We start from the raw sequence: 56,753 nt of genomic DNA on the forward strand, positions 1-56,753 counted from the left end.
GAGCGCTTCGTGCACGTCTCGACCGACGAGGTCTACGGCTCCATCAGCGAGGGCTCGTGGGACGAGGAGCGCCCGCTCGAGCCGAACTCGCCGTACTCGGCGTCGAAGGCCGGCAGCGACCTCCTGGCGCGCAGCTACCACCGCACCCACGGGCTGAACCTGTCGATCACGCGCTGCTCGAACAACTACGGTCCGTACCACTTCCCCGAGAAGGTCATCCCGCTCTTCGTCACGAACCTCATCGACGACCGGCACGTGCCGCTCTACGGCGAGGGCAACAACGTCCGCGACTGGCTGCACGTCGACGACCACACGCGCGGCATCGCAATGGTGCTCGTCAAGGGCCGTGCGGGCGAGATCTACAACATCGGCGGCGGCACCGAGCTGACCAACAAGGAGCTCACGCAGCTGCTCCTCGACGCCACCGGCAAGGACTGGTCGTACGTCGACCGAGTCCAGGACCGCCTCGGCCACGACCTGCGCTACTCGGTCGACATCTCGAAGATCCAGGCCGAGCTCGGCTACGAGCCGCAGGTCCCCTTCGAGCAGGGCCTCGCCGACGTCGTGCAGTGGTACCGCGACAACCGTTCGTGGTGGGAGCCGCTGAAGGAGCGTGCGGCGCTCAGCTGAGCCCGTCGACCACGATGACCCGCTACCTCATCACCGGCGCGGCCGGCATGCTCGGCCGTGACCTGCAGGACGCCCTCGCCGGACGCGACGTCACCGCACTCGGCCGGGCCGACCTCGACGTGACGGACGCCACGGCGGTCGCCGCCGCGGTCGCCGGCCACGACGTCGTGATCAACAGCGCCGCCTACACGAAGGTCGACGACGCCGAGTCCCACGAGGACGACGCGTACGCCGTGAACGCGCGCGGTCCGGCGGTCCTGGCCGCCGCGACGTCCGCGGCGGGCGCCAAGCTCGTGCACGTCTCCACGGACTACGTGTTCGACGGTACCGGCACCGCGCCGTACGCCGAGGACGCACCGCTCGCCCCCCTCGGTGCGTACGGACGGACCAAGGCCGCGGGGGAAGAGGCGATCCGCGCCACGGCCCCCGACTCGTCCTGGATCGTCCGCGCGGCGTGGCTGTACGGCGCGCACGGGCCGAACTTCGCGAAGACGATGGTCCGGCTCGCCGGCTCGCACGAGACCGTCAGCGTCGTCACCGACCAGGTGGGGCAGCCGACGTGGACCGGCGACCTCGCGCGGCAGATCGTCGCCATGCTCGACGCCGACGCCCCCGCCGGCACGTACCACGGCACCAACGGCGGTCAGGGCTCGTGGTTCGACTTCACGAAGGCGATCTTCGCCGAGGTCGGCCTCGACCCGGAGCGGGTGCTGCCCACCGACAGCGCGGCGTTCGTCCGACCGGCGCCCCGCCCGGCGTACAGCGTGCTCGGGCACGACGCGTGGAGCCGAGCGGGTCTCGCCCCGATGCGTGACTGGCGCGAGGCGCTGCACGCGGCGGTGGAGGCCGGTGTCCTCGACGCCTGAGCCGACCCCCGGTCGGTCCCCCGGGCGTCGCGCCCGGATCGTCACCGCGGTGAAGTGGAGCGCGGCCGCACTGGCGGTCGCGCTCCTCGTCGTGGGGGTCGTGCAGCAGTGGGACGCCATCGTCCGTGACTTCGCCCGGCTCTCCGTCGGCACGGTCGTGGTCGGGGTGCTCGCGACCCTCGTCGCCCTCGTCGCGAACATGGCGTCGTGGCGTGCCATGACCGCTGCCACCGGGACCCGCCTGCCGGTCACGGCAGCGTCCTCGGTGTTCTTCGTCGGTCAGCTCGGCAAGTACGTCCCGGGCGGCGTGTGGTCGATCGCGGCACAGGCCGAGCTCGGTCGTGCCCACGGTCTCCCACGGACGACGAGTGCCGCCGCGTCGCTCGCCTCGATGCTCGTCAGCATGGTCACGGCGGCCCTGGTCGGGATCGTCGGACTGTTCGTCGGCGCGCCCGACGGCCTGGCGACCTTCTGGTGGCTCGCCGTCGTCGCGGCACTCGGCATCGTCACCCTGGCGCCGCCGGTGCTCGCGCGACTCATCGCCCTCGCGATGCGGCTCCTGCGCCGACCCAGGCAGGTCGTCACGCTCTCCTGGGGTGCGACGACCGCGTCGATCGCCTGGTCCGCCGCGATGTGGCTCGCCTACGGCGTCCAGGCCACCACGGTGCTGCGGGCCTTCGGTGCCGACGGTCCCGCCGTCCCCCCGCTCGCGACGGGCGCCTACGCCGTCGCCTGGCTCGTCGGCTTCCTCGTCGTCGTCGCGCCGGCCGGCCTCGGGGCACGCGAGGGCGTCCTCGTGCTGCTCCTCGGGCCGGTCGCGGGGGTGTCCGGCGCGCTGGCCCTGGCCGTCGTCAGTCGAGCGCTGATGACCCTCGGCGACGTCCTGCTGGCCGCGGTCGGGGCCGGGCTGGCGGTCCGCCACCGCCGTCGCACGGACGCGGCCTGACCTCCCGAGCGCGCCTGGTAGTGTCGCGCCGGTACTGCGCGCAGTGCCGACCGACCGACACGAGGAGCCGTTCCGCATGACCACTCTCCGCGTCGTCGTCGACCAGGTGATCGCGCCGGTCCCGGGTGGGATCGGTCGCTACGCGGAGGAACTCACCCGGCAGCTCGTCGAGACCGCTCCGGCCGGGTGCGACGTCGAGGGCATCGTCTCCGCCGCACCGCGCGCCGACGTCGAGCGGCTGCGGACGCTGCTGCCCGGCCTGACCGGCGTGGAGCGACTCGCGCTGCCCCGCCGCGAGCTGTCCCTCGCCTGGCAGGGCGGACTCGCGCACGGCGCCTCGCACGGCATGGTCCACGCGCCCAGCGTGCTCGCTCCCCTGGTGAAGCACGACCGCTTCCAGGAGCCCGGCCGACAGACCGTGGTGACCGTGCACGACACCGTGCCGTGGACCCACCCCGAGACCCTCACGCCCCGGGGCGTGCACTTCCACAAGGCGATGGTGAAGCGGGCGTGGAAGCACGCGGACGCCGTGGTGGTCCCCACCCACGCGGTTGCCGCGCAGCTCGACGAGATCCACCGCTTCGGCGACCGGCTGCGGGTGATCGGCGGTGCACCGACCGGTCGGCTCCGTGTCCCCGTCGACGCCGACCTGCGTGCCGAGCGCCTCGGCCTGCCGGACCGCTACGTCCTCGCGGTGGGCACCCTCGAGCCGCGGAAGGGCCTCCGACACCTCATCGAGGCGATGGCCCACCCCGACGCACCGCAGGACGTCCCGCTGGTCGTCTCCGGACCGGACGGCTGGGGCGACGTCGACGTCCTCGGCACGGCCGAGCGCGCCGGCCTCGCCGCCGACCGGGTCAAGGTGCTCGGGCGGGTGGACGACGCCGACCTGGCAGTCGTGTACGACCGCGCCACGGTCTTCGTGTTCCCGAGCCTCGCCGAGGGCTTCGGACTGCCCGTGATCGAGGCGATGAGCTTCGGCACCCCCGTCGTGCACTCGGACGACCCGGCCGTCAGCGAGGTCGCGTCCGACGCCGGCGTCACCGTCGCCCGGGACCCCCGGGAGTCTTACGCCGAGCGACTCGCGCAGGCCGTCTACCAGGTGGTCGCGGACCCGCTGCTCGCGGAGCAGCTCGCCATCGCCGGGCCCGACCGGGCGCGCATGTTCGACTGGCGCGACTCCGCGCTCGAGACCTGGCAGCTGCACGCCGACCTCTGAGCCGCGACGGCTCGGTCACGGCTGGGCATCGATGCGCCGACCCACCGCGCCGTGCGCGCCCCGCGGACGCAGCGGCTGCCATCATCGACGCATGTCGCGCCGCTCCGCTCCGGTCCTCACCGCATCGATCGTCCTCGCCGTCGGGCTCACGACGACCCTGGCGGCGTGCTCGGGCGGTGACGACGTGCCGACCCCCTCGGCCACGTCGTCACGATCCGCGTCCGCGACCGCGACCGGCCCGGCGTCGAGCAGCGCCCCCTCGGACGGCAGCCCGTCGTCCACCGCGACGCCCGACGACGACCAGACCGGCCCCGCCGACGACGGCACCGCGACCGGCACCGGGAACGGCAGCGGCGTCGAGCAGCCGGACTCCGTCGACTTCGGCAAGATCGCCGCGCAGGGCACCGCGGCGGCCGGGGGCGGCACGGTCGTGTCCATCGTCGGTGCCGGCGACTCGTGGACCGTCGTCGTGGCCGGCCCGGACGGTTCCCAGACCCAGTCGGTGGTGTCCGCGACCCTCGACCGTGTGACCTCGGGCCCGTTCCCGAAGCAGGTCGACGCGGCTGCACAGGCCGCCACCAGCGCGCAGGCCGCTGCCGTGCGCACGTCGGCGGCGGCCGCCGCAGCGGCGGCGACGAAGGCGGTCGGGGGCGGGACCCTCGCCTCGATCGTGCTCGGCGGCTCCGGCTCGGCGCCGACGTGGACGGCGACCGTGTCGACCGCGCAGGGCGAGCGGACCGTCACGGTCGACGGCATCACCGGCGCCGCGACCGCGAGCTGACCCGCTCCGTCACGACCGAGCCGGTCACGGCGTCAGGAGGCCGAGCCCGACGGCACGACCGCTGGTCGTCCCGCCAGCCGTCAGAGCTGCTCGCGCAGCGCGGCCGCCTTCCGCTCCACGACCTGCTCGAGCCCGGCGGCGTACTCTGCCAGCCGGACGGCGACCTGCGGGTCGGCCGACCCGATGATGCGTGCCGCCAGGAGCCCGGCGTTCGCGGCGCCGTTGATCGCCATGGTCGCGACGGGGATGCCGGCGGGCATCTGCACGATCGACAGCAGCGAGTCGAGCCCGTCGAGCCGCGCGAGCTGCACGGGCACACCGATCACCGGCAGCGTCGTCAGCGACGCCACCATGCCCGGCAGGTGCGCCGCTCCCCCGGCGCCGGCGACGATCACCCGCACGCCGCGGTCGGCGGCCGCCCGCGCGTAGCGCACCATCTTGTCCGGCGTGCGGTGCGCCGAGACCACGTCCGCCTCGAACGGGATGTCGAGCTCGGTCAGGATCTCCGCGGCGGCGCGCATGGTCGGCCAGTCGGAGTCCGACCCCATGATGATCGAGACGAGCGGGGTGGGCGCGGTGGTGTCGGTCACGTCACGAGGCTAGTCGAGCGCGGGATCAGTCGTCGAAGTGCGCCGCCGCGGCCCGCGCCCGGTACACGACGTCGTCCACGTCGTCGCCGGTGACCGTGACGTGGCCGACCTTGCGACCCGGCCGCGGCGCCTTGCCGTAGAAGTGCAGCTTGGCCTCGGGGAACGCCGCGAGCGCCGCCGGGTAGCGAGCGGCCAGGTCGCCGTCCGCCGGGCCGCCGAGCACGTTCACCATCACGGCGATCGGGTCGTGCGAGCCGGTCGTACCGAGGGGCAGGTCGAGCACCGCGCGGAGGTGCTGCTCGAACTGGCTCGTCGTGGCGCCGTCGATCGTCCAGTGGCCCGTGTTGTGCGGTCGCATGGCGAGCTCGTTCACGAGGATGCGCTCGTCGGCCGTCTGGAAGAGCTCGACGGCGAGCACGCCGGTGACCCCGAGCGCCTCGGCGATCCCGACCGCGAGCGACTCGGCGGCGTCGGCGAGCCGTCCGGCACTGGCCGGCGCCGGGGCGATGACCTCGGCGCAGACGCCGTCGCGCTGGACCGTCTCGACGAGGGGCCAGGCCACGACCTCGCCGGAGGGGCGGCGCGCCACGGACTGCGCGAGCTCCCGCGTGAAGGGCACGAGCTCCTCGACGAGCAACGCCTGGTCTGCGCCCGCCTCGGCGACCGCGGCGAACCAGTCCTCGACCTCGGTCGCGTCCGACACGACCCGGACGCCCTTGCCGTCGTAGCCGCCACGAGCGGTCTTCACGACCGCGCGTCCCCCGTGCTCGGCGAGGAAGGCACGCAGTTCGTCGGCGTCGTGCACGGCGGCCCAGTCCGGGACCGGGAACCCGAGCTCGCCGAGCCGCTGCCGCATGGTGATCTTGTCCTGCGCCACGGCCAGGGCGTCGGGTCCGGGGTGCACGGCGACCCCCGCGTCGACGAGGCCCCGGAGGACGTCCTGCGGAACGTGCTCGTGGTCGAACGTCACGGCGTCGACCTCGCGGGCGAAGGCGAGCACCGTTTCGAGGTCGTGGTAGTCACCCTCGGCCGTCGCTGCGATCGCCGCCGACATGCCCGGGCCCTCGGCGAGCACCCGGATGTCGAGACCGAGCTCGACGGCAGCGGGGACCATCATCCGGGCGAGCTGTCCGCCACCGACGACTCCGACACGCAAGGCCATGCTGTGTGTTCCTTCCGCCGTTCTCACCGGGACGGGAGAGCGTGCTGTCTACAATCGTGGTTCTGCCGGTCGTCGACCGGCCCGTTCCGGGACCCGCCCGGACAGGGACAACTCTACGGATCCTGGAGACGACGTGCGGCGACTCATCGCGCAGCTGGCCCGCTTCGGAGTCGTCGGGGCCGTGGGCTTCGTCGTGGACTTCAGCGTGTTCAACCTGCTGCGCGCCACGGTGCTCTCCCCCGACGAGGTGCACTCCGGCCCGTTCTGGGCGAAGGTCGTCTCGACGGTCATCGCGATCGTCGTGAACTGGCTGGGCAACCGGTACTGGACCTTCCGGAACCAGCGACGGTCCGTCGCCGCGCGCGAGGGCGTCGAGTTCCTCGTCGTCTCCCTGGGCGGCATGGTGATCTCGCTGGGCTGCCTCGGGATCTCGCACTACGTGCTCGGCTTCACCTCGGCGTTCGCGGACAACGTCTCCGGCAACGTGATCGGCCTGGTGCTCGGTACCGCGTTCCGGTTCTGGCTGTACAAGGTCTGGGTGTACCACCCCGACCGCGTCCAGCGGGAGGCCGCACGCTCGGCCGCCCCGGAGGACACCCGTCTGCCGGACCGCGTCTGAACCGGACGGCCCCGGGAGCGACCCGCCCCGGAGCACCCCGCCGTCCGAGGCGTCCGTAGGATCGTCGGATGCGCGCAGAACCGACGTCCCGCCCGCCGGTGGCACCCGACCACGGTCCGACCGACGAGCCGCATCCCGCCGTCGGTCGACGCGAGCGGATCGCGGTCGCGATCGTCACCGTGACGTTCGGACTCTGGCTCGCCGTGTGGGCACTCGTCGTGCCGACCTTCCAGGCGCCCGACGAGACCGCGCACGTCGACGCCGCCGTGCACGTCGCCCTCGGTGACCCGTGGTCCGCCCCGGGTGACATGCGCGTGCTCGAGGCCGTGCTCGCCGGCGCCCGCGAGCAGACGTCGGTACCGGAAGACCGGTGGTCGACGGTCAGCGAGCTCCTCGCCGCCGCGCCCGGCGAGTCGACCACCGTGAACCAGATGACGCAGCACCCGCCGACCGCCTACCTCGCCGACGCCCTCGTCCTCCGGGCGGTGCACTTCGGGGACCTGCGACTCGACCAGGCCGTGCTCGCGCTGCGGCTGGCCGACGCCCTGGCGGTCACGCCGCTCGCCCTGCTGGCGTGGGCCACGGTGCGCCGGGTCAGCCGCTCGCCGCGTGCTGCGCTCGTGGGAGCGCTCGCGCTGTTCGCGACACCGCAGCTCGCCTCGATCGGGGCCTCCGTGACGAACGACGCGCCGACGATGCTGCTGACCGGCGTCGTGGTGTGGCTCGCGGTGCGCCTGCTCACCGGCGACCACCGCTGGCGCACGCTGGTCTGGCTCGGTCTCGCGCTCGGCGCCGCCTGCTGGGTGAAGGGCACCGCCCTGCCCGCCGTCCCCTTCGTCGGACTCGCCGTGCTCGTCGCGGGGACCGGTGTCCTGCCGGTGTCCCGTCGGCTCCTCCGGACGGTCGTCGCGCTCGCGGTCGCGGGAGCCGTCGGCGCGTGGTGGTGGCTGCACAACCTCGTCGCGTACCACCGCCTGCAGCCGGACGGGTACGCCGCGATCCGCCCGCCGAAGGCCTTCCCGCCGGGCGAGCACCCGTCGGTCGCGCACTTCGTGGACGTCAGCTGGGGGACGCTGGCCCGGACGTTCTGGGGCAGCCCAGGGGCGCGCGCGCAGGTGAGCATCGGTGACGGCCTGACCGCAGCGCTCACGGCGGTCGCCCTCGCGGCGATCGTGCTGTTCGCCTTCCGGCGGGCGGGCCTGGGCACCTCGGTCGTGCTCGCCGCGTTCCCGGCTGCGGTCCTGCTCCTCCAGACCGCCACCAGCGCCCGCGCCTACCTCACGACCACCGAGGTCGCCGGGACCCAGGGCCGGTACGCCTTCCCCGCGGTGCTCTGCCTCGTCGCCCTCTCCGCCGTCGCCTGGCGGCGGATCCCCCGGACGCCGGGCGGGCGACACCGCACCGCCACGGCGCTCGCGGTCGTCTGCCCCGCCGTCGGCCTGTACGGTGCCGTGGTGGTCGCGAGCTGGTTCTGGAACGGAGCGGTGCCGTGGCCCGGGCACGGAGGTCTCGCCCGGTACGCCGCACTGGGCCCGGTCCCACCGTGGACCGTGGCGGTGCTGGTGGCGCTCGTGCTCGTCGGGATCGTCCTGACGGTCGCCCGGGTCGCGACGATGCGGCCCGCCACGGTCCCCGCGCCGAACGGCGACCTCCGCGCGGACGGAGTGGCCCGGTGAGACGCCCACGGCTCCTCGTCCTCGCCTCGACGTTCCCCGCCCGGCCCGACGACGGCGTGCCCGCGTTCGTGCTCGACCTCGCGCGCCACGAGGCCGAGGAGTTCGACACCGTCGTGCTCACGCCCCGGGTACCGGGAGCCGCGGCGGACGAGGTCGTGGACGGTGTCCGCGTGGTGCGCTACCCGTACTTCCCGCGACGCTTCGAGGACCTCGCCGACGGGGCGATCCTCGACAACCTCCGGGCCAGACGGAGCCGCATCCTGCAGGTCCCGGCGCTGCTCGCCGCGCAGTACCTGGCGGTCCGACGCGCGGTCCGCGGGGGTCGGCCGGACGTCGTGCACGCCCACTGGGCCGTCCCGCAGGCACTGGTCGCGACCCTGGCCGCACCGCACGTGCCGATGGTCGTCACCACGCACGGCGGCGACGTCTACGCCCTGCGCGCCGCACCCCTGGTCCGGCTGAAGCGCTGGGTGCTGCACCGGGCAGCGCACGTGACGACGGTGAACGGCGAGATGCGCGAGCGGCTCACCGCGTGGGGGGTTCCCGAGTCCGGGACGAGCGTGGTCCCGATGGGCGTCGAACCCGGTCCGGCCGCGGCCGCCAGGGCTCGCACGGAACGCGTGCCGGGACGCATCGTGGCGGTCGGTCGGCTCGTCGAGAAGAAGGGCTTCGCGGTCCTCCTCGACGCGTTGCGGCGCATCGAAGACGTTCCGTGGGAGCTCGTCGTCGTCGGCGACGGTCCGCTCCGCGCCGGACTCGAGCGCCGAGCAGCGGGACTGCCGGTCACCTTCGCCGGTCAGCTCGGGAAGGACGAGGTCCTCGACGCGCTGGCGACCGCCACGGTGGTCGCGATGCCGTCGGTGCCGGCCTCGAACGGCGATCAGGAGGGGCTCCCGGTGACGCTCCTCGAGTCGGCGGCCGTCGGGGCCGCGGTCGTCGCGAGCGACCTGCCCGGCATCCGCGACGTCGTCCGCGACGACGTCTCCGGCCTGCTCGTGCCCCCCGGTGACGTGGACGCGCTGGCCGCGGCGCTGCGGCGCGCCCTCACCGACCGGGACGGGCGGGAGCGGTGGCAGGCCGGAGCGGGACGGGCCGCCGAGCCGTACACGGGCGACCGCATCGGTGCGCGGTACCGCGCGGTCCTGCGGGCCGCGGCGGGGCAGCACACCGACTGACCACCAGCACGACCGTCAGCGCCCCGTCGCGGAGCAACACACGGCCAGACCACCAGCACGACCAGGTGCGCGCCGGAGCACCGCAGCGCACGCACCGATCATGAGCAGGACCGTCAGCGCGGTCCCGGCACGACCGTCACCGTGCCGTCGCGCCGGTCACCGTCCCATGCCGCGCACCGTGAAGCCGGCCGCGGTCCACGCATCGCGGTCCAGGCAGTTCCGGCCGTCGAGCACCACGGGCGCGGCCACGAGCTCGGCGACGACCCGCGGGTCGAGCTCGCGGAACTCGGCCCACTCGGTCAGCACGAGCACGAGGTCGGCGTCGCGCAGCGCCTCGGCGGCCGAGTCGACGGTGCCGACCTCCGGACGCACCCGGGCCGCGGTGTGGTTCGCCGCGGGGTCGTACGCCCGCACCGTCGCGCCGAGCTCGACGAGCCGCGCGGCGATGTCCAGCGCCGGGGAGTCGCGGACGTCGTCGGAGTTCGGCTTGAACGCGAGGCCGAGCACGGCCACGCGCCGTCCCTCGACGGAACCGCCGAGGAGCTCACCGGCGAGGGTGACGACGTGTGCGCGACGCCGCAGGTTGATCGCGTCGACCTCGCCCAGGAACGCGAGCGAGTGCCCCACGCCGAGTTCGTCGGCGCGTGCCTGGAACGCCCGGATGTCCTTCGGCAGGCACCCGCCACCGAACCCGAGTCCGGCGTTGAGGAACTTCCGGCCGATCCGGTCGTCGTGGCCGATGGCGTCGGCGAGCGCCGTGACGTCCGCTCCGGCGACCTCGGCGATCTCCGCCATCGCGTTGATGAACGAGATCTTCGTCGCGAGGAAGGCGTTCGCGCTGATCTTGACGAGCTCGCTGGTCGGCAGGTCGACGACGAGCCGCGGCGTCCCGGCGGCCAGCGCCTGGGCGTAGACCTCGTCGAGCACGTCGACGGCACGCTCGCCCTCGGGACCGTCCGGGACTCCGTACACGAAGCGGTCGGGCGAGATGGTGTCCTGTACGGCGAAGCCCTCACGGAGGAACTCGGGGTTCCACACGAGGGTCGCCTCGGGCTGGACCTCGCGCACGCGCTCGGCGAGCCGGGCAGCGGTACCGACCGGGACGGTGGACTTGCCGACGACCAGGTCACCGGGGGCGAGGTGCGGCAGCAGGCCCGTCACCGCGGCGTCGACGTAGGTCATGTCCGCTGCACCCGTCGGCCCCTGGGGCGTTCCGACGGCGAGGAAGTGCACGCGCGCACCGGCGACCCGGGCGGTGTCGGTCGTGAACTCGATCCGACCGGAGGCGAGCGCCTCGTCGAGGGTCTCGGGCAGTCCGGGCTCGAAGAACGGTGCCTGCCCCGCGGCGAGCTGTCCGATCTTCACCGGGTCGACGTCGACGGCGACGACGTCGTGTCCGAGCTTGGCCATGGAGGCGGCGTGCACGGCACCGAGGTACCCGCAGCCGATGACGGAGATACGCACGGCACGACGGTACCGGGTCGCGCGGTCCGGTCGCGACCCGGACCGCTCACGGTACGGCGCCCGGGTCGCCCCACGGGGCGGACGTCAGTACCCGCCGACGATCTCGTCCCAGTCCGGCTCGCGGTGCCGACGCCGGGCCTCGTGCGCCTCGACCAGGTCGTGCAGCACGGCCACGACGAGGTCGGCGTGCGGGACGTCCCCGAGCACCACCGGCGGCTCGTCACCCGGGAAGACGAGCACGTCGCCGGACCGCCACACGCCCTGGAGCCCACGGCGGCGCACCGTCACGTCGTACCCCCGCGAGTGCAGGAGCTCGCGACGCGTGCGCGTCCCGAGGCCGTGCACCACGACGAGCCGCCGGGTGGTCACCACGTACCGCTCGGACATCCAGCGCAGCAGCGGGACAAGCCCGCCGAGGACGACGAACAGCACCGTGAGCCCGGCGACCACCGCGTTCAACCAGGCGAGCTGCGCACGGAAGACGCCGAAGCCGAACCCGCCGGCGAGCGCGACCAGCACGACGAAGACCGCGGGCCGGACCAGCCGCCGTGCGTGCGGCCGGAGCCGCGCGACGACGCGTTCGGGCGGCGGCTCGGCGGTCATGCCGTCATGCATACCGCAGGTGGGTGAGGTCCCCCACCGCGACGCCCCTGGATCGTCCGTCCCGATCCCGGATCGTGATCCGACCGTCGTCGTCGATGCCCGTGGCATCGACCTCGTCGACGCTGCCGTCGGGCTGTTCCAGGCGGACGCGGCGACCGATCGTGCCGCAGGCCGCGCGGACGTCGGACCGGACCCCGTCGGCACCGGGACCACCGGCGACCAGCGCGCCCACCGCCTCCAGGACGGCCGTGGCCCAGACCGACAGCACCGCGTCGGCGAGCGCCATGGCGTCGTCGCGTGCGCCGGCGACCGCGAGCGACGTGGACGTCGGCGTGGGCAGCGCGTCGACCGGGATGGTCAGGTTGACGCCGGCGCCGACGACGACGCTGCCGTCGTCGGCGACCTGGCAGAGGATGCCGCAGACCTTGCGTCCGTCGACGAGCACGTCGTTCGGCCACTTCACCAGGACGCGCGGCTCCGTCGCGGGCGTGCGGTCGGCCGCGGCGTCGTCGTCGTCCGGACGGGAGGCCCGCCCCGGCTCGTCGACGTCGGGCACCACCGTGGACACCGCGTCGCGCATCGCGGTGCCGGCCACCAGCGGCAGCCACCCGCGGTCGCGGTCGTCCAGGTCGGCGCGGACGAGCAGGCTCACCGCGAGCGTCTGCCCGGCCGGGGCGCTCCAGGACCGGTCGAGACGCCCGCGCCCGGCCGTCTGGTCGAGCGTGACCACGACGCTGCCGTGCGACCGCCCGGACGCGACGGCCAGCAGGTCTGCGTTCGTGGAGCCGGTGCGCCCGACGGCGTCGAACACCCCGCCCGCGGTCTCGACGACGGCACGGGCACGCGGCAGGACCGGCGGGACGGGTGTGGACATGCACGCAAATCTACGGGCAGGAACCGTGGGGGTCCTCCAACCGGCCCCGTCCCGCCCGCCGGTATGGTGAGCGGGTGACCACAGGAGACACCCCCGACCTCTCGACCACGGCCGGTCGCCTCGCGGACCTGCGCGACCGCTACCACGAGGCCGTGACCGCCGCGGGCGAGGCCGCCATCGCGAAGCAGCACGCGAAGGGCAAGGGCACCGCCCGCGAGCGCATCGAGCAGCTCCTCGACGAGAACTCCTTCGTCGAGTTCGACGAGTTCGTGCGCCACCGCACCACGTCGTTCGGCATGGACGCCAAGCGGCCCTACGGCGACGCGGTCGTGACCGGCGTCGGCACGATCCACGGCCGCAACGTCGCGGTCTACGCGCAGGACTTCACCGTCTTCGGCGGATCGCTCGGCGAGGTCGCCGGCGAGAAGATCGTCAAGGTGATGCAGCACGCGCTGAAGACCGGTGTGCCGATCATCGGCATCCTCGACTCCGGCGGTGCCCGCATCCAGGAGGGCGTCGTCGCCCTGGGCAAGTACGGCGAGATCTTCCGCCTCAACACCCAGGCGTCCGGGGTCATCCCGCAGATCTCGATCGTGATGGGCCCGGCGGCCGGCGGTGCGGTGTACTCCCCCGCCCTCACCGACTTCGTGATCATGGTGGACAAGACGAGCCACATGTTCGTCACCGGCCCGGACGTCATCAAGACCGTCACCGGCGAGGACGTCGGCTTCGAGGAGCTCGGCGGCGCGCAGACCCACAACGCCGTCTCCGGTGTCGCGCACTACCTGGCCGAGGACGAGTCCGACGCCCTCGACTACGCGCGGTCGCTCGTCGGGTTCCTGCCGGACAACAACCTGTCCGACCCGCCGGCGTACGACGTCGCCCCGGAGCTCGAGACGACCGACGCCGACCACGAGCTCGACGTCGTCATCCCCGACTCGACGAACCAGCCCTACGACGTCACGACGATCGTCGAGCACATCGTCGACGACGGCGAGTTCCTCGAGGTCCAGCCGCTCTTCGCCCCGAACATCATGGTCGGCTTCGGCCGCGTCGAGGGCCGCACGGTCGGCATCATCGCGAACCAGCCGCAGGCGATGGCCGGCACGCTGAACATCGACGCCGGCGAGAAGGCCGCCCGCTTCGTCCGGTTCTGCGACGCGTTCGGCATCCCGATCCTGACGCTCGTCGACGTCCCGGGCTACCTGCCGGGCACCGACCAGGAGTGGACCGGTGTGATCCGCCGTGGCGCGAAGCTGCTGTACGCGTACGCCGAGGCCACCGTGCCGCTCGTCACCGTCATCACGCGGAAGGCGTACGGCGGTGCCTACATCGTCATGGGGTCGAAGCAGCTCGGCGCCGACATCAACCTGGCGTGGCCGACCGCCGAGATCGCGGTGATGGGCGGTCAGGGCGCCGTGAACATCCTGTACCGCGCCGAGATCAAGCGTGCGGAGGAGGCGGGCGAGGACGTCGCCGCGGTCCGCACCCGGCTCGCGAACGAGTACACCTACAACGTGGCGTCGCCGTACCTGGCGGCCGAGCGCGGCGAGCTCGACGGCATCATCCAGCCGCACGCGACCCGCGTCTCGGTCATCAAGGCGCTGCGGGCGCTCCGGGGGAAGCGCGCGTCGCTGCCGCCGAAGAAGCACGGGAACATCCCGCTCTGATGGGCAGGCACGCAGCACACGTCCCCGCGGACGCTGACGCCGCCGTCGCCGACGGGGCGGACGCTCCCGCGCACAGCGGGGCCGCCGACCCCGTCGACGCGGACGTCCGCGTCGTCGCCGGCGACCCGTCACCGGAGGAGCTCGCCGCCGTGGTCGCCGTCCTCCAGCGGCAGGCTGACGAGGCAGCCGCACTCGGCCGGGCCGAGGTCACCGAGTCACCGCGCTCGGGCTGGGACGCGTCCGCTCGGGGCCTCCGCCGCCCGCTCGAGCACGGTCGCGGAGCCTGGAGCCGGTCCCTGCGCTGACCTCCCGCCGGTGTGCAGGGAACCGCACGTCGCACCACGGACCCCCGACGTTCACCGTCGGGGGTCTTGTGCGTCCGGGGGTACCGGAGGCACGATGTACTCCTGTCGCACGACGCAACGCGGGGCCTGGCCAGCGGTTGCACGGTGCACTTCCCGGTCGGTCTCCCCTCGATCGGGGGACAACGCCCCCGCTGCGGCACCGGATGTGCGCTATTTGTCCCCCATAATGACGACTGACAGAGCCTCGCACCGGGGGCATCATTGTTCGTGTTCGGTGTCCTTCCCAGAAGAACATCGTTGGTCGGTGGCCGACTAGGGTACGACGCCTCCGACCAGCTGCGAGCCAGGGCGACATTCGGGTTGTCGCTCAGGCTCGGGTCGTGAACGGGCCGGTCCCTCGGACCGGCCCGTTCCCCGTTTCCCGGGGGTCCTGCTCCCGGGCAGTGCCGACCGCTCGGGCCCGCTGCGTCCTCACACCGCCGCGCGGCGCGGGATCTCGGTCCAGAGCACGACGGAGTCGTCCTCGTCATCGTCGTCGTCGAGACCGGCGCCGAGCGCCGCGGACTCGCTCGCGGCGGTGTCGAGTCGCAGCCCGACGATGGTGACCGCGGCGTCCGAGCCCTCGCCCACGGTGCGGACGATGACGTTGTCGGCGCCCCGGGCACGACGCAGGGCGTCCGCGATCTCGGCGTGCACGCGGCGGAGGTCGTCCACCTCGAGGTCGTCGAGCCCGCCGTCGTCGTGCAGCTGCACCGTGGCGCCGCGACGACGCAGGCGCATCACCTCGTCTCGGACGTCATCGGACAGCAGCGAGCGCCCGCGGATCTCGTCGCGGATGGCCTGTTCGAGGTGCAGGCACTCCGCCCGCTCGTCCTCGGTCAGGTCCCCGCCCTGCTCGATGACCCGCTCGAGCATCGGCAGCGCCATCCTCGTCGTCTGGCTCAGCCGGAACTGCCGCTCGAACACGTGCGCGTCCTGCGCCGCCTGCCAGTCCGCCGTCTCCTGCTCGGCGCGCAGGAACTCCTGCGTGGTCCAGGTCGCCCGGTCCATCGCCACGGCGAACCCGGTGGCGACCGCCACCCAGGTCAGGTTGCCGACCAGGCCCAGGTCTCCGAAGGCTCCGGGGCCCGCCCAGACCAGGACGAAGAGGGTGACGAACACGACCCCGACCCAGGCGAAGGCCCGACGGCCCCGCACGACGAGCACGACCATGAGCGTCCCGACGGCGGCCACCCACCAGGTGGTCGAGTCGTTCTTGTCCGCCAGGTCGACCACGGGTGCGGCGATGACCGGCATGACCAGGGCGGTGGCGAGCGAGAAGCACGCGGCCCAGACAGGGAGGGTGCGGCCGGGCAGGAAGATCGCGACGCCGCTCGCTGCCGCGTAGAGCGCCATGCACGCGAGCACCGGACCGATGTCGCTGACCACCCCGAACGATGCCACGCCGAGCACCAGGTGGAAGACGGAGAACAGCGCGGCGAGCCCGATGGCGATGCCGGCCGGCAGTGAGACCCTCACGGCTGCACCCCAGGGTGCCACTCGAGCCGGACCCGGGTCCCCGCGCCCGGGTTGCTCGCGACCACGGCGGTGCCACCGACGGCCTGGACCCGCTCGATGATCGACCGACGGACGCCGAGGCGAGCGGCCGGGACCGCGCCGAGGTCGAACCCCGCCCCGTCGTCACCGACCTCCACGTGCACCGAGGCGCCCCGCTGCTCGACCCGGACCCACCGTTCGACCTCGGGCCCACCGGCGTGCTGCACGCTGTTCACCGACGCCTGCAGTGCCGCCGAGGCCAGCGCGTCGGCCACCGTCGCGGGGACCCGCATGCCGCCGATCGGCGCGTCGCGGAGGTGCACCGGAGCCGCCAGGGCGCCCACCGCCGCGGTGATCCGCCCGCGGAGTTCGTGCACCGTCACCGGCGGGGCCTCGCCCGGCAGGTCCGCGGCGGCGGCGGCCAGGTGGTCGATCGCGTTGCGCGCCATCCGGGCCGCGAGCGCCTCCGCCTCGGGGGTGTCGGCCCGGGCGGCTGAGAGCAGGGTGGTCAGCACGCTGTCGTGGACGATCGCATCGACCTGCACGCGCTCGACCTCGGTGGCGTGCTCGCGGATCGCGGACGAGTAGCGACGGACCGCCGTGGCCTGCGCGGCGTCCACGGCGGCGGCTGCGCGGCGGAGGAGCACCGCGATCACGAGCACCCCACCGCTGAGGATCGCCGTGTACACCCCCTGCAGGAACGCACCCTGCCCGGCCTCACCGCCGACCGGGCTGAGGCGCACGACGACGTAGACGGCCGGGACGAGTGCGGTGTACACGGTCGCCCGCCACGGCGCGAAGCCCATCGCCGCCGCGGTCGACGCCACGGTGCAGAACCACCACGGCCACGGGTACTGGTCGTCGGGGATCGGCCTGGTGACGATGAGCGGCCAGGTCACGAGCACGACGAGGAAGAGCAGCGCGCAGACGATCTGCGCGACCTGGGCCAGGCGCTGGACGAACGCCGACACCCCCACGTGCACCAGCGCGGCGCCGAACGCGATCGCCGTCACGGGCCCCCACACCGGGTCGAGGTACGGCAGCTGTCGGAGCACCAGCGGAGCGTAGACGGCGCCGTACCCGACCGCGGCGAGCGCGATGAGGATCGCGAAGAGCCGCTCGACCGACGCCTGCGAGATGCTCGGTCGCACGCCGCGCAGGGGGTCCGCCCCGAACGGCGCCGGGTCGACCGCTGCCGAGCCGTCCGTCGACGCACCCGCGACACCGGTCGCCCGTGGCTTCGCGTCCGACGGGCGTGCCGGTCCGGCCGTGGTGGCCATCGGGGTCAGCGACCGTCGGTGTCGGGGTCGATGCCCGAGTCGAGCCCGGGCAGGATGCCGTCCTCCACCGCACGGCGCAGCAGGTCGACCTTGGTCGGAGCCGGCCGGCCGACCTCGACGTACTTCACGCGGATGCGGTCGAGGTACTCCCGCGCGGTGGAGTACCCGATGCCGAGTTGCTGGGCCGCGAGCTTGAGCGGCAGGCCCGATGCGTACAGGTGCAGGATCTCGCGCTCGCGACGGCCGAGCTGCGCCTTCGCGAAGTCCCGGTCGGCGTCGATCGCGCTCGCCCACTCGAGGTTGTTGAGCACATCGCCGCGGGCGACGGTCGCGACGGCCGCCATCACGGTCTTCGTCGCGGACGACTTCGGGATCACCCCGGCCGCCCCTGCTGCGAGTGCCTCGCGCACGCTCGCGACGCGGTCGGCGATCGAGTGGACGAGCACCGCGGAACCGGTGCCCTGCACACCCTTCACGTTCGCGGTGACCGTCGAGCCGTCGCCGAGCGACAGGTCGAGCACGACGACGTCGACCTCGCGTCCCCCGAGCTGCGCGACGTACTCGGGGACGCTCGCGGCGGTGAGCACCACCTCGAACCCCTCGTTCTGGCACGCCGCCTGGATCCCGAGCCGCACGGACTCGTGGTCGTCGACGATCGCGACGCGGACGGGCCTGGTGGCGAGTCCGGTCGCTCCGCTGCTGGTGTTCGTGTCTGCTGCCACGGTGGCCTCTCGTTCCGATGCGCTCCAGACCCCTGTCGCCGGGAGCGATCACCGACCAAGGATACCCAGGTCGGACCCAGACTCGGAGTTCTGGGACACAGCGTCACACAGTGGGCGTGCGCGGGTCAGGCGATCGGCACCAGGCGTGCGACCGCCTCGAGGTGGTGGGTGTGCGGGAACAGGTCGAACGCCCGCAGCGCCTCGAGCCGGTACCCGAGGTCCGCGAACGTCGCGACGTCCCGCGCCAGGGCGACGGGATCGCAGGCGACGTAGACGACCTGGGCGGGCTGCAGCGCGGCGATCTGCACGACGACCTCGCGGCCGGCACCCGAGCGCGGCGGGTCGAGCACGACGGTGCCGGCGCGGAAGCGCTGCAGCTCGGGCCGGGACGCGTCCGCGGCGGTCCGCGCGAGCCAGCGGTCCACCCGGCCGGTCTCGGCACGGGCGCCGATCCACTCCGCCAGGTTCTCCTGCGCGTGCTCGGTGGCTCGCGGTGCGCTCTCGACGCTCGTGATCCGGGCCTTCGGGCCGACGACGTCGCCGAGCGCCGCAGCGAGCAGTCCGACGCCGCCGTACAGGTCGAGGTGCTGCCCCTCCGGGTCGAGCCGGTCGCGGTCGACCAGCTCCTGCACCGCCGCGGTCAGCACGGCAGGGGCCTGGCGGTGCACCTGCCAGAAGCCGTTGTCGTCGACGGTGAACGAGCGCTCCCCAACGACCTCGGTCACGACCGTGGGCTTCTGCTCGTCGATGACGAGCCGAGCACCCTCGGCACCGCTCGGCGCGAGGACGTCGACGACCGAGGCGCCCGGCATCGCACCGCGACCGAGCGGAGCGCCCTCCTGCACCCGCGCGGAGGCGAGCGGGAGCGACGTCACCGGAACCACCGTGTGGGAACGGGCGGCGAACGGGCCGGCCGTGCCGTCCCCGTCGACGTGCAGCCGGACGCGCGTGCGCCAGCCGAGGCCGTTCGCCTCGTCGTCGCCGGGGGCGGCCTCGACCACGACGTCGTGTCCGAGCACCTCGGTCAGGTCGGTGCGGGCGAAGCGCGAGAACGCGTCGACCAGCACGTCGTGCTTCAGCGTGCGCTGGTGCGGCAGTGCGATGTGCCCGAACTCCGCTCCGCCGGCCCGGAGCGCAGGGTCGCGGTCGAGGGCGGCCTCGGGCCAGACGTGGTCGACGCGGTGCTCGCTCGGGGTCAGGACGGACACCGTGTCGGCGCGCCAGAACGACTTCTTGCGGTCCTCGGTCACACGCGCCACGACGCGCTCACCCGGCACCGCGTCCGAGACGAAGACCACGCGCCCCTCGTGCCGTGCCACCGAGATGCCGCCGTGGGCGATCCCGGTGACGTCGAGTTCGAGCAGCGTTCCGACGGATTCACCCATGGTTCGATGTTCCCATGCGTCTGTACCTCGCGAGTACGTCCCCCGCCCGCCGTGCCCTCCTGGCGCAGACCGGCATCGAGCCGGTGCTCGTCGCACCGGGGGTGGACGAGGACGCCGCGGTCGACGCCGCACGCGCCGAGCTCGGCCGGGAGCTCACGGGTCCGGAGCTCGTCGGGCTCCTCGCGGTCGCCAAGGCGGACGCGGTCGCCGACACCCGGATCGCCGGGTCCGCCGTCGACGGCTTCGTGTTCGGCGGCGACTCCGCGTTCGAGGTCGACGGGGTGCTGCACGGCAAGCCGCACGACCCCGAGGTGGCGAAGGAGCGGTGGCGGCAGATGCTCGCCGCGGGCGGCGGCACCCTGTGGAGCGGCCACTGCGTCGTGGACCGGCGGCTGGACCGTGGGGTCGACACCGCTGCCGACGCGGCCACCGACCGGACGGGAGGCGCGGGACGGGCGGGCACCGTGCCTCCCGTCCGACGGGTGGACGCGTCGGGCGGCGGGCCGCTCGGCATCGCCGGCCACCTGGGCGACGTCGCGCCCGGCGGGTCCACGCTGGTCGCCGCCGGCGACCACGTCGTCGCGGTGGACAGCGCGGTGCTGACCTTCGCCGAGGACGTGTCCCTCGACGAGATCGACGCGTACGTGGCGACGGGCGAGCCGCTCGAGGTCGCGGGTGCCTTCACGATCGACGGACGGGCCGCCGCCTACATCACCCGCATCGACGGGGCACCGTCCGCCGTGGTCGGGTTGTCGCTGCCGGTGCTGCGGTCGATGCTCCTCCGCGGCTTCGGTGTCGCCTGGCACGATCTGTGGGCTCTGTAGACATCCACACTGCTCGGCACTGTTTCTTTGTACGTGCCGGTCAAATCCGGCCGCCGCTGCACGAATACGCTGACGTACCATGCCCCGTATCAGCAAGGTCCTCATCGCGAACCGCGGCGAGATCGCCGTCCGCATCATCCGCGCGGCTCGCGACGCTGGCAAGGCCTCGGTCGCGGTGTACGCCGACCAGGACCGCGACGCCCTCCACGCCCGTCTCGCCGACGAGGCCTACGCGCTGAACGGCACCACGAGCGCCGACACGTACCTCGTGATCGACAAGATCATCTCGGTGGCCCGTCGCTCCGGCGCGGACGCCGTGCACCCGGGCTACGGGTTCCTCGCCGAGAACGCCGACTTCGCCCGGGCCGTCATCGACGCGGGGCTCACCTGGATCGGCCCCTCGCCGGAGTCGATCGAGCGGCTCGGTGACAAGGTCTCCGCTCGTCACGTGGCCGAGAAGGTCGGCGCGCCGCTCGCGCCGGGCACCATCGAGCCGGTCGCGGACGCCGCCGAGGTCATCGCGTTCGCGGACGAGGTCGGGCTGCCGGTCGCCATCAAGGCTGCCTTCGGCGGCGGTGGCCGTGGTCTGAAGGTCGCACGGACGCGCGACGAGGTCGCCGCGCAGTTCGAGTCGGCGACCCGCGAGGCCATCGCGGCCTTCGGGCGGGGCGAGTGCTTCGTGGAGAAGTACCTCGACAAGCCGCGACACGTCGAGACGCAGTGCCTGGCCGACGAGCACGGCAACGTGGTCATCGTCTCGACCCGCGACTGCTCGCTGCAGCGCCGCCACCAGAAGCTGGTGGAGGAGGCGCCCGCGCCGTACCTGACGGCGTCGCAGACCGAGCGGCTGTACGAGTCGTCGAAGGCGATCCTGCGCGAGGTCGGGTACGTCGGTGCCGGCACGTGCGAATTCCTCATCGGCGCCGACGGCACGGTGTCGTTCCTCGAGGTGAACACCCGACTGCAGGTCGAGCACTGCGTCTCGGAAGAGGTCACGGGCATCGACCTCGTGCGCGAGCAGTTCCGCATCGCCGAGGGCGGCACGCTCGACTACGACGACCCCGCCCCGCGCGGCCACTCCTTCGAGTTCCGCATCAACGGCGAGGACCCCGGTCGCAACTTCTTCCCGGCGCCCGGCCCCGTGCACGCGTTCAACGCGCCGTCCGGCCCCGGTGTCCGCGTCGACTCCGGTGTGGTCTCGGGCGACGTCGTCTCCGGCTCCTTCGACTCGATGCTCGCGAAGCTGATCGTCACGGGTGCCACGCGCGAGGAGGCGCTCGAGCGGTCGCGTCGGGCCCTCGCGGAGTTCGAGGTCACCGGTCTGCCGACCGTGCTGCCGTTCCACCGTGCGGTCGTGTCCGACCCCGCGTTCGCGACGGACGACGAGACGCCGTTCTCGGTGTACACGCAGTGGATCGAGACCGACTTCCAGAACGACATCCCGGCGTGGAGCGGCTCCCCCGAGGAGCTCCCCGCCCCGGCCGCACGCGAGAGCGTCGTGGTCGAGGTCCAGGGCAAGCGCATCGAGGTCACCATGCCCTCGATCGTCGGCGGTGGCGCTGCCGGTGCCGCCGGTCGTCGTCCGGCCGGCCCCTCCGCTCCCCCGAAGCGCCGCTCGTCCGGCGTGAAGGGCGGGCTCGCCTCCTCGGGCTCGGTGACGTCGCCGATGCAGGCCACCGTGGTCAAGCTCGCCGTCGCCGAGGGCGACACCGTGGTGAAGGGCGATCTGCTCGTCGTCCTCGAGGCCATGAAGATGGAGCAGCCCGTGCAGGCCCCGCGCGACGGTGTCGTGACCGGCCTGAACGCCCCCGTCGGCCAGACGATCTCGTCCGGCCACGTGCTGCTCGAGCTCGCGTAGCGCGCGTTCTTCCCCTCGGAATCAGGTTCCGGACACAGCACCGCGGAGTTCCGCGGTGCTGTGTCCGTTCCAGAGTGTGCGGAGCGCTCGGGGTTCACCACGACGGCGTCCGGTCGACCCCTCGAGGCACCGGCAGCCCGGCTCGGGCCAGGATCTGCGGGGCGCGCCCACCGGGCATGACGTCGCGCCAGGTCGCCCGCGCGACGCGCTCGACCTCGGGGAAGAACCGGACAGCATCCTCGCGGAGCTTCTCATCGACGATGACCTGGTCCGCCGACCGTCCACCGCGGAGTGCACGGTCCCGGTACTTCGCCAGGCCGTCGAACTCGACCACCACGCCCTGCTCCGGGAACCAGAAGTCGACTCGGGCGACGACGTGACCGCCGAGGCTGAACTCGTGTTGGAGGACCGGTGTGGGAAGACCGAGGTCGTGGACGACGAGATTGGTCAGGCTCTCCCCCGGTGACTCCGTGCGCGCGTCGGCGATGCCGATCAGCCGGCTCGCGCGGGCCTTGCCTCGACGGACGGGGCGACGGTCGAGCGCAGCGACCAGTACCTGTCGTTCCACTCCTTGCCGGAGCACAGCGTCGAGTACGACGATCGCGTGACCGCGATCGCACCGCAGCGCGATGTCCACCGCGGTCTCGACGAGATCGGTCGTCCGGACACCGTCGATGTCGACGGCGCCCACTGTGCGGCCCAGAGCGGGGACCTTGTCGCTGAACCGGAGCCGTTGTGACCGGTCCCGTGTCGGATCGGTGAGCAGCACACGCTCGGGCAACGGTCCGAACCACGGCAGTCCGTGCATCACGACCGCCGACTGGTGCGAGACGATCAGGCCCGGCCGGGATCGCGCCGTCACGGCATCGATCCGAGCCCGGTGCCGTGTGGCTTCCGACGCGGCTTCGAACGCCTCTGCTGACGTGGTGATGCCGTAGCCGACGCGGACGTGTTCACCCGTTCGGAGTCGTCTGCGGCGTGCCCGTGCTGCGGCGTCGTCGGCGGGTGTACGTGTCAGTGTGAGGCGTTCCATCGTCGCATCGTGCCCAGGGCCCGCGGTCGTTCCAGCGGTCGAGCTCGCGACCGGTGGATCGATGCGCTCGGAGCGTCCCTGTGCAGGACCATCTGAGCTGTTGATGTGGGCGTCGACCGAGTACCGAAGACCGCGGAACGGACACAGCACCGCGAAGAAGCGCGGTGCTGTGTCCGGAACCAGGTTCCGTGCCGCCGGACGGCAGGCCGCCGCGCGCTACGACACGCGCGGGCGCACGTCGGCGGCGAGGGCGTCGACGAGTGCCTGGGCCTCGGCAGGGGTGCCGGCCACCGTGTCGATGTACACCTTGACCTTCGGCTCGGTGCCGCTCGGGCGGACGATGACCCGCGCGCCGCCCTCGAGGTCGTAGCGCAGGATGTCCGACGGCGGGAAGCCCGCGACGCCGTCCGAGTAGTCGGTCACGCCCGTGACGGCGAGGCCCCCGAGCGACGAGGGCGCCGACGACCGCAGGGCCGCCATGATCTCCCCGATGCGCGACAGGTCGTCCACGCGGGTCGACACCTGACCGGAGGCGAACGCCCCGAACTCGGCGGCGAACGCGTCGAGCTGGTCGGCGATCGTCCGCCCGTCCGCTGCCAGGGACACGGCGAGGTCGAGCAGCGCCAGGGCTGCCGAGATGCCGTCCTTGTCACGGACCACCGTGGGGTCGACGAGGTAGCCGAGCGCCTCCTCGTAGCCGAACACGAGACCGGGCACGCGTGACACCCACTTGAAGCCGGTCAGGGTGTCGCGGTACTCGAGCCCGTACCGCTCGGCCACGCGGGACAGCGCCGGCGAGGACACGATGGATGCGGCGAGCGTGCCCGACGCCTCCGGTGACCCGGCGGCGAACGCCTCGGCCGCACGCCAGCCGAGCAGCCACCCGACCTCGTTGCCGGACAGGCGACGGAAGGAGCCGGCACCGTCCGGGATCGCGAGTGCGAGCCGGTCGGCATCGGGGTCGTTCGCGATGACGAGGTCGGCGCCGACCGCGACCCCACGCGCGATCGACAGGTCCATCGCACCCGGTTCCTCCGGGTTCGGGAACGACACGGTCGGGAAGGCCCCGTCCGGCTCGATCTGCTCGGGCACCACGGCGGGCTCCGCGAAGCCCGCGGCGGCGAACACCGCGCGTGCCGTCTCCCACCCGACGCCGTGCATCGCCGTGTAGACCACCGTCGGCTGCGCGTCGACCGGGAGGCGCGGGGCCGGCACCGTCGCGGCCGTCGCGTCCACGTACGCCTGCACCAGGGCGTCACCCGCCACCGTGTAGTCCGTCGCGCGGACGAGGTCGCGGACGTCGCCCGCGGCGACCGCGTCGATCGCCGAGGCGATCTCGCCGTCGACCGGTGGGACGATCTGGGAGCCGTCGTCCTCACCCCCGAGGTAGACCTTGTAGCCGTTGTCCCGCGGCGGGTTGTGGCTGGCGGTCACCATCACGCCCGCGCCGACACCGAGGTGGCGGACGGCGAACGCGAGCACCGGGGTGGGCAGCGCCGACGGCAGCAGCGTGACGTCGAGCCCGAGGCCCCGCATCACCTCGGCCGAGTCCCGCGCGAAGACGTCCGAGTTGACCCGGCCGTCGTAGCCGATGACGACGCTGCGGTCGCGCCCGGTGTCGATCAGGAAGCGTGCGAGACCGGCGGCGGCCTGCGTCACGACGACGCGGTTCATGCGCTGCGGCCCGGCGCCGAGCTCGGCGCGGAGCCCCGCGGTGCCGAAGGCCAGCCGCCCGGAGAAGCGCTCGCGCAGCGACGCGGCCGCGGTCTCGTCCACGGGGTCGCCCGCGGCGGCGGCGACGAGCGCGTCGAGCTCGGCGCGGGTCTCGTCGTCCGGGTCCTGCTCCGACCAGGACCTGGCGGCGGCGAGCACTGCCTCCAGGCCGTCAGCAGCGGCGCCGTCCGTCGCGGGCTCGATCCCCTCGCCGAGGTCGCCGTCCGCGATCGCGCCGTCCGAGGCGCCCTCGTGCCGGGTCACAGCGCCGCCACCACGCGGGCGAGGAGGTCGGCGATGACCGGCTCGGCCTCGCGCCCGGCCTCGAGGACCTCGGCGTGCGAGAGCGGGGTCTTCTGGATGCCCGCGGCGAGGTTCGTGATGAGGGAGAAGCCGAGGACCTCCATGCCGGCCTGCCGGGCGGCGATCGCCTCGAGCGCGGTCGACATGCCGACGATGTGCCCGCCGATGGTCTTCGCCATCTGGACCTCGGCCGGGGTCTCGTAGTGCGGGCCGCGGAACTGCGTGTAGACGCCCTCGTCGAGGGTCGGGTCGATCGACTTCGCGACCGCGCGCAGACGCGACGAGTACAGGTCGGTCAGGTCGACGAACGTGGCGCCCTCGAGTGGGCTGTCCGCCGTCAGGTTGATGTGGTCGCTGATGAGGACCGGGGTGCCCGGCTTCCAGTGCTCCTTGATGCCGCCGGCACCGTTCGTGAGCACCATGACCGATGCGCCCGTGGTGGCCGCGGTGCGGACGCTGTGCACCACGCGACGGACGCCGTGGTTCTCGTAGTAGTGGGTCCGCGCGCCGATGACGAGCGCGTGCCGGCCGTCCTGCAGGCGGATCGAGCGGACGGTGCCGGAGTGCCCGGGCACCGCCGAGGCGCTGAAGCCGGGGACCTCGGCCGCGGGGATCTCGGACACCGTCTCGCCGATGATGTCGGCGGCCTTGCCCCAGCCGGACCCCAGGGTCAGGGCGATGTCGTGCCGTTCGATGCCGGACCGGTCGGCGATGACGGCGGCGGCGTCGCGGGCGACCTCGAACGGGTCGGCGGCGGGGTCGTTCAGCGGGTTCTCCGTGCTCATGCCCCAACTCTAGAGGCAGCGTCGGGAGCCGCTCAGTGCTCCCCGAGCGCCCGGTCCACCGCGGCGGTGATCTCGCCCTGGTCGAAGTGGTTCCGGATCACGATCACCTCGGCGTAGGTGTCCCCGATCGCCTCGACGAACTCCTGGCTGGTGAGGATCACGTTGGCGTCCTCGGCCACGGCGCGCACCGAGGCGACGTCCGCAGCGACGACCGACGCCGACAGCCCGAGCGCGTCGAGGGCCTTCTCGGCGTTCACCTTGAGGATGCCGCTCGACCCGATCCCCGCACCGCAGATCGTCACGATCTTCACGCCGACACCCCCATGATCGTCCGGACCTCGTCCGCCGACGTCGCCGCCGCGAGGCGAGCGGTCACGGTGTCGTCGTTGAAGGTGTTCGCGATGTCGCCGATGGACTCGAGGTGCGTGCCGACCTCGGCGACCGCGAGCCCGAGCACGACCGACACCGGGTCGTTGTGCGGGTGCCCGAACGACACCGGTTCCCGCAGGGTCACGACGGCCAACCCGTCACGCAGCACCGCGGGCCCCGGCCGGGCGTGCGCGAACGCGAGCCCGGGAGAGATGACGATGTACGGCCCGTGCTCCTCGACCAGGTCGATCATCGCGTCCGTGTACGGCGGCGTCGCGGCACCCGAGGTCACGAGCGCACCGCCGGCGAGCCGGAGCGCGTCGCGCCACGAGGACGCGCTCGCCCCGAGCACGACGGCGTCGTCCGGCAGCGGCGGGAGGGACATGGCTACGCCTCCTGGTGTCCGGCCGTGATGGTCGCGATGATCTCCTCGCGGTCCTCGAGCGGCAGGAACGAGCCGAGGGCGGCGTTGATCTGGAACGCGGCGAGGTCGTCGAGGTCGTAGCCGAAGGTGCCGGCCAGGAGCGCGAGCTCCTTCGACAGCGATGTGTTGCTCATCAGGCGGTTGTCGGTGTTCACCGTGACGCGGAACCCGAGCTGGTACAGCACGTCGAACGGGTGGTCGGCGAGGTCGTCGCCCCACGCCGCGATCGCACCGGTCTGCAGGTTCGACTGCGGCGCGACCTCGAGCGGGATCTCGCGGTCGCGGACCCACGACGCGACCTCGCCGAGCGACGCGAGCGTCGAGCCGTCACCGGCGTCGGACAGCGTGATGTCCTCGAAGATCCGGACGCCGTGCCCGAGGCGGAGGGCGCGGCCGTCGACCAGCGCCGAGCGGATCGACGCGAGCCCGTCGGCCTCACCCGCGTGGACCGTCACGGGGAACAGCTCCGACGCCAGGTACTCGAACGCCGCGCGGTGGTTCGCCGGCGGGAACCCGGCCTCGGCCCCCGCGATGTCGAAGCCGACCACGCCGCGGTCGCGGTGCCGGACGGCGAGCTCGGCGATCTCGAGGGACCGGTCGGCGTGACGCATCGCGGTGACGAGCTGGCCGATCCGGATCGAGCCGCCGGCGGCGTCGACTGCCTCCTCGATGCCGGCCTGCACCGCCTCGACGGTCTGGTCGAGCGTCAGCCCGCCCCGCAGGTGCTGCTCCGGCGCCCACCGGATCTCGCCGTAGACGACGCCGTCGGCGACGAGGTCCTCGACGAACTCCTTCGCGACGCGGTGCAGCTGCGGTGCGGTCTGCATCACCGAGGTGGTGACGTCGAAGGTCTTCAGGTACTCGACGAGCGAGCCGCTGTTCGACTGCTCGGCGAACCACGCCCCCAGGGCCTCGGAGTCCGTCACCGGCAGCTCGACGCCCGCCTGGTCCGCCAGGTCGACGATCGTCGCGGGGCGCAGACCGCCGTCGAGGTGGTCGTGCAGCGAGACCTTGGGCAGGTCGTCGATGACCGCTCCGGCGTCGGGCAGGCGGTGGGTGGGGGCGTCGGCGCTCATGCTCCCAGGCTATCGGTGGTCGCCGACGCCGCGTCCGTACCTGTGCACAACAGACGGGCGGACGGCCTGGAGGCTCCCCACAGCCGTGCGGGGAGCCTCCGGTCGTCGACGTGGCCGGGTCGCGGCCGTGGCGCTCAGCCCGTGATGCGCTCGCGCACGATCGGCCCGCGTTCGGGCGCGGTCGTCCCGATCGCCCACGCACCCTCGAGCGACTCCAGCGCGCGGTCGAATCGCGCCGGCTCGTCGGTGTGCAGCGTCCAGAGCGGCTGCCCGGCGGTGACGGTGTCGCCCGGCTTGACGTGCAGCTCGATGCCGGCACCCGCCTGCACCGGGTCCTGCGCGCGGGCACGACCGGCACCGAGGCGCCACGCGGCGATGCCGAACGGCAGGGCGTCCTGCTGCACGAGCACGCCGGACTCCGTCGCGGTGACGACGTGCTGCTCGCGGGCGACCGGCAGGTCGGCCGACGGGTCGCCGCCCTGGGCCGCGATCATCCGGCGCCAGGTGTCCATCGCCCGGCCGTCGGCCAGCGCTGCCGCGGGGTCGGCGTCCGGCAGCCCGGCGAGCCGCAGCATCTCCTCGGCCAGCGAGACGGTCAGCGCCACCACGTCGGACGGCCCGCCACCGGCGAGGACCTCGACCGACTCGCGGACCTCGAGCGCGTTGCCGATCGTCAGTCCGAGCGGGACCTCCATGTCGGTGAGCAGCGCCGAGGTCGCGACCCCGGCGTCGTTCCCGAGGTCGACCATCGTCTGCGCGAGCTCCTTCGACGCCTCGTACGTCGGCATGAAGGCACCGGAGCCGAACTTGACGTCGAGCACGAGCGCCCCCGTGCCCTCGGCGATCTTCTTCGACATGATGCTCGACGCGATGAGCGGGATGCACTCGACGGTGCCCGTGATGTCGCGGAGCGCGTAGAGCTTCTTGTCGGCCGGGGCGAGCCCGGAGCCGGCGGCGCAGATGACCGCACCCACCTCCGACAGCACCTGCATCATGCGGTCGTTCGAGATCGACGCCTGCCACCCCGCGATGGACTCGAGCTTGTCGAGCGTGCCGCCGGTGTGACCGAGCCCGCGCCCGGACAGCTGCGGGACCGCCACGCCGAAGGACGCCACGAGCGGCGCGAGCGGCAGCGTGATCTTGTCCCCGACGCCACCCGTCGAGTGCTTGTCCACCGTGGTCTTGCCGAGCGAGCCGAACGACATCCGCTCCCCCGACGCGATCATCGCGAGGGTCAGGTCCTTGATCTCCCGGCGCTCCATGCCGTTCAGGAAGATCGCCATCGCCAGGGCCGCCATCTGCGGGTCCTCGACGTAGCCGCGCGTGTAGGCGTCGACGAGCCAGTCGATCTCGGGGGTGCTCAGCGCATCGCCGGACCGCTTGGTGCGGATGAGGTCGACGGTGTCGAAGGGCTCGACGGCCATGTCAGTGCTCTTCCTGGTAGGTGGCGAGGGTGCGGGGCCCGAACGCGTCGGGCAGCACCTGGTCGATCGTGCGGATGCCCGAGACCGTCTCGAGGAGCATGCCCTCGGTGGAGTGCTCGAACAGCAGCTGTCGGCACCGACCGCACGGCATGAGCGTCGCGCCGTCGCCGTCCACGCACGTGAACGCGACGAGCTTGCCGCCGCCGGTCATGTGCAGCTGCGACACGAGCGAGCACTCGGCGCACAGGGTCACCCCGTACGACGCGTTCTCGACGTTGCAGCCCGAGACGATCCGTCCGTCGTCGGTGAGCGCCGCGGCACCCACCGGGAACGACGAGTACGGCGCGTAGGCGCGCCGCATCGCGGCGGTCGCCGCCTCGCGCAGGGCGCTCCAGTCCACGTCGACGCTCGCGTCGACGTCGGACCCGGTGTCGGCCTGGAGGCTCGTGGCCGGGTCCGTCCAGGGCGGCTCGCCGGTCACGGGGTCGATGGCGACCGTGTGGTCACCTGTGGGGTTCGTGTCGGTCATGTGCCGTGCCTCCCGTCCGTCAGCTCTTGATGTACGGTCTGCCGGCCGCGGCGGGCCCGCGCACCTGCCCGACCAGCCCGGCCACCGCGAAGATGGTGACGACGTACGGCAGCATGAGCAGGAACTCACTCGGGACGGGCGAGTTGATCGACCCGAGGACGTTCTGCAGGTTCGACGCGAAGCCGAACAGCAGCGCCGCGAGCGTCGCCCGGATCGGGTCCCAGCGACCGAAGATGACGGCGGCCAGGGCGATGTAGCCCGCACCCGCGGTCATGTCCTTCGCGAAGGGGCCGACCGAGCCGAGCGTGAAGTACGCACCGCCGATCCCGGCGATCGCACCGGCGAGCGAGACGTTCCAGAACCGCGTCCGGGCGACGTTGATGCCGACGGTGTCCGCCGCCTGCGGGTGCTCGCCGACGGAACGCAGACGGAGGCCCCAGCGGGTCTTGAACAGGCAGAAGGTGACGACCGCGACCGCGACGTACGCCAGGTACACGATGACGTTCTGCTCGAAGAACACCGGGCCGATGACCGGGATCTGGTGCAGCACCGGGATCGGCAGGGTCGGGAACCGGATGCCGACGTTGAGCGTCTGCTCGGCGGGCGAGAGCACCTGCGAGTACAGGAAGCCGGTCAGGCCGGAGACGAACGCGTTGATGACGACGCCGACGATGACCTGGTCGACGAGGTACTTGATGCTGAACGCCGCGAGGACGAACGAGACGAGCACACCCGCGACGACGGCGCCGACGAGCCCGACCCACGCGGAGCCGGTCAGCGAGCCGATCATCGCCGAGGTGAACGCACCGGCGAGGAACTGGCCCTCGATGGCGATGTTCACGACGCCGACGCGCTCGGAGATGACGCCGCCGAGGGCACCGAACACGAGCGGGACGCTCAGGCCGAGCGCACCGACCAGGAGCCCGGGGACGGGGATCGTCGCACCCGCCGCCGCCCAGGCGAGGAAGCCGATGACGAACAGCACCGCGAAGACCGAGGTCAGCCAGAGCGGCACCGGGCGGGAGCGCAACACCTGGAGCGCGGCGAAGACCGTGGCCAGGGCGAGCAGGACGATGACGACGACACCGGTGGCCGTCGCCGGCAGCGGGACGTCCGGCAGCGCGACGAAGTCACCGGCGTTCGCCAGGCGGAACGTGGCGTCGCCGCTGCGGTGCAGGACCCCGAAGAACACGATCGCCAGGACGGTGAACACCGCGAACGCGATCGGGGCCTTCCAGCTCCGGGTGGTCTCGACGGCGCGGTCGGTCGCGGGGAGTGCGGGGACCGCGGTGGGGCTCGTGGTGCTCACGCGGCGACCGCCTTCTTGATCTGCTTGGTGCGGGTACGGCGGCGGGCGCCCGGCTGCGGGATCCGGAAGATCGCGCGGACGAGCGGCGGGGCCGCGATGAAGAGGACGATGAGCGCCTGGATGACGCCCACGATGTCGATCGGGATGCCGTTCGCGGCCTGCATGGCGTAGCCCCCGTTCTTCAGCACGCCGAACAGGATGGCGGCCCAGAACACGCCCCACGGCTTCGAGCGCCCGAGGAGGGCGACCGTGATGGCGTCGAAGCCGATACCGGCGTCGATGTTGGACGTGAAGCCGCTCGTCACGGCGCCCTGCACCTGGTACGCGCCGGCGATGCCGACGAGCGCTCCCGAGATGAGCATGACCCAGATGGTGAGCGAGGGCACGCTCATGCCGGCGACCCGGGCCGCGCGGGGGTTCTCACCGATGGTGCGGAAGCGGAAGCCGAGCGACGACTTGTTGAGCAGCCACCAGACGACCACGACCGCGATGAGCGCGACCACGAAGCCGAGGTCGACGCCGTACCGCGGGCCGAACAGCTGCGGGAGCACCGCGCTGTCCTTCATCGCGGGCGAGATCGGGTTCGGGCTGCCGGACGCCTGCAGGAGGCCCGGCGTGCGGAGCATGTAGCTGAGCAGGTAGAGCCCGACGTAGTTGAGCATGATCGTCAGGACGACCTCGTTGGCGCCGGTCCGCGCCTTGAGCAGACCGACGATGCCGCCCCAGACCGCACCGCCGACGATGCCGGCGACGATCGTCAGGGGGATGTGCACGACGGCAGGCAGGTCGAAGGAGAACCCGACCCACCCGGCCGCCGCGGCGCCCATCAGGATCTGGCCCTGGCCACCGATGTTGAAGAGGCCGGCGCGGAACGACACGGCGATGCCGAGACCGGCGGCGACGAGCGGCACGGCGTAGTCGAGCGACCGGGTGATCGGCACGATCGCCTGGGCGAAGGAGCTCGCGCCGAAGTTGACCACCGAGCCCTGGAACAGCGACGCGTAAGCACCGCCGACCGAGGACCCGATCGCCTGGAACGTGTCCGCCGGACGCGCGAAGAAGTAGCCGGCTGCCGTGCGGACGCCCTCGTCGGTCGCCGCGATGAGCACACCGCACGCCACCAGGGCCAGCACGACGGCGAGCACGGTGACGAGCACCGACCCGTTCACGATGCTCTGCAGTGCGGTGCTCCAGCGGTCCCCGCCGCCGGCCCGGCGCTCGGAGTCGGTGGCCGAGTCCGTCATGAGGTGCGGCGTCGGAGCCTCCTCCTGCAGGCGGTCGTCGGACGCCGTCGCGGTCGTCTCGGTGGGTGTGTGGTCCTGGGGGCCCTGCGCGGTCACGCTGCCAGCTCCGTTCCTTCAGGAAGCTCCCCGGCCATCATGAGGCCGAGGACGTCTCGGGGGGTGTCCGCGGGGACGATGCCGACGATCGCCCCGCGGTACATCACGGCGATGCGGTCGGCGAGCGCCACGACCTCGTCGAGCTCCGTGGAGACGACGATGACCGGGACGCCGGTGTCGCGGGTGGCGACGATGCGCTTGTGCACGAACTCGATCGAGCCGACGTCGATGCCGCGCGTGGGCTGCGCGGCGACGAACAGCCGCAGCTCACGACTGAGCTCGCGGGCGAGGACGATCTTCTGCTGGTTGCCGCCGGACAGCCGACCGGCCGCGGTGGTGCGGGACGGCGTGCGGATGTCGAACTCGGCGATCTTCTCGTCCGCGAACGCGTCGCGTTCGGCGGAGCGGATCGTGCCGGCGCGGACGAACTCCGCGTGGTCGGCGCGGTCGAGCATGAGGTTCTCGGCGATCGTGAACTCGCCGACGAGCCCGTCCTCCTTGCGGTCCTCGGGCACGAAGCCCACGCCGGCGTCGAGGATCTGCTTGACGGTGCGACCGGTGATCTCCGATCCGTCGAGGACGACACGACCGGCGTGCACCGGCTCGAGGCCGAGGATGGCCTCGGTGAGCTCGGTCTGTCCGTTGCCCTGGACGCCCGCGATCGCCAGGATCTCACCACGGCGGACCGTGAACGACACGTCGTCGACGAGCACCACTCCGGACGGGTCGGTGACCGTGAGGTGGTCGACCACGAGCGCGTCGTCTCCCCCGCTCGCCGGTGCCTTGTCCACGACGAGCGAGACGGCGCGGCCGACCATGAGCGCGGCGAGCTCGTTGTTCGTCGCGGTCGGCGAGGCCTCGCCGACGACCTTGCCGAGACGGATGACCGTGATCCGGTCGGCGACCTCGCGCACCTCGCGCAGCTTGTGCGTGATGAAGACGATGGCGGTGCCGGCCTCGCGGAGCTGGCGCATGATGCCCATCAGCTCGTCGGTCTCCTGCGGCGTCAGGACGGCGGTCGGCTCGTCGAAGACGAGGACCTTCGCGTCGCGGGACAGCGCCTTGATGATCTCGACGCGCTGCTGCACGCCGACCGGCAGGTCCTCGACCCGGGCGTCCGGGTCGACGTCGAACCCGAACCGGTCGCTGATCTCCTTGACTCGGGCGCGGGCGCCGGCGAGGTCGAGTCGGCCGCCGAAGGTGGTCTGCTCCTGGCCGAGCATGACGTTCTCGGCGACGGTGAACACCGGGACGAGCATGAAGTGCTGGTGCACCATGCCGATCCCGGCGCGCATCGCGTCGCCCGGGCCGTCGAAGTCCTGGACGGCGTCGTCCAGGAGGATCTCGCCCTCGTCCGCCTGGTACAGGCCGTAGAGGACGTTCATGAGGGTGGACTTGCCGGCACCGTTCTCACCGAGGAGGCAGTGGACCTCTCCCGGCTCGACGGTGAGCGAGATGTGGTCGTTGGCGACCAGCGATCCGAACCGCTTGGTGATGCCGCGGAGTTCGAGCTTCATGTCTGTGCTGCGCTGTTCCTCGTGTCGGGGCACGGGAATGCGGGCGAGGGATTCCTCCCCCGCCCGCATCCGTGGTGTTACTTGACGGTCGCTTCGGTCTTGACCGTGATCGAGCCGTCGATGATGCCGGACTTGATCGTGTCGAGCTCGCCCTCGAGGCCGCTGTCGACCTTGGAGGCGTAGTCGTGGAACGGGGCGATGCCCACGCCCTCGTTCTTCAGCGTGCCGACGTACGGCTCGCTCGAGAAGGAGCCCTTGGCGGCCTGCTCGACGACGTCGCGGGTCGCGGGGCGCATGCCCTTCTCCACCGAGGTGAAGGCGATGTCCTTGTAGCGCGGGTCGGCCTCGTAGAGGTCGCTGTCCGCGCCGATCAGCACGGAGCCGTTGTTCGCGTCCTTGATCGCCTCAGCAGCCGACTGGTAGATCGGGCCACCGACGGGCAGGATGACGTCCGCGTTCTGGTCGAGGAGGGTCTGCGCGACGGCCTTGGCCTGCGTGCCGGCCTCGAAGCCACCGGTGAAGGAGCCCTTCTGGCTGTCCACGTCCCAGCCGACGACCTTGACGTCCTTGTTCTTCTTCTCGTTGTAGTACTTCACGCCGTCCGCGAAGCCGTCCATGAAGATCGTGACGGTCGGGATCTGCATGCCGCCGAAGGTGCCGACGACGCCGCTCTTGGAGTACGAGGCGGCGGCGTAGCCCGCGAGGAACGCGGCCTGCGAGGTGTCGAACGTGATCGGCTTGACGTTCTTGGCCGTGATCGAGTTGTCGTCGATGATCGCGAACTCGGTGTCGGGGTTCGCGGCGGCCTGCTTCTTCGTGGCGTCCGCCAGGTTGAAGCCGACGGTGACGATGAGCTTGCAGTTCTGGTTGATCAGCTGCTCGATGTTCGAGTCGTAGACCGTGGAGTCCTTCGACTCGGCCGTCTTGGCGGTCGCGCCGATCGCCTTGGCGGCGTCCTGCAGACCGTCGTAGCCGAGCTCGTTGAAGGACTTGTCGTCGAAGCCACCGGAGTCGGAGACCATGCAGGGGCGGAAGTCGGTCTTCTTCGCCGAGGCGGTGTCAGACGGGGCGGCCGAGCAGCCGGCCAGGACGGCCATGGTGCCGGCGAGCGCGAGGCCGCTGAGCAGGACCTGACGGGTACGAGATGTCACGGGTTGGTTCCTCCGGGGGGCGGTGCCCGGACCACGTGCGTTCCGGGCGATCGTGGCGACAGTACACGACCGTCGGGCCGGTACAGAACGCCCCTGAGGGACTGCTGGGATCAGTTACCCGATCGCGACCCCGACGAAACGCGCCCGTAACGCCGTCGTCCCCCGGAGGCCCGGTCCGGGGGACGATCCGGGGATTTCGTGGTGGAGCGCTACAGCGGGCGAGACCTGCCGTCGATCGTGCACGGAAGTACCAGACCGCGGCGCTGCGCTGCACATCTAGGACCGGTCCGTCTGCTCCTGTTCGATCTCGCTGGCACTCCCTGGGAAGCAGGTCGATTCGGCTTCGAGGCTGTACTTGCCGGGGAAGGCGTAGAGGTCGATCAAGGCCGTCGATGCTCCACCTCGTCCGACGACCACCGGGCCGTCCGGGTCCGCGACTCGTTCGACGGTCATGCCCGCGGACTGCCATGCACTCGCGACCGTCGAGGCATCGCCCTCGGGGTTGCCATCCCCGTGCGTCCTGGTGACGAGGTAGACCCAGTTGGCTCCTTCTCCGCCGTCGGAGAGCGTGCAGCTGTCGACGTAGTCCGGGCCCTGCGTGGTGACCCACTCGCCGCCGAGCTCCGCAGCGGTCCTGTCGACGAACTCGGCCATCGTGCGCTGGGCAGTCTCGGAGTCCACCCGGGACGTCCGTCCGTCGTCGGACGGTGTCTCGCCCTTCGAGGGGTGTTGCGTGCAACCGCTGATGGTGATCATCAGCGCCAAGGAGGTCAGGGCAACGCTCGTCAGGCGCCGCGCCGTCAGCTCGGCAGACATCCTTCTCCCTCTCGAGACTCTCCGGCGTCTCGTCCTCGGAGGCTCACTCGACCTCGTCGGCGTCGTCCTCGGCCATGCGGTCGGCGTCGCCGGGGAAGCACAGCGAGACGGCTTGGACGGTGTAGTTGCCGGAGACCGCGTAGAAGCTGATGGACGCGATGTCCCCGCCTCCCCCGCCGAAGACCACCGGCCCGGTGCTCGTGTCCCGCGCGGTCACGCGCATGCCCTGCGCACGCCAGTGGTCGACCATCGCCGAGCCGTCCTCCGGCCGCCCCTCGATCGCGCTCCCCGTCAGGTACCGCCAGTTTGCTCCGCGTTCCCCATCCGGCAACGTGCACCGCTCCGCTGCGTCCGGTCCGGTCCGCGCTGTCCAATCTCCACCGAGGAGCCCGGTGGCGTCGTCCACTGCGGCGATCATCTGTTGCTTCGCGGTCTCTGCGTCCACGATCGGATCCGTTGCGCTGGCCGTCCTCGTCTCGACCACTCGCGATGCACACCCGGTGCTCAGTCCCGCGAGCGCGAGGACGACGATGAGGCTTGCGAGGTCGCGCGCCCTGATCCGGCACGGCCACGACACCACGAACCCGGGATCGCGGGTCATTCGTCGGCCTGCTGCTCCTCGATCTCGTCTGCGTCGCCAGCGAAGCACATCGAGAGCGCTTGGATGCTGTAGTTGCCGGTGAAAGCGAAGAAACGGATCATCTCGACGCGATCGCCGCCGCGAGCGACCACCGCCGGCCCCTTGGAGTCAGCGAGTCGGTCCACGGTCAGACCGGCGGACCTCCAGACATCGGAGGCAGCAGCAGCGTCCGCCTCGACGTCGGCGGACTCTGCTCGAGCAACTCGGTACACCCACCGAGCTCCTTCTTCGTCGCTCGACAGCTGGCAGCTCTCGACGTAATCGGGAGACGTCCTCGTCTCCCATTCGCCGCCGAGCGCGGCCGTTGTCTGATCGACGATGTCGATCATGTTTCGCTTCGCAGTGTCTGCGTCCACGGAGGACGTCCTCTCAGTCGGTCGGGTTGCATCATGCTGCTGCCCGGCACATCCGGCGGTCACGACGACGACTGCCAGTAGCGCCGCTGTCGCCGCGAGTGCGCGACGAGCACGGTGCCGTGCGTTCATGTGCCTCCTCCTTCGTCGGACCGGGTCATCGATCTCGCGCCCCGGTCAGCAACTCGTCCTGACCTGTGGTGGCGAGTGCCACGTTGTGCAGTGACTCGGTACCACGGTCCAGGTAACCCCGGTGGTCCTTGAACACCGGGGCGTGATGCAGGACCGACGCAAGGGTCTGCCCCTCGCTCCCCGTCCCGCCGTCGGCGCCGAACACGGTCGCCCCGAAACCCTGCGCGGTCGGGTCGACGCGATGGGCGAGGCTCTTCTCCCGGCCGAACGTCGCCCATTCGTCACCCTGTCCGGACTCGCCGGTGGGGCCGTCCTTTGCCTGAGCCGCGAAGACCTGGTCTGCGTGCAGCTGCTGCGCATCGTCGAGACCATCGGGCAGCCCGGCAGAACCCAGTGCGACGAACCGATCAACGTGGACACCCCGCTCGGCCAGAGCCACAGAGCCCGCGGTCGTGCCGTAGGAGTGCGCCACGACGTTCGTCTCCACGTCATCAGTTCCGCGGACGGCTGAGAACCCGCGGATCGAATCTGCGAGACGCTTGCCGCCCTCCTTCGCCTTGGCCATGAGGAGCACATCCTGTGGTCCCGGGGTGGTGTAGCCGACCCAAGCGACGACTGCTCGATCCGAAGGGTCTGCGACGTCTGTGGTGTCCGCAACGTCCGTTTGCTCATCGGCGATGTTCTGAGCGGCTCTCGCCCACGTCGTCATGTCCGCTGTCGTGGTGTCCATACCAGGGACAGCCCAGGTCGCTGACTTCGCACGGTCCAGATCGCCGATCGAGACGGCAGCGAGCGGCGGTCGATCATCCGTGAGAGCGATGAGGAAGCGCTTCCCGTCGGAGCCCTTCTTCGTCAACGCAGCGTTGATGTTCCGCAGGGCCTTACGGTCCGCGTACAGCGCCGTCAGTTCCCGCGCCAACGCCCGAGAGCCGTCACCCGCCGATGCCACTGTCCCCTCCAGCTGCTCGATCTGGCGCTCCACATCGCCGAGTCGTTGGTTCAGCACGAGGCCGTTCGCCGTGCTCCGCACCCAGTACGGGACACCCTCGAGGTTGCCGAGTCGCGCGAGCACGTCCGTCGGCAGCCCGTCGAACACGCCGGTGTCGGCCGTCGTCAGCCCGAGCGCGGTCCAACGTTCCGCGACCTCCGCCGGCGTGAGATCGTCCGCGAACAGCCGCTGGAGGGCAGGCGCCGCCTGTCCGGTCGCGGCGATGTCGAGGGCGACGTTCGACAGCGATCCACTGCCGCCGGCGGCTTCGAAGGCTTCGGCGATCCTGCCGATCCAGTTCCGGTCCTCGTCGTTCTCCCGAACGTAGCGCTCGAAGCCCGCTGGCATGCTCGCGCGGTCGACCGTGACCCAGCCGCAGGAGTCCCGGAAGGAGGACCAGACCGATCCCACCCGGGTGGACTCCGCTGACGCGGCGGAGTCCAGCCCGGAGGTCGTCGTGACGAAGGCCCGGAGAGCGCTCGGGTCGGCAGAGCTCCTTCCACGGCTCGCTCCGTCGCCGTAGCGCGCACGCTCGCGACCTCGGAACTCGGCGTCGACCTCGGGCCTCGGCTCGGGTTCGGTCGACGGCTCGGGATCGGTGAAGCCCTCCCAGGCATCGAGGACCGATCGCCCGGCGGCACCGGCGAGGGCTTCGGCAACGGATGCTGCCCGCTTCCGGTCGGCGTCGCGTGCCTTCCACTCGGCATGGGCACGCTGTCGCGCCCGTTCACGCTCAGCGGCGGCGACTGCGGCGTCGATCTGTTCCGCGAGGTCGACCAGCACACCCGCCAGACGCGCCCGGTCCTCGGCCTCGATCACCGCGGCACTCCGGAACCGCTCGGCGTACGAGCCCTCGAAGTCGTCGAGCGCCGCTTCGACCGCTCCGGAGCGAGCGCCAGCCTGCCCGCGGAGCGTCTCGGCCGCTCGACGCGCCACCCGCGCCGCCGACCTCGCCTTGTCCGCGTCGAACGCGATGTCCCCCATGATCACTCCCCCGAGTCGTGCCCTCGACTGACACGTTACCGGCCGCCCGCGGCCCTCGTCACCCAGGCGACCAGGGGTGTGGACGGCGGTGGCACCGAACGCCGCAGTCGGTCAGAGCACGTCCCCGCGCCCGCTCACCTTGAGTGCGTCCACCACGCCCTTGACCCGCTGCGCGTTCTCGCTCGTGGTCACGAGCAGCGCGTCCGGGGTGTCGACGACGACGATGTCCTCGACCCCGATGAGCGAGATGAGCCGCTGGCTGTGCGCCACGACGATGCCGCTCGACGAGTCGGCGAGGATGCGCGCGCCGTCGCCGAGCACGGCGAGGTTGTTCGCCCGCCCGCCGGACTGCAGCTTCGCGAGCGAGGCGAAGTCCCCCACGTCGTCCCAGTCGAAGTCGCCCGGCACGACGGCCATGCGACCGGCCGCAGCGGCCGGTTCGGCGACCGTGTAGTCGATGGCGATCTTCTCGAGTCCGGGCCAGATCGCGTCGACCACTGCGCCGCGCGACGAGGTGTCCCACGCGGCGGCGAGCTCCTCGATGCCGGCCAGCAGCTCGGGCTTCGTGCGGCCGATCTCGGCGAGCAGCACGTCGGCCCGGGCGATGAACATGCCGGCGTTCCAGAGGTACGAGCCGTCTTCGAGGTATCGACGGGCGGTGTCCAGGTCGGGCTTCTCGACGAAGGACCGCACCGCGTGCACGGTCGAGGCCCCCTCGACCTCGAGCGGTGCCGCGTCGGCGTGGATGTACCCGAAGCCGATCGCCGGCTCGGTCGGGGTGATCCCGATCGTCGTGACGTACCCGGCCCGTGCGGCGGCGACGGCGTCGCGCACCGACCGCCGGAAGCCGCGGGCGTCCCCGATGACGTGGTCGGCGGCGAACGAGCCGATCACGACGTCGGGTTCCCGACGACGGAGGATCGCCGCCGCGAGGCCGATCGCGGCCGTGGAGTCCTTCGGTTCGCTCTCGAGCACGACGTTGTGGTCGGCGACGCCGGGCAGCTGCGCCTCGACGGCGGCCCGGTGCGCCCGACCGGTGACGACCATGATGCGCTGGTCCCCGGCGAGCGGTGCGAGCCGGTCCCAGGTCTGCCGCAGGAGCGAGGTGCCGGAGCCGGTCAGGTCGTGCAGGAACTTCGGCGCGTCGGCGCGCGAGAGCGGCCAGAGCCGGGAGCCGATGCCGCCGGCCGGGATGATCGCGTAGAAGTCCTCGAGTGCGTCTGCCACCCGCTCACCGTACCGGTGCGCCCGGACGCGACCTGGACGTCGCCCGGACGGTCCCCGCACGCGGCCTGCCGGAGCCGACCCGGCGTTCCGGCCCGTGCCGCGACGGACCGGACCCGACCGCGGTGGCCGCACCGGGCCTCCCGGCCGCCTGTTCACCCCCTGCGCGCCGCCCGTTCACCCGGAGCGCCCCGCCCGGTCACGACCCGCACGGAGCATGGGACGCACCATGAGCGCACGCAGCGTGGAGCGCGGCACGTCCCAGCGGACCGTCGCCGTCGTGACCGAGAGCTTCCTGCCCACCCTGAACGGCGTGACCACCAGCGTCCTGGCGGTCCTCGACCACCTGGAGCGCCGTGGTCACCGCGCGGTCGTGATCGCACCGGACACGCCGGGCCTGGCGCAGTTCCGGTCACGGACACGGGTCGAGCGCTACCGCTCCTTCGACGTGCACCGGGTGCCCGCCGTGGCGTACCGCCGGTTCCCGGTCGCGCTCCCCCACCCGGTGCTCGACACGATCCTCGCCGCCTCCGGCGCCGACGTCCTGCACGCGGCCAGCCCGTTCCTGCTGGGCGGTCGTGCCATCACGGCGGCCGGGAGGCTCGGCATCCCCTCCGTCGCCGTCTTCCAGACCGACGTGGCCGGGTTCGCCCGCCGCAACGGCCTGACCGCGACCGTCCCGCTGGTGCGGAGGATCCTCGGGCGCATCCACGCCGGTGCGTCGCTGACGCTCGCCCCGTCGTCCGCCACCGCCGCGATGCTCGCGGACGAGGGCGTGCCCCGGGTGGTCCGGTGGGGTCGCGGCGTCGACACCGCGCTCTTCCACCCGGACCGACGGCGTTCGGCCCACGTGCGCGCAGCCCGCCGTCGGATCGCACCGGGCGGCGAGACGATCGTCGGCTACGTCGGACGCCTGGCGCCCGAGAAGGAGGTCGAGCGGCTCGCCGAGCTCGGCGGCGTGCCGGGGATCCGGGTGGTCGTCGCCGGCGGCGGTCCGTCGCGGGCGATGCTCGAGCGCCGGTTGCGGCACCTCGACGTCACCTTCACCGGCCCGCTGCGCGGCGATGCCCTGGCCGACGCCTACGCGATGCTCGACGTCTTCGTGCACACGGGTCCAGCGGAGACCTTCGGCCAGACGCTGCAGGAGGCCCACGCGAGCGGCCTGCCGGTGGTGGCCCCGGCGTCCGGAGGGCCGATCGACCTGGTCGCGCCCGGCCTGGACGGCGAGCTCTACGACCCGGACGCCCCGCAAGCGCTCCGTCGCGCCGTCCTGGGTCTGGTGACGGACCCGGCGGCGGCTGCACGGATGGGCTCGGCCGGTCGGCTCCGCGTCGAGGGCACGACGTGGGAGGCCGTCGGCGACCAGCTCCTCGAGCACCACGACACGGCCCGGACGATCGGCGCTCCGCCGGCCTCGTCCCGCACGCTCCGTGTCGGGTGGGACGAGAGTGTCAGCGCACGCGCATAGGATGGGTCGTGTTCCACACGAACACGAACGGCAAGGGCTCGCCGATCGGGCGAGCCCGTCCTATGGGAGGACTCGCTCATGGCCGAGCAGACCGCAGGCGGGACGACGGTGGTCGAACCGCGCGCGACGATCGATGCGCCGCGCACATCGCGCAGGCTCGAGGGGACGCTCTACCGCGGCTCCACCGGCATGTGGTCGTGGGTGCTGCACCGCATCACCGGTGTCGCGATCTACTTCTTCCTGCTCGTGCACATCCTCGACACCGCGCTCGTCCGGTTGTCGCCCGAGGCGTACAACGCCGTGATCGGCACCTACAAGACACCGATCATGAACATCGGTGAGATCGCCCTCGTGATGGCGATCGTCTTCCACGCACTCAACGGGCTGCGCATCATCCTGGTCGACTTCTGGTCGAAGGGCCCGAGGTACCAGCGCGCCATGTTCTGGGTCGTCCTGGTCGTGTGGGCCGTCCTGATCGCGGGCTTCCTGCCCCGGCAGCTCATGAACCTCGTCGCGGACTTCCAGTAGGCGAAGGGACCCACGGACATGACCACGCAGATCGTCGAGCCGCCTCGTTCGGCCGCAGCCGCCCGCCGCACCACCAACTGGGAGAAGTGGGGGTGGATCTACATGCGCGCCTCTGGCGTCCTGCTCGTCGTGCTCATCTTCGGCCACCTCTTCGTCAACATGGTCGCTGGAGAGGGCGTGAAGCAGATCGACTTCGCCTTCGTCGCCGGCAAGTGGGCCAACCCCTTCTGGCAGGTCTGGGACTCCCTGATGCTCGTCCTCGCCCTCGTGCACGGCTCGAACGGCATGCGGACGATCATCAACGACTACGTCGCGAAGCCCGGCATCCGGAAGACCCTGCTGCTCGCGGTGGCCATCGCCTGCGTCGCGCTGATCGTCCTCGGTCTGCTCGTCTGCTGGACGTTCGACCCGTGCCCGGCCGGCGCCGCCGCAGCCGACCTGCCGTCGTTCTGCCCGGCGCAGTAGCAGCACGGCCCCACCGGCCACGAGCACCGCGCAACGAGACCCACGCGCACGCCGCGACCACCCCGCCGGCGCGCTGACCCACCCCGAAAGGCCCCAGTGAGCGAGACCACCGTCCACCACCACCAGCACGACATCGTCATCATCGGCGCGGGCGGTGCCGGCATGCGTGCCGCCATCGAAGCCGGCCCGAAGGCGAAGACGGCCGTCATCTCGAAGCTCTACCCGACACGCTCGCACACCGGTGCGGCCCAGGGCGGCATGGCCGCGGCCCTGGCGAACGTGGAGGAGGACTCGTGGGAGTGGCACACCTTCGACACGATCAAGGGCGGTGACTACCTGGTCGACCAGGACGCCGCCGAGATCCTGGCGAAGGAGGCGATCGACGCCGTCATCGACCTCGAGAACATGGGCCTGCCGTTCAACCGCACACCCGAGGGCAAGATCGACCAGCGGCGCTTCGGCGGCCACACCCGTGACCACGGCAAGGCGCCCGTCCGCCGGGCCTGCTACGCCGCCGACCGCACGGGTCACATGATCCTGCAGACGCTGTTCCAGAACTGCGTGAAGCTCGGTGTCGAGTTCCACAACGAGTTCTACGCGCTCGACCTCGTCATGGTGGACGTCACGGGCGACGACGGTGTCACCCGCCAGCAGCCCGCCGGTGTCGTGGCCTACGAGCTCGCGACCGGCGAGCTGCACGTCTTCCACGCCAAGGCCGTGATCTTCGCGACCGGTGGGTTCGGCAAGATGTTCAAGACCACGTCGAACGCCCACACGCTGACCGGCGACGGCGTCGGCATCGTGTGGCGGAAGCGCCTGCCGCTCGAGGACATGGAGTTCTTCCAGTTCCACCCGACCGGTCTCGCCGGCCTCGGCATCCTGCTCACCGAGGGGGCCCGCGGTGAGGGCGCGATCCTCCGCAACGCCTCGGGTGAGCGCTTCATGGAGCGGTACGCCCCGACCATCAAGGACCTCGCGCCGCGCGACATCGTCGCCCGGTGCATGGTGCAGGAGGTCGCCGAGGGTCGTGGTGCCGGACCGAACAAGGACTACGTGCTCCTCGACTGCACGCACCTCGGTGCCGAGGTCCTCGAGACGAAGCTCCCGGACATCACCGAGTTCGCCCGCACCTACCTCGGTGTCGACCCGGTCGTCGAGCCGGTGCCCGTCATGCCGACCGCGCACTACGCGATGGGCGGCATCCCGACGAACACCAACGCCGAGGTCCTGTACGACAACACGACCGTCGTGCCCGGCCTGTACGCCGCCGGGGAGTGTGCCTGCGTCTCCGTGCACGGCTCGAACCGCCTCGGCACGAACTCGCTGCTCGACATCAACGTCTTCGGCAAGCGCTCCGGCAACAACGCCGCCGAGTGGGTGCAGACCGCCGAGTTCCTCCCCCTGCCCGAGGACCCGGCCGCCGGTGTCCGCGGGATGCTCGACCAGCTCCGCGCGTCGACCGGCACCGAGCGGATCGCCGTCCTCCGCAAGGAGCTGCAGGAGGAGATGGACAGGAACGCGCAGGTGTTCCGCACCGACGAGTCGCTCGCGAAGATGACCGAGACGATCCACCAACTCCGCGAGCGGTACCTGAACATCGCCGTGCAGGACAAGGGCAAGCGCTTCAACACCGACCTGCTCGAGGCGGTCGAGCTCGGGTTCCTGCTCGACCTGGCCGAGGTGGTCGTGTTCTCCGCCCGGAACCGCAAGGAGAGCCGGGGCGGCCACATGCGCGACGACTACCCGAAGCGCGACGACGAGAACTACATGCAGCACACCATGGCGTACCTGACGGGCGACCCGCACTCGTCACTCGCCGACGACCACATCACACTCGACTGGAAGCCCGTCGTCGTGACGCGGTACGAGCCGATGGAGAGGAAGTACTGATGACCGACACCCTGGTCTCCGACAGCCCGCGCACCGACACCGTGCAGAGCGCTCCTCCCGGATCGTTCCCGGTCACGATCATCGTCCGCCGGTTCGACCCGGACGTCGACGACGAGCCGCGCTGGCAGGACTTCGACGTGATGATGCTCCCGACGGACCGCATCCTCGATGCCCTGCACCAGATCAAGTGGGAGCAGGACGGTTCGCTGACGTTCCGACGGTCCTGCGCGCACGGCGTCTGCGGCTCGGACGCGATGCGCATCAACGGCCGCAACCGGCTCGCCTGCAAGACCCTGATCAAGGACCTCGACGTGTCGAAGCCGATCTACGTCGAGGCGATCAAGGGCCTGCCGCTCGAGAAGGACCTCGTCGTGGACATGGAGCCGTTCTTCCAGTCCTACCGCGAGGTCCAGCCGTTCCTGCAGGCGTCGAGCAAGCCGGAGAAGGGCAAGGAGCGCGTGCAGTCCGTCGCCGACCGCGCCCGCTTCGACGACACGACCAAGTGCATCCTGTGCGCCGCGTGCACCTCGTCGTGCCCGGTGTTCTGGACCGACGGTCAGTACTTCGGCCCGGCGGCGATCGTCAACGCGCACCGCTTCATCTTCGACTCCCGCGACGACGCCTCGAACGTGCGCCTCGACATCCTCAACGACAAGGAGGGCGTGTGGCGCTGCCGCACGACCTTCAACTGCACCGACGCGTGCCCGCGCGGCATCCAGGTGACGAAGGCGATCTCCGAGGTCAAGCAGGCGATCATGCGCGGCGGCGCGTGAGCCGTCCGACTCGGCGGCAGCGCGGTCGGCGCACGGCGGTGTCTCGGCGAACGGCATGCATGCGGCCGGTAGGCTCGCGCGCATGACGTTCGCGGAGACCCGCCCCATCCTCGACCAGCTCGGCTACACGATCCGGTACGTGCAGCTGCCGGGCGAGACGCTGTCCGAGCCGCCGGTGGAGGGCGCCCTCCGCGTCGTCCCGACCGAGACGCACGGCGACTTCGCGCTCGAGGTCGTCGACTACGGCACCGCACGCCGCCTCGCCACCGCCCGTGGCGAGGAGGACGCGGTCGAGATGCTCCGCCGCTTCCTGAACCGCGCCTTCCCCGCGCCGCGGGACGTCCCGCGACACGAACTCGACGGGCTCCGTGACCGTGCGGCGTCGAGCTACCCGCAGCTCGCGCAGCAGGTCCACCAGGCCGGCCCGCAGGGGCTCACCATCCAGGTCCCCGCCGGTGTCCCGGTGGACCGCGTGGGCGGTCCCGACGGCTACCTGCTGCACCCGCTCGACACGCCGCTCCCCCAGCGCTCGCTGCCGCCGCACGTGGCGGCGGCTCCCGAGGTGCACCGCTACGTCGTCGACCGCCCGTTCCTGGTGACGGTGACCTTCGTGCAGCCCTGGTTCGACCAGCCGGGAGGCGCGCTCCGGTTCGCGACGGCCGATCCGTCCGTCACGGTGCGCGACCTGGTCGTGGACGGTTCGCTGGTCCGCCTCCGGGTGGTCTGAGCCTCCGCTCACACTCCTGCCATGACGGAGCGGCCCACCCCTGACGGGGTGGGCCGTTCCGTCGTGTCCGGATCGATCAGGCCTGCGGGCGCGATGCGTCCGGGCGGTCGTACTGCGCGCCGGTGGGGCTCGGCTCGAGACACCCGAAGACGATCCCGGCGACTCCGGCCGCGAAGGAGATCAGCCAGAAGGGACCGGCGAGACCGGCGTCGTGCACGCGGCGCCACCCGAGCGCGAGGGAGGGGACGAACGTCGCCAGTCCCCACAGCCCGAGGAGACCGACGAACAGCAGCGCGACCCCCGGGAAGCCGCTCGTCGCGGTCGTGGTGCCGTACTCGTCGGTCGTGGTGGCGCCGGCCGCCCAGACGATGATGGAGACGATGTAGCCGCCGAACAGGATCGTCACCACGATCGCGTTCGCCAGGTACCACCACCAGAACTCGCTGCGGCTCGCGCGTCCGTCGAAGCGGGCGTACTTCTTCCAGAACCGGACGAAGGCATCGAGGAACCCGGCGCCGTACCAGGGTGCCCACAGCGGCGGGGCGCCACCGGCGTCCGTCGGGATCGGCTGCTGTCGGTACTGCGGGTAGGGCTGGCCGTACGGCTGCGGCTGCTGGCCACGCTGTTCGTCGTCACTCACCGTGCCCCCTCCAGCCGATCGAACCGCGCACCCCTGGGGTTGGGTCCGAGGAGGTAGAAGACGATCAGTGCGATCCCGCCGAAGAAGGGGATCAGGCCGAAAAAGAAGAACGGGCCCGCCAGGTTTGCGTCGTGCAGTCGTCGCCATGCCAGCGCGATCGAGGGCAGCAGGATCGACAGGCCCCAGAGCGAGCCGACGTACCCCATGACCAGGAACAACACGGAAGGCTCGGAGACGACGGTCTCCGCACCGGTCGGCGTCACGTACGTCTCGCGACCGGACTGCGCGAAGCCGATACCCCAGATCACTCCCAGGACGACGGAGATCGCGACGTTCCAGAGGTACACCCACCAGAACTCGCTGCGGCTTGCGCGCCCATCGAAGCGGACGTACTTCTTCCAGTAACGCGCGTACGCCTGGACGGGACCGATGCCGTACCAGGGTGCCCAGAGCGGAGGGCGCCCGTCCGGTCCCACCGGCGCCGTACGCTCGAACAGCGCCTGGCCCTGCGGTCGGAACTGCGGCGGCTGGTCGTACTGCGTCTGCTGGTACTGCGGCTGCTGGTACTGCGGTGCCGACGGTGGGCCCGTCGGTCCCGGTCGATCGGACGGTCGTTGCTCGCTCACGTGATCCCCCTCGTGGTGTTCGGTCGTGCGACGTACCCGTCGAGTCAACCAGAACCGAGTGCGCTCACGGGATCAGCGCGAGCTTGCCGCCCGGGTGCTGCGACTCGAGCAGCTCCGCCGCCTCCTTCGCCTCGGCCAGGGGGAACGTCCGGGCCACCGGTACCTCGAGCTCCCCTGCTGCGGCGAGGTCGACCAGTCGCTGGCGCACCGAGTCGCGGAACGCCTTGCTCTCCGGCTGGCTGCCGCCGACCGCGGGGAAGCCGTCCTGCTGCGCGCGGCCGAAGGCCGCGATCGTCACGATGCGGGGACGGTCAGCCACGAGTGCCAGCGAGACGTCGACTGCCTCGTCCGTGCCGACACAGTCCAGTGCCACGTCGATGCCGGAGGGTGCGAGCTCACGGATGCGCGCCTCCAGGCCGTCGCCGTACGCGACCCACTCGCCACCGAAGCGACGGACGGTGTCGGCATTGCGTTCGGAGGCGGTGCCGATCACGCGGGTGCCGAGCGGGCGGAGGAGCTGCAGGACTGCGACGCCGACCGCGCCGGACGCACCGTGCACCAGGACGGTGTCGCGTCCCTCGGCACGGGTGACGCGGATCATGTCGGCCGCGGTCGTCCCGGCGAGCAGCAGGTTCGCGGCCTGGGCGTGGTCGAGCGACGTCGGCTTGGCGAAGACGTCGGCAGCGGGCACGGTGATGCGCTCGGCCCAGCCGCCCTCGACGCGGAAGGCGAGGACCTCGTCGCCGACCGCTCCCCCGCCCGAGGCGATCTCGGTGTCGGGGCCGATCGCACTGAGCACGCCGGAGACCTCGTAGCCGACCGGGATCGGCAGGTCCGACGGGTCCCCCTGCCGGGTGTGCTTCGTGTCGGCGGGGTTCATGCCCGCGGCGCGGACGTCGATGGTGACCTCGCCGGTGCCGGGGGCGGGCACCTCGGTGTCGACGTACTCGAGGACCTCGCTGCCGCCGAACGCGGGGGCGACCCAGTGCTTCGTCATGCGGTGGACGGTACGCCGCGGGGCTGGCCCGCCCTCAGGTCCGGGTGACACCGCGCCGCGACGCCGGCGTCTCGCCGCGACGACGCCCGATCGGCGAGACGCCGCCGGATCCGACGGCGTCTCGCGGGGAGCGCGGCGCCTCGCGGGGAGCGCGGCGCCTCGCGGGGAGCGCGGCGTCTCACCGGGACGGACGGGAGGCGCGGTGCCAGCCGGCACCGCGCCTCCAGGACGTCGTGTGGTCGCGTCGTGTGGTCGCCTCAGGCGCGCGCGGAGCGCACCCGGTCGGCGAACGCCGCGTGCAGCGGATGCTCGGCGTCGAGCCCGGTGATCTCGGTCGCCACGTCGGCGTCCGAGCGGTCCGAGCGCAGGAGCTGCTGCAGCTCGACGCTCTGCTCGTCGTCGGCGACGTCGAAGCGCAGGGCAGCGCCCATCGCGTCGAGCAGCGCGGTCGGCTCGGTGCCGTCCTCGGCGAGGGCGGCGGCGGGCGAGACGAAGCGCTCGTCCCGCGACAGCTTGCGGAGCGGCTGCCGACCGACGCGGGTGACCGTGTCGGGCAGGTGCGGATTCTCGAAGCGACCGATGATCGCCTGGACGTAGGAGCGGTGCACCTCGGGGTCGAGCTCGTGCCGGCGGACCAGCAGGTCGCTCGTCTCGGCGAGCACCGACTCGAGCTCGGAGCGCACGGCCGGGATCCCGATGGCGTCCGAGATCTTGTCCGCGCCGGCGAGGAACCCGTGGTACGCGACGGTGGCGTGCCCGGTGTTCACCGTGAAGAGCTTCCGCTCGATGGATGCCGCGAGCCCGTCGACGTAGTGCGCGCCGGGGATCTCCGGCTCGGACCCGCCGAACGGGGTGCGGTCGATGGCCCACTCGAAGTAGGTCTCGACCGTGACGTCGAGACCGGCACCCTCGGGCTGGGCCGGGACGATCCGGTCGACGGCGGTGTTCGCGAAGACCGCCTTGGCCAGGGCCTCGTCGCGCGAGTCGGCCGGGAGTGCCTCGACGATGAACTCCCGCAGGCGGTCGGTGGCGTTGATCGCGTTCTCGCAGGCCATCACGGCGAGCGGGGCGGCGTCGGCGTCACGCTGCTGGAGCGCCTTCGCGATGACCGGGGCGATGAACTTCAGGACCGTCGGGCCGACGGCGCAGGTGACGACGTCGGCAGCGGCGACCTCGGCGACGACACCGGCCTCGTCCTGCGCGCTGTTCACGGCGCGGAAGCCGGTGACCTCGTGGTCCTGGGCGCCCTGCCCGACCTCGTGCACGGTGTACGAGTCGGCAGCGGCGAGTGCGTCGATGAGCGGTGCGGCGACGTCGGCGAACACGACCTCGTAACCGGCCTCGTGGAGCAGGAGCCCGACGAAGCCGCGGCCGATGTTGCCGGCGCCGAAGTGGACGGCGGTCCCGGTCACTCGTTGACCTCGCCGAGGATCGACAGGATCGCCGCGGTGTCCGGCGCGTCGGTCAGCTTCTGGACCTCGTCCTCGTCGGAGAACACGATCGCGATCTTGGACAGGATGTCGAGGTGCTCGTTGTTCACGCCGGCGATGCCCACGACGAAGCGCACGGGGTTGCCGTCCCAGTCGATCGGGGTGGCGTAGCGGATGAACGAGAGCGCCGAGGACTTGATGGCGTCCTTGGCGTCGTTGGTGCCGTGCGGGATGGCGAGGAAGTTCCCCATGTAGGTCGAGACGCTCTTCTCGCGCTCGAGCATCGCCGGGTAGTAGTCCGCCGTGACCGCGCCCGCAGCCTCGAGGATCTCGGCCGCCTCCTTCATCGCCTCCGACTTGGTCGGGGCGGTGTCCTCGGTGTGGATGCGGATCTGGCTCTCCTGCAGGACGGGCATCGGGGGTTCTCCTTGTTCTCGACGGACGTGGTGGAGGGGACGGGCTCGCACCCGTCCCCTCCGATACTGCACTTCGTTACTGGTTCTTGAGCTGGTCGACGACCTGGTCGTACTGCGGCGCGTTCATGAAGTTGCCGACCGACACGTGCTGTGCGTTCGGGTTCTTCTGCTTGGCGCGGTCCGTCAGCTCCTCCTGCGTGATGATCAGGTCCTCGGTGCCGTCGAGGTTCGCGATCGCCTTGTTGACGACCGTGACGCCCTCGATGCCCGCCTTCTTGACCTTGTTGCGCAGGACGCTGGCGCCCATGGCGCTCGAGCCCATGCCGGCGTCGCAGGCGAACACGACGCTCTCGACGCGGGTCGCCGTCGCGGTGCCGGAGCCGACCCCACCGAAGGCGGCCTCGGTCTCCTCCTCCGAGCGCGGGGCGTTGTTGCCGAGCAGACCGGAGGTCGCGGCGTTCACGTCGCGGCCCTTGTTGGCCTGGAGCTTCGCCATCGCGGCGCTCATGTCACCGCCGCCGTTCGCCAGGTCGCGCTTGCGGCTGGCGAGCAGGAAGAAGGACGCCACCGCGAACGAGACCGCTGCGGAGAGGACGACCGACAGGATGACACCGACGTAGCTGTCCTTCGCCGTGGCGGTGAGGACGGCGATGATCGAACCGGGCGAGGCCGGGGCGACGAGGCCGGAGTGGAAGGCGACGTTGGTCGCGACACCGGTCGCACCACCGAGGATGACGGCGATGAAGAGGACCGGCTTCTGCAGCACGTACGGGAAGTAGATCTCGTGGATGCCGCCGAAGAACTGGATGAGGATCGCGCCGGGAGCGGTCGAGCGGGCGATGCCGACACCGAAGAAGGTGAAGGCGAGCAGGATGCCGAGACCGGGGCCGGGGTTCGCCTCGAGCAGGAACAGGATGCTCTTGCCGGACTCCTGGACCTGCTGCGCGCCGAGCTGGTCGAGCACGCCGTGGTTGATTGCGTTGTTGAGGAAGAAGACCTTGGCGGGCTCGATGATGACGCTGGCGAGCGGCAGGAGCGAGCTGTCGACGAGGAACTTCACCGCGGCGCCGAGGCCCTCGGCGATGAGCTTGAACAGCGGCGCGAGCCAGAAGAAGCCGATGAGCGCGAGCACGAAGCCGAGGATGCCGGCCGCGTAGTTGTTCACGAGCATCTCGAAGCCGGGCTTGATCTTGCCGTCCCAGATCTTGTCGATCTGCTTGATGAGCCATGCGCCGAGCGGGCCGCAGATCATCGCGCCGAGGATCATGATCGTGCCGTTGGCGCCGATGATGACGCCCATCGCCATGATCGAGCCGACGACCGCGCCGCGGGTCTCGTAGATCATCCGGCCGCCCTGGAAGGCGATCGCGAGCGGGATGAGGTAGGTCAGGATCGGGCTGACGAGACCGATGTTGGCCACGCCGTTCGTCTCACCGAAGCCGCCGAGGACGCCGACGGGCGTCCAACCGGTCTCGATGAAGAACGCGGTGATGAGGCCCCACGCGATGAAGATCGCGATGTTCGGCATCACCATGCCGGAGAGGAACGTGCCGAACTTCTGGACGGCGACGCGTGCGCCGCCCCGCGACTTCGCGGGGGCGTCGGGCGCTGCAACGGACGACGTTGTCATGTGCCTGGCTTTCTGTGAGGGGTGCTGCTGCGGTGTGAAGGGGTGCTGCGGTGGTGCGGGTACTGCGGTGGTGCGGGTGCTGCGTGGGGTGGAGCGGTCGGGTCAGACGGCGTGCGCGGCTGCCGCGGCGGACTTCGCTGCCGCAGCGGTGCTCGCGGCGAGGGCCGCCTTCGCCATCTCGCGGGCCTGCTCGAGCGTGTGCTTGCCGAGCTCGGCGCGCACGTCGGCCAGGGCCGCGGGGGTCATGGACAGGGTGGTGGCGCCGAGGCCGACGAGCACGACGGCGAGCAGCGGGTCCGCCGCGGCCTCGCCGCAGATGCCCACCGCCTTGCCCGCGTCGGCGCCGGCGGCACCGAGCTGTGCGACGAGGCGCAGGACGGCGGGGTGCCACGGGTCCTGGTAGGACGCGACGGTGCCGAGCATGCGGTCGGCGGCCATCGTGTACTGGGTCAGGTCGTTCGTGCCGACCGACACGAAGTCGGCGTTCGCGAAGACCTGCTCGGCCATGAGCGCGAGCGAGGGGACCTCGGCCATGACACCCGCGGTGCGGATGCCGAGCTCGCGGGCGAGGCCGACGAAGTACTCGGTCTCCTCGGCGTCGGCGACCATCGGGGCCATCACCCAGAGGTCGGCCTCGGTCGCGGCGTCGGCCTGGGCCAGGGCGGTGAGCTGGTCGCGGAGGACCTCCTCGTGGTTCCGCAGTGCACGCAGACCGCGGCGGCCGAGCGCCGGGTTCTCCTCGTCCTTGTCGGTGAGGAACGGCAGCGGCTTGTCGGCGCCGGCGTCGAGGGCTCGGACGACGACCTTCTTGCCGGGGAACGCCTCGAGCAGCTGGCGGTACGACTCGGTCTGCTGCTCGACGGTCGGCGCCTTCGGCGAGTCGAGGAAGAGGAACTCGGTGCGGAAGAGCCCCACGCCCTCCGCACCGAGAGCAACGGCGCCCGCGGCGTCGGCGGGGCTGCCGAGGTTCGCGAGCAGCGGGACGGTGTGCCCGTCGGCGAGCGCACCCGCGGTGAGCGGTGCGGCAGCGGCGGCGAGGCGGTCCGCGATGCGCTGGTCTACGTCGGCGACGAGCTCCGCGGACGGGTCGGTCACGACGGTGCCGGCGGCGGCGTCGACGACGACGTGCGTGCCGTCGGCGAGGCCGTCGGCGCCGGTGACACCGACGATCGCGGTGATGCCCTTGGCGCGGGCGAGGATCGCGGTGTGCGAGGTCGGGCCGCCGTCGCGGGTGACGAGGGCGAGCACCTTGTCGAGATCGAGCAGTGCGGTGTCGGCCGGCGCGAGGTCACGGGCGACGAGGACGAAGGGGGTGTCGGACTCGGGGACGCCCGGGGCGGGGACACCGCGGAGCTTCGCGATGATGCGCTGCGCCACGTCGTCGAGGTCGGCCGCACGCTCCCCCATGTAGCCGCCCATCCCGACGAGCAGGTCGCGGAACTGGCCGAACGCCTCGAACACCGCGCGCTCGGCGTTGGTGCCGCCGTCGATGCGGGCGTGCACGTCGTCGAGGAGTGTCGGGTCCTGGGCCATGAGCGCCTGCGCCTCGAGCACGGCCTGGGCGTCGCCGCCAGCGAGCTGACCGCGCTTGGTGAGGTCCTCTGCCACCGCGGCGAGCGCCTCGGCGACGGCGTGCTTCGCGTCGTCCGGGGTGCCGGTCAGCGCGTCCTTCGACGGTTCGCCGAGCGGGTCCGCCATGCGGAGCACGGGGCCGTGGGCGACGCCGCGGCCGACGCCGGTGCCGAGCAGTTCGGACATTCGAGACTCCTTCATCTCCACGCGCTCACGGTGGGGGTGGTTCGTTCGGTGCGCAGCGGCACGAACGGACCACGCCCGTGCGGCTTGGCAGCACACTACCCCGATCCGCGTTGACAAACAAACACATCCGGGGATAAAAATGCAGAAACAGATGCCCGTTTGCGTCTGGTGGACGAAGCGATCCGGACAGTTCCGCCGCCGATCTGCCCGACCATGCCCGTTCTGTTCCGAGCAGGCCGATCGACCGAGACGACGAGGTCCATGTACGCACCAGAGCGCCACCAGCGCATCGTCGAACGCGCCCGGTCGCAGGGACGCGTGGACGTCAAGGACCTCGCCGAGCTGCTCGAGGTCACCCCGGAGACCATCCGCCGCGACCTGACGAGCCTCGAGCGACGCGGGCTCGTCCGACGGGCGCACGGTGGCGCGATCCCCGTCGAGCGCATCACCCTGCACCCGGGGGTCGGCGACCGCGGCGGGATCAACCAGGCCGAGAAGATGGTGATCGCCGAGGCAGCGCTCGCCGAGCTCCCGGAGAACGGCTCGGTGATGATCGACGCCGGCACCTCCACCATCTGCCTGGCCGAGATGCTCCCCACCGACCGCGGGCTCACCGTCGTCACGCACTCGCTGCCCGTTGCCATGGCGGTCGCGAACCGGTCCGGCATCGACCTGCACCTGCTCGGCGGCAACATCCGCAGCGACTCCCTCGCCGGCGTCGGGACGTGGACGCACCAGCTCATCGGCATGGTGAGCGTCGACGTCGCCTTCATCAGCATCAACGGCATCACGCCTGAACGAGGGCTGACGACGCACAACATGGCCGAGGCCGCCGTGAAGAGCGCCATGATCAAGTCGGCCCGCCGGAGCATCCTGCTCGCCGACCACACGAAGTTCGGTCGCGAGGAGTTCGGTCGGGTCGCCCCGCTCGCCGCGATCGACACGATCATCACCGACCCCGGCGTGAACGCCGACCTCGTGCGCGAGGTCGAGGCCGCTGGCACCGAGGTCCTCTGGCCCGGTCGCGACTGACCGGCGCCGGTCCCCGGGACCGCCCACCAGGCGCTCGCTAGCATGAGCGCACCACCCGTCGACAGGAGTCCATCGATGTCCGAAGCCACCCGCACCGTCACCGTCGCCAGCGCGTCCGGCCTGCACGCCCGCCCCGCGTCCCTCTTCGTCCAGACCGTGACCGCGTCCGGTCACCAGGTGACGATCGCCAAGGGCGACAAGTCCGGCAACGCGGGCAGCATCCTCGCGCTCCTCGGCCTGGGCATCGAGAACGGCGACGAGGTCACCCTCACGGTGACCGGTGACGACGCCGAGACGACGGCGGACAGCCTGGTCGAGTTCCTGCAGACGGACCACGACGCGGCCTGATCGCGCCGGTCGCGCACGCGACCACCAGACGGACGGGAGGCCCGTGGCTGTGCAGCCACGGGCCTCCCGTCCGTCTCCGCGTGCGGTCACGGTCACGGGGTGCGCCGGAGCCGTCGGCGCGCGTCGGTAGGGTGGTCGGCATGACACGCCTGCGCCTCGCATCCGTCAACGTGAACGGCGTCCGCGCCGCGTTCCGGAAGGGCATGGGCGACTGGCTCGCCACGCGCGACGTCGACGTGCTCGCCCTGCAGGAGGTCCGTGCCTCGAGCGACGACCTGGCCGGGCTGCTCGGTGACGAGTGGGACATCGTGCACGACCCCGCCACGGCGAAGGGCCGCGCGGGCGTCGCGATCGCCTCGCGGCACCGCGCGCACGTCCACCGTGTGGAGATCGGGCCGTCGGACTTCGACTCCGCCGGCCGCTGGATCGAGGCCGACTACGAGCTCGACGGCACCACCGTCACGGTGGTGTCCTGCTACGTCCACTCGGGCGAGGTCGACACCCCGAAGCAGGACGAGAAGTGGAGGTTCCTCGACGCGATGAGCGAGCGACTCCCCGCCCTGCGCGCGCACAACCCGCTGGCGGTCGTCGTCGGTGACCTCAACGTCGGGCACGACCAGCGCGACATCAAGAACTGGAAGGGCAACGTGAAGCGGGCGGGCTTCCTGCCGCGTGAACGTGCCTACTTCTCGCGGTTCTTCGGGGCCGAGGGCGAGCAGGTCGAGGGTGCCGACGGGTCGACGGGCCCCGGCCTCGGCTGGGTGGACGTGGGCCGCGAGCAGGCCGGCGACGTCGACGGCCCGTACACGTGGTGGTCGTGGCGCGGGCAGGCCTTCGACAACGACTCGGGTTGGCGCATCGACTACCAGGTGGCGACCCCCGACCTCGCGGCCAAGGTCTCGAGCTACACGGTCGACCGTGCTGCGGCGTACGACCAGCGATGGTCCGACCACGCCCCCGTGGTCGTCGACTACGAACTCTGACCTCCTCCCCCTCCACGCACTACAGGAACACCTCCATGACCAAGACGCGCATCTTCTCGGGCATCCAGCCGTCGGCCGGGTCCCTCCACCTGGGCAACTACGTCGGGGCGCTCATGCAGTGGCGCGACCTGCAGGACGACCACGACGCGATCTACTGCGTCGTCGACATGCACGCGATCACGTCCCCGCAGGACCCGACGGAGCTCCGTGCGAGCACCCGGGCGACCGCGGCGCAGTACATCGCCTCGGGCATCGACCCGACGAAGTCGACCCTCTTCGTGCAGTCGCACGTGCCGGCGCACGCCGAGCTCGCCTGGGTGCTCAACACCCTGACCGGCTTCGGGGAGGCGAGCCGGATGACCCAGTTCAAGGACAAGTCGGCACGGCAGGGCACCGAGGCCGCGTCGGTCGGGCTCTTCACCTACCCGATCCTGATGGCGGCGGACATCCTGCTCTACGACACCGCCGTGGTGCCGGTCGGAGACGACCAGCGCCAGCACGTCGAGCTCACCCGCGACCTGGCCACCCGGTTCAACTCCCGCTTCGGCGACACCTTCGTGGTGCCGAAGGCACAGATCGGCACCGAGACCGCTCGGATCTACGACCTGCAGGACCCGACGAGCAAGATGAGCAAGTCCGCCGCGTCGGACAACGGCCTCATCCGCCTGCTCGACGACCCGAAGCGCACCGCGAAGAAGATCCGGTCGGCCGTCACCGACACCGAGCGCGAGATCCGGGCGGACCGCC

General features: G+C 71.8%; 55 protein-coding genes (2 of these 55 only partly in view). 22 read left to right on the plus strand and 33 right to left on the minus strand.

Going from position 1 to position 56,753, the window contains the following annotated elements; genetic code table 11:
• From rfbB to C1N91_RS10560, 5 genes are all read left to right on the plus strand, one after another.
• Window positions 1-630, plus strand: the 3' portion of a protein-coding gene (rfbB, locus tag C1N91_RS10540) for a dTDP-glucose 4,6-dehydratase (RefSeq protein WP_058729014.1). Its footprint begins 357 nt before the window's first position; the window shows 630 of its 987 coding nt (coding positions 358-987); its start codon lies beyond the left edge, outside the window; the stop codon is at window positions 628-630.
• A gap of 14 nt (window positions 631-644) precedes the next feature.
• Window positions 645-1,496, plus strand: coding sequence for a dTDP-4-dehydrorhamnose reductase (rfbD, locus tag C1N91_RS10545; RefSeq protein ID WP_137767678.1), 852 nt, complete (start codon window positions 645-647; stop codon window positions 1,494-1,496).
• A gap of 49 nt (window positions 1,497-1,545) precedes the next feature.
• Window positions 1,546-2,442, plus strand: a complete 897-nt coding sequence (locus tag C1N91_RS10550; RefSeq protein WP_175415990.1) for a lysylphosphatidylglycerol synthase transmembrane domain-containing protein — start codon at window positions 1,546-1,548, stop codon at window positions 2,440-2,442.
• 76 nt (window positions 2,443-2,518) lie between these two features.
• A complete protein-coding gene (locus C1N91_RS10555) occupies window positions 2,519-3,661 on the plus strand; it encodes a glycosyltransferase family 4 protein (RefSeq protein WP_137767680.1) in 1,143 nt (380 codons plus the stop codon).
• A 91-nt stretch (window positions 3,662-3,752) separates the two neighbouring features.
• Window positions 3,753-4,442 (plus strand): hypothetical protein, encoded by a 690-nt coding sequence (locus C1N91_RS10560; RefSeq protein WP_137767681.1) that lies wholly within the window; start codon window positions 3,753-3,755, stop codon window positions 4,440-4,442.
• Window positions 4,443-4,522: 80 nt separating this feature from the next.
• Here C1N91_RS10560 and purE read toward each other — a convergent pair whose 3' ends face one another.
• Together purE and C1N91_RS10570 are read right to left on the minus strand one after the other, a co-directional pair.
• On the minus strand, window positions 4,523-5,032 hold the full coding sequence (purE, locus tag C1N91_RS10565) for a 5-(carboxyamino)imidazole ribonucleotide mutase (RefSeq protein WP_254678226.1): 510 nt from the start codon (window positions 5,030-5,032) through the stop codon (window positions 4,523-4,525).
• A 25-nt stretch (window positions 5,033-5,057) separates the two neighbouring features.
• On the minus strand, window positions 5,058-6,194 hold the full coding sequence (locus C1N91_RS10570; protein WP_137767682.1) for a 5-(carboxyamino)imidazole ribonucleotide synthase: 1,137 nt from the start codon (window positions 6,192-6,194) through the stop codon (window positions 5,058-5,060).
• A 133-nt stretch (window positions 6,195-6,327) separates the two neighbouring features.
• Between C1N91_RS10570 and C1N91_RS10575 the strand changes: the two genes are divergently transcribed.
• The 3 genes from C1N91_RS10575 (at window position 6,328) to C1N91_RS10585 (ending at window position 9,664) form a co-directional block, all read left to right on the plus strand.
• Entirely contained in the window at window positions 6,328-6,813 is a 486-nt protein-coding gene (locus C1N91_RS10575; RefSeq protein WP_114849613.1) for a GtrA family protein, read from the plus strand.
• A gap of 68 nt (window positions 6,814-6,881) precedes the next feature.
• Window positions 6,882-8,489, plus strand: coding sequence for an ArnT family glycosyltransferase (locus C1N91_RS10580; RefSeq protein WP_137767683.1), 1,608 nt, complete (start codon window positions 6,882-6,884; stop codon window positions 8,487-8,489).
• On the plus strand, window positions 8,486-9,664 hold the full coding sequence (locus tag C1N91_RS10585) for a glycosyltransferase (protein ID WP_137767684.1): 1,179 nt from the start codon (window positions 8,486-8,488) through the stop codon (window positions 9,662-9,664). The genes C1N91_RS10580 and C1N91_RS10585 overlap by 4 nt, the downstream gene beginning before the upstream one ends.
• A 156-nt stretch (window positions 9,665-9,820) precedes the next feature.
• On the opposite strand, the gene C1N91_RS10590 is transcribed toward C1N91_RS10585, so the two are convergent.
• The 3 genes from C1N91_RS10590 to C1N91_RS10600 all read right to left on the minus strand — a co-directional run bounded on the left by C1N91_RS10590 (window position 9,821) and on the right by C1N91_RS10600 (window position 12,605).
• A complete protein-coding gene (locus C1N91_RS10590) occupies window positions 9,821-11,128 on the minus strand; it encodes a UDP-glucose dehydrogenase family protein (protein WP_137767685.1) in 1,308 nt (435 codons plus the stop codon).
• Between the two features lie 84 nt (window positions 11,129-11,212).
• Window positions 11,213-11,731: a PH domain-containing protein gene (locus tag C1N91_RS10595; RefSeq protein WP_137767686.1), complete on the minus strand. Its 519-nt coding sequence runs from the start codon at window positions 11,729-11,731 to the stop codon at window positions 11,213-11,215.
• Between the two features lie 4 nt (window positions 11,732-11,735).
• On the minus strand, window positions 11,736-12,605 hold the full coding sequence (locus C1N91_RS10600; RefSeq protein ID WP_137767687.1) for a biotin--[acetyl-CoA-carboxylase] ligase: 870 nt from the start codon (window positions 12,603-12,605) through the stop codon (window positions 11,736-11,738).
• A gap of 74 nt (window positions 12,606-12,679) precedes the next feature.
• Between C1N91_RS10600 and C1N91_RS10605 the strand changes: the two genes are divergently transcribed.
• Window positions 12,680-14,275 carry an acyl-CoA carboxylase subunit beta gene (locus tag C1N91_RS10605; RefSeq protein ID WP_058750667.1) on the plus strand — a complete coding sequence of 532 codons (1,596 nt, stop codon included), beginning with the start codon at window positions 12,680-12,682 and terminating at the stop codon, window positions 14,273-14,275.
• A complete protein-coding gene (locus tag C1N91_RS10610) occupies window positions 14,275-14,580 on the plus strand; it encodes an acyl-CoA carboxylase subunit epsilon (protein WP_137767688.1) in 306 nt (101 codons plus the stop codon). Before C1N91_RS10605 ends, C1N91_RS10610 begins: the two co-directional genes overlap by 1 nt.
• Window positions 14,581-15,051: 471 nt before the next feature.
• Here the strand turns inward: C1N91_RS10610 and C1N91_RS10615 are convergent, their stop codons facing one another.
• The 4 genes from C1N91_RS10615 to C1N91_RS10630 all read right to left on the minus strand — a co-directional run bounded on the left by C1N91_RS10615 (window position 15,052) and on the right by C1N91_RS10630 (window position 19,503).
• On the minus strand, window positions 15,052-16,098 hold the full coding sequence (locus tag C1N91_RS10615; protein WP_137767689.1) for a hypothetical protein: 1,047 nt from the start codon (window positions 16,096-16,098) through the stop codon (window positions 15,052-15,054).
• Window positions 16,095-17,396 (minus strand): sensor histidine kinase, encoded by a 1,302-nt coding sequence (locus tag C1N91_RS10620; RefSeq protein WP_137767690.1) that lies wholly within the window; start codon window positions 17,394-17,396, stop codon window positions 16,095-16,097. Before C1N91_RS10620 ends, C1N91_RS10615 begins: the two co-directional genes overlap by 4 nt.
• Window positions 17,397-17,401: 5 nt before the next feature.
• Window positions 17,402-18,118 carry a response regulator transcription factor gene (locus C1N91_RS10625; RefSeq protein WP_058728855.1) on the minus strand — a complete coding sequence of 239 codons (717 nt, stop codon included), beginning with the start codon at window positions 18,116-18,118 and terminating at the stop codon, window positions 17,402-17,404.
• 125 nt (window positions 18,119-18,243) lie between these two features.
• Window positions 18,244-19,503: a class I SAM-dependent RNA methyltransferase gene (locus C1N91_RS10630; RefSeq protein ID WP_137767691.1), complete on the minus strand. Its 1,260-nt coding sequence runs from the start codon at window positions 19,501-19,503 to the stop codon at window positions 18,244-18,246.
• Window positions 19,504-19,517: 14 nt separating this feature from the next.
• On the opposite strand from C1N91_RS10630, the gene C1N91_RS10635 reads away from it, so the two are divergent.
• Window positions 19,518-20,327, plus strand: coding sequence for a Maf family protein (locus tag C1N91_RS10635; protein WP_137767692.1), 810 nt, complete (start codon window positions 19,518-19,520; stop codon window positions 20,325-20,327).
• A gap of 79 nt (window positions 20,328-20,406) precedes the next feature.
• Complete coding sequence (locus C1N91_RS10640) at window positions 20,407-22,185, plus strand: acetyl/propionyl/methylcrotonyl-CoA carboxylase subunit alpha (RefSeq protein ID WP_137767693.1); 1,779 nt, start codon at window positions 20,407-20,409, stop codon at window positions 22,183-22,185.
• Window positions 22,186-22,279: 94 nt separating this feature from the next.
• Here the strand turns inward: C1N91_RS10640 and C1N91_RS10645 are convergent, their stop codons facing one another.
• The 17 genes from C1N91_RS10645 to C1N91_RS10725 all read right to left on the minus strand — a co-directional run bounded on the left by C1N91_RS10645 (window position 22,280) and on the right by C1N91_RS10725 (window position 40,298).
• A complete protein-coding gene (locus C1N91_RS10645) occupies window positions 22,280-23,047 on the minus strand; it encodes a hypothetical protein (RefSeq protein WP_137767694.1) in 768 nt (255 codons plus the stop codon).
• Window positions 23,048-23,434: 387 nt separating this feature from the next.
• Window positions 23,435-25,099: a phospho-sugar mutase gene (locus C1N91_RS10650; RefSeq protein WP_137768787.1), complete on the minus strand. Its 1,665-nt coding sequence runs from the start codon at window positions 25,097-25,099 to the stop codon at window positions 23,435-23,437.
• Between the two features lie 92 nt (window positions 25,100-25,191).
• Window positions 25,192-26,019, minus strand: coding sequence for a purine-nucleoside phosphorylase (locus C1N91_RS10655; protein WP_137767695.1), 828 nt, complete (start codon window positions 26,017-26,019; stop codon window positions 25,192-25,194).
• A 32-nt stretch (window positions 26,020-26,051) separates the two neighbouring features.
• Window positions 26,052-26,330: a PTS sugar transporter subunit IIB gene (locus C1N91_RS10660; protein WP_058728861.1), complete on the minus strand. Its 279-nt coding sequence runs from the start codon at window positions 26,328-26,330 to the stop codon at window positions 26,052-26,054.
• On the minus strand, window positions 26,327-26,773 hold the full coding sequence (locus C1N91_RS10665; protein WP_137767696.1) for a PTS sugar transporter subunit IIA: 447 nt from the start codon (window positions 26,771-26,773) through the stop codon (window positions 26,327-26,329). The genes C1N91_RS10660 and C1N91_RS10665 overlap by 4 nt, the downstream gene beginning before the upstream one ends.
• A 2-nt stretch (window positions 26,774-26,775) precedes the next feature.
• Complete coding sequence (locus C1N91_RS10670; RefSeq protein WP_137767697.1) at window positions 26,776-27,888, minus strand: adenosine deaminase; 1,113 nt, start codon at window positions 27,886-27,888, stop codon at window positions 26,776-26,778.
• 134 nt (window positions 27,889-28,022) lie between these two features.
• The gene (locus C1N91_RS10675; RefSeq protein ID WP_137767698.1) at window positions 28,023-29,312 is read right to left on the minus strand and encodes a thymidine phosphorylase; all 1,290 of its coding nucleotides are present in this window, start codon (window positions 29,310-29,312) and stop codon (window positions 28,023-28,025) included.
• Window position 29,313: 1 nt separating this feature from the next.
• On the minus strand, window positions 29,314-29,712 hold the full coding sequence (locus C1N91_RS10680) for a cytidine deaminase (RefSeq protein ID WP_137768788.1): 399 nt from the start codon (window positions 29,710-29,712) through the stop codon (window positions 29,314-29,316).
• 148 nt (window positions 29,713-29,860) lie between these two features.
• The gene (locus tag C1N91_RS10685; RefSeq protein WP_137767699.1) at window positions 29,861-31,150 is read right to left on the minus strand and encodes an ABC transporter permease; all 1,290 of its coding nucleotides are present in this window, start codon (window positions 31,148-31,150) and stop codon (window positions 29,861-29,863) included.
• The gene (locus C1N91_RS10690; protein WP_137768789.1) at window positions 31,147-32,394 is read right to left on the minus strand and encodes an ABC transporter permease; all 1,248 of its coding nucleotides are present in this window, start codon (window positions 32,392-32,394) and stop codon (window positions 31,147-31,149) included. The genes C1N91_RS10685 and C1N91_RS10690 overlap by 4 nt, the downstream gene beginning before the upstream one ends.
• 92 nt (window positions 32,395-32,486) lie before the next feature.
• Window positions 32,487-34,007 (minus strand): ABC transporter ATP-binding protein, encoded by a 1,521-nt coding sequence (locus C1N91_RS10695; RefSeq protein ID WP_137767700.1) that lies wholly within the window; start codon window positions 34,005-34,007, stop codon window positions 32,487-32,489.
• 77 nt (window positions 34,008-34,084) lie between these two features.
• Window positions 34,085-35,158: a BMP family lipoprotein gene (locus C1N91_RS10700; RefSeq protein ID WP_137767701.1), complete on the minus strand. Its 1,074-nt coding sequence runs from the start codon at window positions 35,156-35,158 to the stop codon at window positions 34,085-34,087.
• A 276-nt stretch (window positions 35,159-35,434) separates the two neighbouring features.
• Complete coding sequence (locus C1N91_RS10705) at window positions 35,435-35,974, minus strand: hypothetical protein (RefSeq protein ID WP_137767702.1); 540 nt, start codon at window positions 35,972-35,974, stop codon at window positions 35,435-35,437.
• Between the two features lie 43 nt (window positions 35,975-36,017).
• Window positions 36,018-36,419: a hypothetical protein gene (locus C1N91_RS10710; RefSeq protein WP_137767703.1), complete on the minus strand. Its 402-nt coding sequence runs from the start codon at window positions 36,417-36,419 to the stop codon at window positions 36,018-36,020.
• A gap of 152 nt (window positions 36,420-36,571) precedes the next feature.
• Window positions 36,572-36,943, minus strand: coding sequence for a hypothetical protein (locus C1N91_RS10715; protein ID WP_137767704.1), 372 nt, complete (start codon window positions 36,941-36,943; stop codon window positions 36,572-36,574).
• A 181-nt stretch (window positions 36,944-37,124) separates the two neighbouring features.
• Window positions 37,125-39,071: an alpha/beta hydrolase gene (locus C1N91_RS10720; protein WP_137767705.1), complete on the minus strand. Its 1,947-nt coding sequence runs from the start codon at window positions 39,069-39,071 to the stop codon at window positions 37,125-37,127.
• Window positions 39,072-39,182: 111 nt separating this feature from the next.
• Window positions 39,183-40,298, minus strand: a complete 1,116-nt coding sequence (locus C1N91_RS10725) for a mannose-1-phosphate guanylyltransferase (RefSeq protein ID WP_137767706.1) — start codon at window positions 40,296-40,298, stop codon at window positions 39,183-39,185.
• Between the two features lie 226 nt (window positions 40,299-40,524).
• Here C1N91_RS10725 and C1N91_RS10730 point away from each other — a divergent pair, with 226 nt between their 5' ends.
• The 6 genes from C1N91_RS10730 (at window position 40,525) to C1N91_RS10755 (ending at window position 46,146) form a co-directional block, all read left to right on the plus strand.
• Window positions 40,525-41,763: a glycosyltransferase family 4 protein gene (locus C1N91_RS10730; protein WP_254678227.1), complete on the plus strand. Its 1,239-nt coding sequence runs from the start codon at window positions 40,525-40,527 to the stop codon at window positions 41,761-41,763.
• Window positions 41,764-41,841: 78 nt separating this feature from the next.
• The gene (gene sdhC / locus C1N91_RS10735; protein ID WP_137767708.1) at window positions 41,842-42,291 is read left to right on the plus strand and encodes a succinate dehydrogenase, cytochrome b556 subunit; all 450 of its coding nucleotides are present in this window, start codon (window positions 41,842-41,844) and stop codon (window positions 42,289-42,291) included.
• Between the two features lie 18 nt (window positions 42,292-42,309).
• Window positions 42,310-42,756: a succinate dehydrogenase, hydrophobic membrane anchor protein gene (gene sdhD / locus C1N91_RS10740; protein WP_137767709.1), complete on the plus strand. Its 447-nt coding sequence runs from the start codon at window positions 42,310-42,312 to the stop codon at window positions 42,754-42,756.
• 96 nt (window positions 42,757-42,852) lie between these two features.
• Window positions 42,853-44,646: a succinate dehydrogenase flavoprotein subunit gene (sdhA, locus tag C1N91_RS10745; protein ID WP_137767710.1), complete on the plus strand. Its 1,794-nt coding sequence runs from the start codon at window positions 42,853-42,855 to the stop codon at window positions 44,644-44,646.
• On the plus strand, window positions 44,646-45,419 hold the full coding sequence (locus C1N91_RS10750) for a succinate dehydrogenase iron-sulfur subunit (RefSeq protein WP_058728874.1): 774 nt from the start codon (window positions 44,646-44,648) through the stop codon (window positions 45,417-45,419). The genes sdhA and C1N91_RS10750 overlap by 1 nt, the downstream gene beginning before the upstream one ends.
• Window positions 45,420-45,501: 82 nt before the next feature.
• Entirely contained in the window at window positions 45,502-46,146 is a 645-nt protein-coding gene (locus C1N91_RS10755; protein WP_058728875.1) for a TNT domain-containing protein, read from the plus strand.
• A gap of 76 nt (window positions 46,147-46,222) precedes the next feature.
• Here the strand turns inward: C1N91_RS10755 and C1N91_RS10760 are convergent, their stop codons facing one another.
• From C1N91_RS10760 to ptsP, 7 genes are all read right to left on the minus strand, one after another.
• Window positions 46,223-46,786 (minus strand): DUF805 domain-containing protein, encoded by a 564-nt coding sequence (locus C1N91_RS10760; RefSeq protein ID WP_137767712.1) that lies wholly within the window; start codon window positions 46,784-46,786, stop codon window positions 46,223-46,225.
• Complete coding sequence (locus C1N91_RS10765; protein WP_254678228.1) at window positions 46,783-47,412, minus strand: DUF805 domain-containing protein; 630 nt, start codon at window positions 47,410-47,412, stop codon at window positions 46,783-46,785. Before C1N91_RS10765 ends, C1N91_RS10760 begins: the two co-directional genes overlap by 4 nt.
• Before the next feature lie 64 nt (window positions 47,413-47,476).
• Window positions 47,477-48,409 (minus strand): NADP-dependent oxidoreductase, encoded by a 933-nt coding sequence (locus C1N91_RS10770; protein WP_137767713.1) that lies wholly within the window; start codon window positions 48,407-48,409, stop codon window positions 47,477-47,479.
• A gap of 257 nt (window positions 48,410-48,666) precedes the next feature.
• Window positions 48,667-49,821 carry a mannitol-1-phosphate 5-dehydrogenase gene (locus tag C1N91_RS10775; protein ID WP_137767714.1) on the minus strand — a complete coding sequence of 385 codons (1,155 nt, stop codon included), beginning with the start codon at window positions 49,819-49,821 and terminating at the stop codon, window positions 48,667-48,669.
• Window positions 49,818-50,255 carry a PTS sugar transporter subunit IIA gene (locus C1N91_RS10780; RefSeq protein ID WP_022907882.1) on the minus strand — a complete coding sequence of 146 codons (438 nt, stop codon included), beginning with the start codon at window positions 50,253-50,255 and terminating at the stop codon, window positions 49,818-49,820. The genes C1N91_RS10775 and C1N91_RS10780 overlap by 4 nt, the downstream gene beginning before the upstream one ends.
• Before the next feature lie 76 nt (window positions 50,256-50,331).
• Window positions 50,332-51,885, minus strand: coding sequence for a PTS mannitol transporter subunit IICB (locus C1N91_RS10785; protein ID WP_137767715.1), 1,554 nt, complete (start codon window positions 51,883-51,885; stop codon window positions 50,332-50,334).
• Window positions 51,886-51,987: 102 nt separating this feature from the next.
• A complete protein-coding gene (gene ptsP, locus C1N91_RS10790; protein ID WP_137767716.1) occupies window positions 51,988-53,643 on the minus strand; it encodes a phosphoenolpyruvate--protein phosphotransferase in 1,656 nt (551 codons plus the stop codon).
• Window positions 53,644-53,904: 261 nt separating this feature from the next.
• Here ptsP and C1N91_RS10795 point away from each other — a divergent pair, with 261 nt between their 5' ends.
• The 4 genes from C1N91_RS10795 to trpS form a co-directional block, all read left to right on the plus strand.
• A complete protein-coding gene (locus C1N91_RS10795) occupies window positions 53,905-54,675 on the plus strand; it encodes a DeoR/GlpR family DNA-binding transcription regulator (protein WP_058728882.1) in 771 nt (256 codons plus the stop codon).
• Window positions 54,676-54,750: 75 nt separating this feature from the next.
• Window positions 54,751-55,023: an HPr family phosphocarrier protein gene (locus C1N91_RS10800; protein WP_066655121.1), complete on the plus strand. Its 273-nt coding sequence runs from the start codon at window positions 54,751-54,753 to the stop codon at window positions 55,021-55,023.
• Between the two features lie 140 nt (window positions 55,024-55,163).
• Entirely contained in the window at window positions 55,164-56,006 is an 843-nt protein-coding gene (locus C1N91_RS10805; RefSeq protein ID WP_137767717.1) for an exodeoxyribonuclease III, read from the plus strand.
• A 35-nt stretch (window positions 56,007-56,041) separates the two neighbouring features.
• On the plus strand, window positions 56,042-56,753 hold the 5' portion of the coding sequence (gene trpS / locus C1N91_RS10810) for a tryptophan--tRNA ligase (RefSeq protein WP_137767718.1). The gene runs 299 nt beyond the window's last position; only the first 712 of its 1,011 coding nucleotides appear in the window; it begins with the start codon at window positions 56,042-56,044; the stop codon falls past the right edge of the window.

The organism is Curtobacterium sp. SGAir0471, from assembly GCF_005490985.1.
Classification (GTDB): Bacteria; Actinomycetota; Actinomycetes; order Actinomycetales; family Microbacteriaceae; genus Curtobacterium.

Coding starts and splice junctions, on each gene's coding strand:
- C1N91_RS10635 (WP_137767692.1), top strand. CDS start 19,518: ATGCGTCTGTACCTCGCGAGTACGTCCCCCGCCCGCCGTGCCCTCCTG.
- C1N91_RS10555 (WP_137767680.1), top strand. CDS start 2,519: ATGACCACTCTCCGCGTCGTCGTCGACCAGGTGATCGCGCCGGTCCCG.
- C1N91_RS10800 (WP_066655121.1), top strand. CDS start 54,751: ATGTCCGAAGCCACCCGCACCGTCACCGTCGCCAGCGCGTCCGGCCTG.
- C1N91_RS10600 (WP_137767687.1), bottom strand. CDS start 12,605: ATGTCCACACCCGTCCCGCCGGTCCTGCCGCGTGCCCGTGCCGTCGTC.
- rfbD (WP_137767678.1), top strand. CDS start 645: ATGACCCGCTACCTCATCACCGGCGCGGCCGGCATGCTCGGCCGTGAC.
- C1N91_RS10750 (WP_058728874.1), top strand. CDS start 44,646: ATGACCGACACCCTGGTCTCCGACAGCCCGCGCACCGACACCGTGCAG.
- C1N91_RS10560 (WP_137767681.1), top strand. CDS start 3,753: ATGTCGCGCCGCTCCGCTCCGGTCCTCACCGCATCGATCGTCCTCGCC.
- C1N91_RS10770 (WP_137767713.1), bottom strand. CDS start 48,409: ATGACGAAGCACTGGGTCGCCCCCGCGTTCGGCGGCAGCGAGGTCCTC.
- sdhC (WP_137767708.1), top strand. CDS start 41,842: ATGGCCGAGCAGACCGCAGGCGGGACGACGGTGGTCGAACCGCGCGCG.
- sdhD (WP_137767709.1), top strand. CDS start 42,310: ATGACCACGCAGATCGTCGAGCCGCCTCGTTCGGCCGCAGCCGCCCGC.
- C1N91_RS10655 (WP_137767695.1), bottom strand. CDS start 26,019: ATGAGCACGGAGAACCCGCTGAACGACCCCGCCGCCGACCCGTTCGAG.
- C1N91_RS10805 (WP_137767717.1), top strand. CDS start 55,164: ATGACACGCCTGCGCCTCGCATCCGTCAACGTGAACGGCGTCCGCGCC.
- C1N91_RS10570 (WP_137767682.1), bottom strand. CDS start 6,194: ATGGCCTTGCGTGTCGGAGTCGTCGGTGGCGGACAGCTCGCCCGGATG.
- C1N91_RS10785 (WP_137767715.1), bottom strand. CDS start 51,885: ATGACAACGTCGTCCGTTGCAGCGCCCGACGCCCCCGCGAAGTCGCGG.
- C1N91_RS10720 (WP_137767705.1), bottom strand. CDS start 39,071: ATGGGGGACATCGCGTTCGACGCGGACAAGGCGAGGTCGGCGGCGCGG.
- C1N91_RS10630 (WP_137767691.1), bottom strand. CDS start 19,503: ATGGGTGAATCCGTCGGAACGCTGCTCGAACTCGACGTCACCGGGATC.
- C1N91_RS10595 (WP_137767686.1), bottom strand. CDS start 11,731: ATGACCGCCGAGCCGCCGCCCGAACGCGTCGTCGCGCGGCTCCGGCCG.
- C1N91_RS10640 (WP_137767693.1), top strand. CDS start 20,407: ATGCCCCGTATCAGCAAGGTCCTCATCGCGAACCGCGGCGAGATCGCC.
- C1N91_RS10675 (WP_137767698.1), bottom strand. CDS start 29,312: ATGGCCGTCGAGCCCTTCGACACCGTCGACCTCATCCGCACCAAGCGG.
- C1N91_RS10695 (WP_137767700.1), bottom strand. CDS start 34,007: ATGAAGCTCGAACTCCGCGGCATCACCAAGCGGTTCGGATCGCTGGTC.
- C1N91_RS10620 (WP_137767690.1), bottom strand. CDS start 17,396: ATGGCCACCACGGCCGGACCGGCACGCCCGTCGGACGCGAAGCCACGG.
- C1N91_RS10690 (WP_137768789.1), bottom strand. CDS start 32,394: ATGACGGACTCGGCCACCGACTCCGAGCGCCGGGCCGGCGGCGGGGAC.
- C1N91_RS10730 (WP_254678227.1), top strand. CDS start 40,525: ATGAGCGCACGCAGCGTGGAGCGCGGCACGTCCCAGCGGACCGTCGCC.
- C1N91_RS10705 (WP_137767702.1), bottom strand. CDS start 35,974: ATGTCTGCCGAGCTGACGGCGCGGCGCCTGACGAGCGTTGCCCTGACC.
- C1N91_RS10580 (WP_137767683.1), top strand. CDS start 6,882: ATGCGCGCAGAACCGACGTCCCGCCCGCCGGTGGCACCCGACCACGGT.
- C1N91_RS10795 (WP_058728882.1), top strand. CDS start 53,905: ATGTACGCACCAGAGCGCCACCAGCGCATCGTCGAACGCGCCCGGTCG.
- C1N91_RS10780 (WP_022907882.1), bottom strand. CDS start 50,255: ATGCCCGTCCTGCAGGAGAGCCAGATCCGCATCCACACCGAGGACACC.
- C1N91_RS10610 (WP_137767688.1), top strand. CDS start 14,275: ATGGGCAGGCACGCAGCACACGTCCCCGCGGACGCTGACGCCGCCGTC.
- C1N91_RS10755 (WP_058728875.1), top strand. CDS start 45,502: ATGACGTTCGCGGAGACCCGCCCCATCCTCGACCAGCTCGGCTACACG.
- ptsP (WP_137767716.1), bottom strand. CDS start 53,643: ATGTCCGAACTGCTCGGCACCGGCGTCGGCCGCGGCGTCGCCCACGGC.
- C1N91_RS10665 (WP_137767696.1), bottom strand. CDS start 26,773: ATGTCCCTCCCGCCGCTGCCGGACGACGCCGTCGTGCTCGGGGCGAGC.
- C1N91_RS10715 (WP_137767704.1), bottom strand. CDS start 36,943: ATGATCGACATCGTCGATCAGACAACGGCCGCGCTCGGCGGCGAATGG.
- C1N91_RS10670 (WP_137767697.1), bottom strand. CDS start 27,888: ATGAGCGCCGACGCCCCCACCCACCGCCTGCCCGACGCCGGAGCGGTC.